At 67.7% G+C, this 57,671-nt stretch carries 35 protein-coding genes (1 of these 35 cut by a window edge); 18 read left to right on the forward strand and 17 right to left on the reverse strand.

The genetic code is table 11. The features are described 5' to 3' along the window. Together Y958_RS25690 and Y958_RS25695 are read right to left on the reverse strand one after the other, a co-directional pair. Nucleotides 1–296, reverse strand: the 5' portion of a protein-coding gene (locus Y958_RS25690; protein ID WP_211098717.1) for a RidA family protein. The gene continues 208 nt to the left of window position 1, outside the view; 296 of the gene's 504 nt are visible here — the first part of the coding sequence; it begins with the start codon at nucleotides 294–296; its stop codon lies off the left edge, out of view. A 120-nt stretch (nucleotides 297–416) separates the two neighbouring features. Then, the gene (locus tag Y958_RS25695; RefSeq protein WP_211098718.1) at nucleotides 417–1,670 is read right to left on the reverse strand and encodes an aminotransferase class V-fold PLP-dependent enzyme; all 1,254 of its coding nucleotides are present in this window, start codon (nucleotides 1,668–1,670) and stop codon (nucleotides 417–419) included. A gap of 391 nt (nucleotides 1,671–2,061) precedes the next feature. On the opposite strand from Y958_RS25695, the gene Y958_RS32180 reads away from it, so the two are divergent. The 4 genes from Y958_RS32180 (at nucleotide 2,062) to Y958_RS25720 (ending at nucleotide 7,007) form a co-directional block, all read left to right on the forward strand. Next, the gene (locus Y958_RS32180; protein WP_211098719.1) at nucleotides 2,062–3,999 is read left to right on the forward strand and encodes an ornithine cyclodeaminase family protein; all 1,938 of its coding nucleotides are present in this window, start codon (nucleotides 2,062–2,064) and stop codon (nucleotides 3,997–3,999) included. Between the two features lie 4 nt (nucleotides 4,000–4,003). Further along, a complete protein-coding gene (locus tag Y958_RS25710; RefSeq protein WP_088874735.1) occupies nucleotides 4,004–4,489 on the forward strand; it encodes an Lrp/AsnC family transcriptional regulator in 486 nt (161 codons plus the stop codon). A 150-nt stretch (nucleotides 4,490–4,639) separates the two neighbouring features. Further along, nucleotides 4,640–6,331 carry a M61 metallopeptidase family protein gene (locus Y958_RS25715; RefSeq protein WP_145727612.1) on the forward strand — a complete coding sequence of 564 codons (1,692 nt, stop codon included), beginning with the start codon at nucleotides 4,640–4,642 and terminating at the stop codon, nucleotides 6,329–6,331. A 190-nt stretch (nucleotides 6,332–6,521) separates the two neighbouring features. Beyond that, entirely contained in the window at nucleotides 6,522–7,007 is a 486-nt protein-coding gene (locus Y958_RS25720; RefSeq protein ID WP_088874737.1) for an Lrp/AsnC family transcriptional regulator, read from the forward strand. Nucleotides 7,008–7,030: 23 nt separating this feature from the next. On the opposite strand, the gene Y958_RS25725 is transcribed toward Y958_RS25720, so the two are convergent. The 7 genes from Y958_RS25725 to tyrS all read right to left on the reverse strand — a co-directional run bounded on the left by Y958_RS25725 (nucleotide 7,031) and on the right by tyrS (nucleotide 18,159). Further along, nucleotides 7,031–8,497, reverse strand: a complete 1,467-nt coding sequence (locus Y958_RS25725) for a S10 family serine carboxypeptidase-like protein (protein WP_088874738.1) — start codon at nucleotides 8,495–8,497, stop codon at nucleotides 7,031–7,033. Nucleotides 8,498–8,526: 29 nt separating this feature from the next. Beyond that, the gene (locus Y958_RS25730; protein ID WP_186291494.1) at nucleotides 8,527–9,741 is read right to left on the reverse strand and encodes a pyridoxal phosphate-dependent aminotransferase; all 1,215 of its coding nucleotides are present in this window, start codon (nucleotides 9,739–9,741) and stop codon (nucleotides 8,527–8,529) included. A gap of 183 nt (nucleotides 9,742–9,924) precedes the next feature. After that, the gene (locus Y958_RS25735; protein ID WP_088874740.1) at nucleotides 9,925–11,667 is read right to left on the reverse strand and encodes a M61 family metallopeptidase; all 1,743 of its coding nucleotides are present in this window, start codon (nucleotides 11,665–11,667) and stop codon (nucleotides 9,925–9,927) included. A gap of 102 nt (nucleotides 11,668–11,769) precedes the next feature. Beyond that, a complete protein-coding gene (locus Y958_RS25740) occupies nucleotides 11,770–13,992 on the reverse strand; it encodes a TonB-dependent receptor (protein ID WP_081486382.1) in 2,223 nt (740 codons plus the stop codon). Between the two features lie 410 nt (nucleotides 13,993–14,402). Further along, nucleotides 14,403–15,869, reverse strand: coding sequence for a S10 family peptidase (locus Y958_RS25745; RefSeq protein ID WP_244909606.1), 1,467 nt, complete (start codon nucleotides 15,867–15,869; stop codon nucleotides 14,403–14,405). A 122-nt stretch (nucleotides 15,870–15,991) separates the two neighbouring features. Next, nucleotides 15,992–16,807 carry a hypothetical protein gene (locus Y958_RS25750; protein WP_088874742.1) on the reverse strand — a complete coding sequence of 272 codons (816 nt, stop codon included), beginning with the start codon at nucleotides 16,805–16,807 and terminating at the stop codon, nucleotides 15,992–15,994. Nucleotides 16,808–16,899: 92 nt separating this feature from the next. Continuing rightward, entirely contained in the window at nucleotides 16,900–18,159 is a 1,260-nt protein-coding gene (gene tyrS, locus Y958_RS25755) for a tyrosine--tRNA ligase (protein WP_088875245.1), read from the reverse strand. A 353-nt stretch (nucleotides 18,160–18,512) separates the two neighbouring features. Between tyrS and Y958_RS25760 the strand changes: the two genes are divergently transcribed. The 6 genes from Y958_RS25760 (at nucleotide 18,513) to Y958_RS25785 (ending at nucleotide 24,498) form a co-directional block, all read left to right on the forward strand. Further along, on the forward strand, nucleotides 18,513–19,478 hold the full coding sequence (locus Y958_RS25760; protein WP_088875246.1) for a sulfonate ABC transporter substrate-binding protein: 966 nt from the start codon (nucleotides 18,513–18,515) through the stop codon (nucleotides 19,476–19,478). After that, nucleotides 19,475–20,689 (forward strand): FMNH2-dependent alkanesulfonate monooxygenase, encoded by a 1,215-nt coding sequence (gene ssuD / locus Y958_RS25765; protein WP_088874743.1) that lies wholly within the window; start codon nucleotides 19,475–19,477, stop codon nucleotides 20,687–20,689. The genes Y958_RS25760 and ssuD overlap by 4 nt, the downstream gene beginning before the upstream one ends. Continuing rightward, entirely contained in the window at nucleotides 20,686–21,474 is a 789-nt protein-coding gene (gene ssuC, locus Y958_RS25770; RefSeq protein ID WP_088874744.1) for an aliphatic sulfonate ABC transporter permease SsuC, read from the forward strand. The genes ssuD and ssuC overlap by 4 nt, the downstream gene beginning before the upstream one ends. Beyond that, complete coding sequence (locus Y958_RS25775) at nucleotides 21,471–22,253, forward strand: ATP-binding cassette domain-containing protein (protein WP_244909607.1); 783 nt, start codon at nucleotides 21,471–21,473, stop codon at nucleotides 22,251–22,253. Before ssuC ends, Y958_RS25775 begins: the two co-directional genes overlap by 4 nt. A 161-nt stretch (nucleotides 22,254–22,414) precedes the next feature. Beyond that, nucleotides 22,415–23,923 carry an FAD/NAD(P)-binding protein gene (locus Y958_RS32895; RefSeq protein WP_088874746.1) on the forward strand — a complete coding sequence of 503 codons (1,509 nt, stop codon included), beginning with the start codon at nucleotides 22,415–22,417 and terminating at the stop codon, nucleotides 23,921–23,923. After that, nucleotides 23,923–24,498 carry a hypothetical protein gene (locus Y958_RS25785; RefSeq protein WP_088874747.1) on the forward strand — a complete coding sequence of 192 codons (576 nt, stop codon included), beginning with the start codon at nucleotides 23,923–23,925 and terminating at the stop codon, nucleotides 24,496–24,498. The genes Y958_RS32895 and Y958_RS25785 overlap by 1 nt, the downstream gene beginning before the upstream one ends. A gap of 82 nt (nucleotides 24,499–24,580) precedes the next feature. On the opposite strand, the gene Y958_RS25790 is transcribed toward Y958_RS25785, so the two are convergent. Beyond that, the gene (locus Y958_RS25790; protein WP_088874748.1) at nucleotides 24,581–25,663 is read right to left on the reverse strand and encodes a branched-chain amino acid aminotransferase; all 1,083 of its coding nucleotides are present in this window, start codon (nucleotides 25,661–25,663) and stop codon (nucleotides 24,581–24,583) included. A 232-nt stretch (nucleotides 25,664–25,895) separates the two neighbouring features. Between Y958_RS25790 and mhpT the strand changes: the two genes are divergently transcribed. Continuing rightward, nucleotides 25,896–27,050, forward strand: a complete 1,155-nt coding sequence (gene mhpT / locus Y958_RS25795; protein ID WP_211098720.1) for a 3-(3-hydroxy-phenyl)propionate transporter MhpT — start codon at nucleotides 25,896–25,898, stop codon at nucleotides 27,048–27,050. Here the strand turns inward: mhpT and Y958_RS25800 are convergent. From Y958_RS25800 to Y958_RS25810, 3 genes are all read right to left on the reverse strand, one after another. Further along, nucleotides 27,047–27,274 (reverse strand): hypothetical protein, encoded by a 228-nt coding sequence (locus Y958_RS25800; protein WP_088874750.1) that lies wholly within the window; start codon nucleotides 27,272–27,274, stop codon nucleotides 27,047–27,049. The genes mhpT and Y958_RS25800 overlap by 4 nt on opposite strands. Nucleotides 27,275–27,327: 53 nt before the next feature. Beyond that, complete coding sequence (locus Y958_RS25805; RefSeq protein WP_040844934.1) at nucleotides 27,328–27,648, reverse strand: hypothetical protein; 321 nt, start codon at nucleotides 27,646–27,648, stop codon at nucleotides 27,328–27,330. A 135-nt stretch (nucleotides 27,649–27,783) separates the two neighbouring features. Then, entirely contained in the window at nucleotides 27,784–28,569 is a 786-nt protein-coding gene (locus tag Y958_RS25810; protein WP_040844936.1) for an enoyl-CoA hydratase, read from the reverse strand. A gap of 332 nt (nucleotides 28,570–28,901) precedes the next feature. Here Y958_RS25810 and Y958_RS25815 point away from each other — a divergent pair, with 332 nt between their 5' ends. Next, on the forward strand, nucleotides 28,902–29,699 hold the full coding sequence (locus Y958_RS25815; RefSeq protein WP_004272384.1) for a FadR/GntR family transcriptional regulator: 798 nt from the start codon (nucleotides 28,902–28,904) through the stop codon (nucleotides 29,697–29,699). 59 nt (nucleotides 29,700–29,758) lie between these two features. Beyond that, on the forward strand, nucleotides 29,759–30,619 hold the full coding sequence (locus Y958_RS25820; RefSeq protein WP_088874752.1) for an alpha/beta fold hydrolase: 861 nt from the start codon (nucleotides 29,759–29,761) through the stop codon (nucleotides 30,617–30,619). A gap of 2 nt (nucleotides 30,620–30,621) precedes the next feature. Here Y958_RS25820 and Y958_RS25825 read toward each other — a convergent pair whose 3' ends face one another. Further along, a complete protein-coding gene (locus tag Y958_RS25825) occupies nucleotides 30,622–31,164 on the reverse strand; it encodes a TetR/AcrR family transcriptional regulator (RefSeq protein ID WP_186291495.1) in 543 nt (180 codons plus the stop codon). Nucleotides 31,165–31,336: 172 nt separating this feature from the next. On the opposite strand from Y958_RS25825, the gene Y958_RS25830 reads away from it, so the two are divergent. From Y958_RS25830 to Y958_RS25850, 5 genes are all read left to right on the forward strand, one after another. Then, nucleotides 31,337–32,647, forward strand: coding sequence for an HlyD family secretion protein (locus tag Y958_RS25830; protein ID WP_088874754.1), 1,311 nt, complete (start codon nucleotides 31,337–31,339; stop codon nucleotides 32,645–32,647). Next, the gene (locus Y958_RS25835; protein WP_088874755.1) at nucleotides 32,644–34,227 is read left to right on the forward strand and encodes an MDR family MFS transporter; all 1,584 of its coding nucleotides are present in this window, start codon (nucleotides 32,644–32,646) and stop codon (nucleotides 34,225–34,227) included. Before Y958_RS25830 ends, Y958_RS25835 begins: the two co-directional genes overlap by 4 nt. Nucleotides 34,228–34,229: 2 nt before the next feature. After that, nucleotides 34,230–35,780, forward strand: a complete 1,551-nt coding sequence (locus tag Y958_RS25840; RefSeq protein ID WP_088874756.1) for an efflux transporter outer membrane subunit — start codon at nucleotides 34,230–34,232, stop codon at nucleotides 35,778–35,780. Between the two features lie 55 nt (nucleotides 35,781–35,835). Next, nucleotides 35,836–38,406 carry a membrane-bound PQQ-dependent dehydrogenase, glucose/quinate/shikimate family gene (locus Y958_RS25845; RefSeq protein ID WP_425600690.1) on the forward strand — a complete coding sequence of 857 codons (2,571 nt, stop codon included), beginning with the start codon at nucleotides 35,836–35,838 and terminating at the stop codon, nucleotides 38,404–38,406. A 102-nt stretch (nucleotides 38,407–38,508) separates the two neighbouring features. Then, nucleotides 38,509–40,044, forward strand: a complete 1,536-nt coding sequence (locus tag Y958_RS25850) for an alpha,alpha-trehalose-phosphate synthase (UDP-forming) (protein ID WP_088874758.1) — start codon at nucleotides 38,509–38,511, stop codon at nucleotides 40,042–40,044. 11 nt (nucleotides 40,045–40,055) lie between these two features. Here Y958_RS25850 and Y958_RS25855 read toward each other — a convergent pair whose 3' ends face one another. The 3 genes from Y958_RS25855 to Y958_RS32080 all read right to left on the reverse strand — a co-directional run bounded on the left by Y958_RS25855 (nucleotide 40,056) and on the right by Y958_RS32080 (nucleotide 57,580). After that, nucleotides 40,056–40,562, reverse strand: coding sequence for a YciE/YciF ferroxidase family protein (locus Y958_RS25855; RefSeq protein ID WP_040846655.1), 507 nt, complete (start codon nucleotides 40,560–40,562; stop codon nucleotides 40,056–40,058). Nucleotides 40,563–40,706: 144 nt separating this feature from the next. Then, on the reverse strand, nucleotides 40,707–41,156 hold the full coding sequence (locus Y958_RS25860) for a DUF3775 domain-containing protein (RefSeq protein WP_050898365.1): 450 nt from the start codon (nucleotides 41,154–41,156) through the stop codon (nucleotides 40,707–40,709). Nucleotides 41,157–41,431: 275 nt separating this feature from the next. Beyond that, nucleotides 41,432–57,580, reverse strand: a complete 16,149-nt coding sequence (locus tag Y958_RS32080; RefSeq protein WP_186291496.1) for a hypothetical protein — start codon at nucleotides 57,578–57,580, stop codon at nucleotides 41,432–41,434. Between the last annotated feature and the right edge of the window lie 91 nt (nucleotides 57,581–57,671).

Genomic DNA, 57,671 nt, shown 5'->3' on the forward strand with positions numbered 1-57,671 from the left:
GCGCTGATGTTGTCCATGGCCGCCTTGGCCTGGACGCCCATGTCGCCCACCACCTTGCCATCCTGGTTCACACCCAGTTGGCCGGAAACGTAGAGGATGTCGCCCACGCGCACGACCTGGGAATAGGGCGCCTTGGTCGTCTCCGGGCGGTAGAATTGCACGCCGGCCGGCGGTGCCGCGATGGTGCCATTGGTCATGGCGCCACCCTCATCCGGGCCACCGGGCGGGGCGGCCGTCAGGGCCAGGGCCGGGCCGGCCAGCAGGCAGCCCAGCAAAGCCAAACTGATGATGCGCATGTAAACATGTCCCTGTTCCGGCGGGTGGGAGGCTTGTCACCGCCCCACCCTGCCCGGTATTTTTCTGAATGAACCCAACTGCCAAAACTCTCTTTTTAACAGGCGACCTGAACGTACGACCTAGGCATGACCGAGTGCGGCGAGCAGCCGGTCGATATCGGTGTGGTCGTTGAACACCGAAGGCGTGACGCGGAAGCGATTGGCGCTGACCGTCATCTTGATCTTGGCCGCCGCCAGCTTGGCCCCCAGTTTCTCCCGCGCGTTCTCATAGGCGCAGGTGACCAGGGGCGTGGTCGCCTCGGGCGGGGTCATCAGGCTGTAGCCCAGCTTGGGCAATTCCTGCTTCAGCCGGCGGATCAGGTCCTGGGCATGCGCCTGGATGCCCGCCACCCCCACACCCAGGATATAGTCCAGGGAATGGTCCAGCTGTGCGATCACCATATGGGCATGGGTGCCGTGGGCGAAGGTGCCCTCCGCCGTGTCGGCATAGGCATAGTCGGCGATCATCTCCCCCGGCGGATCAAAGGGGTAGATGTGCGGCTTGAACGCGCTCATCCCGTAATAGCCGTACTCGGTACGGGCCAACTGGGCGCGGGCGGCCTTGGTTCCATAGATGAAGCCCAGGCCGAAATCGCCCATCAGCCACTTGTAGCTGGCGCAGGCGGCGAAATCGACGCCGCTGCCCTTCAAATCAACGGGCACGCAGCCGGCGGCGTGGATGATGTCGGCGTAGACCAACGCGCCGTTGGCATGCGCCAGATCGCACACCGCCTTCAAGTCATGCTCGAAGCCGTTGATGGTGGAGACCAGCGACAGGGCCACCAGCCTGGTGTCCTTGCGGATGGCCTGCTTCAGGTCGGCCAGCAGGATGCGGCCGTCCTTGGGCTCCACCCACGTGACCTCCACCCCATGGCGCTGCATCTCCTCATACAGCGGCAAGGAACCGAAGAAGTGCAGCGTGTCGGTGACGATGTGGCCGCCCGACTTGGGAAGGCCCAGGCCGCGCAGCACCATCTGTTCCCCCGCCGTGGTGCTCTGCACATAGGCGATGTCGTCGGCGTCGGCATTCACCAGACGGGCGAACTTCTCCCGCACGCCGTCGTCGGGCAGGTCATAGTGCGCCGCCGCCGGGTCCAGCATGCGCTTGGACAGATAGGTGTCGACGGCGGCCTTGGCGCCCGTGCTGACGGGGTGCTGGGACCCGCTGTCGAGATAAACCAGGTCGTGGGGGAAAAAGGACGCCTTGTCCGGAAAGCGCGTAGGCAGGGTCGGCTTGGACGCGCCGGTTGGGGCCGTCTGGGCGCCCACGGCGGCCGGCACGACTTCGGCCATGGTGAGGGTGCCGGCGGCCAGCATCACGTCCCTGCGCGTCATTCTCATCCGTGTACTCGTAGGTTTGGAAAAGGCGCCCGTTGGCCAAGAGGTTCCCTGACCGAAACCCATGCTAACGGAAACCCCGGGGGCATTTTTGGCGAAGTTGCAGGCATTTGGGCGGTGCCCGGGAAATTTTATCCGTTGGCCGGATAGACCGCGCATGGACGTGCCCTGAGGGGGTGTTCCCGGAATTATCCTTCCGCCCCATTGACGATGGCGCGGCGGTGCTTCTCCCCCGCTTTGGCGGCATCTCTGCATAAAACCTGCTCATGTTGGTCAGGATGATGGAAATTCCACCGGACCGACGGCGGCTTTTCTGCAAACTCCGGAAAGAAAAACCCTATCCCCTGCCCTAAGGTGGTTCGGGAACAGGATGACAGGGAAGACACCTATGGGTTTCGCGCCGTCCGGCCTTGCCGTTTTCGATGCCGCCGCCGTCCGTGCGGGCCTGGGTTATGGGGCGGCAATTTCCGCCATCCGCCAGGCCATGGTGGACTTGAGCACCGGACGGGTGCGCCAGCAGCTGCGCAGTTTCATCAGCCTGGGCGCCGGCCGCACCTTCGCCATCATGCCGGCGGCCTTCGTCGGTGCGGATCGGCCCGGCTATTTCGGCGCCAAGCTGGTCAGCGTCTATAATGATGGCCAGGGCCGCAAGGCGCATGAAGGCCTGGTGGTGCTGTTTGACGGCGCCAGCGGCCGCCCCGTCTGCCTGGCCGATGCGGCCGAGGTCACGGCCATCCGCACCGCCGCGGCCAGCGCCGTCGCCACCGAAGCCCTGTCCCGGTCGGATGCCGACACCCTGGCCCTGGTGGGCACAGGGCGCCAGGCCCTGGCCCATGCCCTGGCACTGGCCGGCATCCGCACTGTGCGCCACATTCGCGTCTGGGGCCGCGACCCCGCCAAGACCAGGGCGTTCGCCGCCCAGGTGCAGGCCGCCACCGGCATCGACACCCAAGCCCATGACAGCGTGCAGCGGGCCGTGGCCGGTGCCGCCATCGTCTGCACCATCACCGCCGCCGCCGATCCCATCCTGCGCGGCGACTGGATCGCCCCCGGCACCCATGTCAACGTCGTTGGCTCCAGCGGCCCGGCCCAGGCGGAGATCGACACCGACCTGGTGGCGGCCAGCCGCTTCATCGTCGACCACCGGGAGCATGTGCTGGTCCATGGCGGGGAGTTCCTGCGCGCCAAGGCGGCCGGCACCCTCGGTGACGACCACATCGCGGCGGAGATCGGGGAGGTGCTGGCGGGCCGGGCGCCAGGCCGGCAGTCGGCGGCGCAGATCACCGTTTACAAGTCCCTGGGCCATGCCGTGCAGGATCTGGCCGCCACGGCATGGCTGTATGAAAACGCCCGCCATCCCGCCACGTCGCCCCTGCCCATCGTCGACGGGCATGCCGTGGCCGACAGCCTGGACTATGACACCTGCATTCCCATCGTACGCCAAGCCATGACGGCGCTGTCCAAGGGGGAGACGCAGCAGTTGCCGCGCGGCGTGCTGCCCCTGGACCACGGCCACATGTTCGGCGTCATGCCCGGCGCGCTCAACGGTGGGCCCTTTGGCGGCGGGCCCTTCGGCGCCAAGCTGGTGGCCGTATTCCCGGATAATTTCGACAAGGGCCTGCCCTCACACCAGGGCGTCATCGTCCTGTTCGACCGGGACAGCGGCCGGCCCGTGGGCGTGGTTGACGGCGGGGAGGTCACGGCCATCCGCACGGCGGCGGCCAGCGCCGTGGCCACCGACGCCTTGGCCCGGCCCGAGGCCAAGACCCTGGCCCTGCTGGGCTATGGCGAGCAGGCCCTGACCCACGCCCGTGCCATCACCCGGGTGCGCCGCCTAAGCCGTATCACCGTCTGGGGCCGCGCCCCCGGCCGCGCCGCCGCCTTCGCCGCGCGGCTGGCGGAGGAACTGGGCCTATCCGTCCGCGCCACCGCCAGCGCGCAGGAGGCGGTGGTGGACGCCGATATCGTCTGCACCGTGACAGCCGCGAAGGAACCCATCCTGAACGGCGCCTGGGTGGCACCGGGAGCGCATGTGAACGTCGTGGGCTCCAGCATCGCCGGCCCGGCGGAGGTGGACCATGACCTAGTCATCCGGTCCCGCTTCATTGCCGATTGCCGGGAGCATGTGCTGCGCCAGGGGGCGGAGTTCCTGCGAGCCAAGGCCGCCGGCCTGATCGGCGACGCCCACGTGGTGGCGGAGATTGGGGAGGTGCTGGCGGGCCACGCCGAGGGCCGCCAGTCGGCGGAGCAGGTCACGCTCTACAAATCACTGGGCCACGTCGTCCAGGACCTGGCCGCCGCCTGGCCGCTGCTGAAGAAGGATTGAGGCCATGGCGAACGCGGAACTCGACGCCATCGACATGAAGATCCTGACCCACATGCAGCGCGACGCCTCGCTGACCACGGCGGAACTGGCGGAGAAGGTTGGCATCTCACAATCCCCCTGCTGGCGCCGGGTACAGCGCCTGCATGACGAGGGCTACATCAAGTCCCAGGTGGTGCTGGTCGACCGGCAGAAGCTGGGCTTCGACATGCACATCTTCGCCCAGGTGAAGATCGCCCGGCTGTCGGAGGAGGAGCGCGAGACCTTTTTCCGCGGCATCCAGAACATCCCCGAAGTGCTGGAGTGCTACACCGTTTTCGGTGAAATGGACGCCCTGCTGAAGATCGTGGCGCCGGACGTGAAGTGGTACCAGGAGTTCATCTTCAACACCCTGATGAAGCTGCCGGGGGTGGAGGACATCCGTTCCATCGTCACCCTGTCGGAGGCCAAGAGCACCACGGCCATCCCGCTGAAACCGCGCACATTCCAATAAGCATCCCCGCGATGCATAGCCTATGCCCGGGACCCAGCGCGGGGCCGGCACTGGGAAAACATAAACCTGCCGCCGTCCGCCATCATGCGGGAACGCGGGGGCGTTTGAGCGGCCGGGGAAACGGCCGGACAGAACAGGTGGGGACCATCCATGAGAAAACTGACCTTGGGCCTGCTGGCCACCTCCATGCTGACATTTAGCGCCGCCGCCGCCGAGGCGCCAGCCCCCCTGGACGTCGTGCTGCGTCCGCACGCCAGCGGCGGCGTGGCCGATCGCATGGACGTGGAACTGCGCATCGCGCATCCCGGCGTGGCCGCCGGCCAGCCCTTGCTGCGCATGCCCACCACCATCGTCTCCACCCCCACGGCGGGCTATGACGCCAGCGCCATCGTGGCGCGGGACGACAAGGGCCCCCTGCCGCTGACCATGGCGGATGAGGCGCCGACGCCCACCGGCACCTACCGCCACTATGACGTGGGCCGGGCCACGGTGGGCGACGTGGTGGTGCGGTACGGTACCCCGCCCCGCGCCGTCAGCGTCGCCACGCGCAACGGCCCGCTGTTCGACCTGCGCCAGCAGGCGGACGGCCTGATGGGTGCCGGCGTCTATTTCCTGGCCCTGCCGGCGGGGGAGCAGCCCTACCGCATCAGCCTGAAGTGGGATCTGTCAGGCATGCCCAAGGGCGCCCGGGGGATCTGGAGCTTGGGCGAAGGCGACCAGTCCACGGTCGCCCCGGCGGAGTTGCTGGCCTTTTCCTTCTACGCCACCGGTTCGGTGAAGAGCGTGCCGGCGGCGGGGAAGGGCAATTTCGGCCTGTACTGGCTGACCCAGCCGCCCTTCAACGTGAACGACCTGGCCACGGGCATCCAGCGCCTTTACGGCTACATGTCCCATTTCTTCAAGGATGACGGCGCGCCCTACCGCGTCTTCATCCGGGCCAATCCCTACCCCGCCGGCGGCGGCACGGCTTTGGCCAAGTCCTTCATGTTCGGCTACGGCGTGGATGGTACCACGGCCGGCAGCGACACCCAGATGCTGCTTGCCCATGAGATGACCCACAATTGGCCCAGGCTGGACGGCGGGGAGCATGCCGCCACCGCCTGGTACACCGAGGGCATGGCCGAATATTACTCCGTCGTGCTGGCCGGCCGCGCCGGCGTGATCGACCAGGCCAAGTTCCTGCGCGTGGTCAACGACCATGCCTCCGGCTACTACAGCAATCCTTACGTGGCTCTGACCAACACCCAGGCCGGTGCCAAATTCTGGAGCGACGCCCGCGCCCAGCGCGTGCCCTACGGCCGGGGCTTCATGTATCTGGCCCGCGTCGACGCCGAAATCCGCGCCACGTCGGACGGCAGGCGCAGCCTGGACGATCTGGTCTTAGAGGTGCTGGAGCGCCAGCGCAAAGGCGAGAAGGTGGGCCTGGAGCAATGGGTGGCCATGGTGGTGCGCGAGTTGGGCGACGGCGCCCGACAGGAATATGAGGACATGGTGGCCGGCAAACTGATCGAGCCCGCCCCCACCGGATTCGCCCCCTGCTACCGCGCCGTGAAGGCGCCGGAGCGTCCCTTCGACCTGGGCTATGACGAGATGCGCCTGGGTGTGGTGGCCGATCTGCGCGCCGACAGTCCGGCCGCCCAGGCCGGTGTGAAGGAAGGCGACCTGATCGTGAAGTCCAGTCCCAAGCAGGCGCTGATGGACGACCCGGCCAAGCAGATGGAAATCACCGTCAAGCGCGACGGCCAGGAGCGGAGCTTCACCTACCTGCCACGCGGCCAGGCCGTGACCAGCTGGCATTGGGAACGCGTGCCGGGGGTGGAGGACAGCGCCTGCCATCTTTGATTGGCTGGGTCGACACATCGGGGGCCGGGTCTTTCCCGGCCCTTTTTCATGGCCTCCGCTGGGCCGCCGCCGGCCGGTGGTTTCCCGAAACCGGCGCTACCGGAGGCCGTTCAAACCAGGTAGATTTATGCTGGACAGGGGCGGAAGACCCCATGGGCGATACCAGAATGAACAGGGGATCACATAGGATATGCCGGCTGCGGAACTCGACGCCATAGACATGAAAATCCTGACGCTGATGCAGAAAGACGCGTCACTGACCACGGCGGAACTGGCTGAAAAGGTGGGGATTTCCCAATCCCCCTGCTGGCGCCGCATCCAGCGCCTGCAGGGCGAGGGCTATATCAAGGGCCAAGTGGTCATCGTCGACCGGGAGAAACTTGGCTTCCACATGCAGATCTTCGCCCAGGTGAAGATGGCCCGGCTGTCGGACGAGGAACGCCAGACCTTTTTCCGGGGTGTGGAGAACATTCCAGAGATCCTTGAATGCTATACCGTATTCGGGGAGATGGACATCCTGATGAAGGTCGTGGCGCCGGACGTCAAATGGTATCAGCAGTTCATTTTCAGCAGCCTGATGAAGCTGCCAGGCGTGCAGGACATCCGCTCCATCGTGACCCTGTCGGAGGCCAAGCACACCACCGCCGTGCCGCTGAAACCACGCCAGTTCCAGTGAATAAAATTACCCACCGGGCCCAGTCAGGGCTGGCGGGTGATGAAGCGGCCGAGGTCGGCGCTCAGGCGCACCCGCGCCTCGGCGTCGCGGTACATCATGTGGCCACCGCCGTAGCAGTTCACCGACAGCCGGGCGAACAGGCCCGGTTCCAGCCTGGTTTTCAGGATCTCGTTGGCGGCGCAGCTGTTCAGGCTGTCGTACAGCCCTGCGGCAGCGAAGACGCGCAGCTTGCCGTCCATCTCCATGGCCCTGCGGATCCAGGGTTCCGCGCCGGGCGGCCCCTCACCCGCGCGCGCGGCGGCGATGGCGGCGGCGAAGGCGGCCGGTGAGGTATCCCCGGAATTGTAGTCCCACTGCTCGCCCACCGGCTTGGCCGCCGGGTCGGTGTCCTTCTCCAGCCCCAGATAGGGCAGATCGGTGTGGTAGCCCAAGGTCTCGCGCAAATAGCGCACCATGATGGCGGCGCCTGGCTCCTCCGCGTCCACCTGGCCGGCCCCCGGGTTCACCGTCGTGCTGATACGCATGTCGAAGGTATCCAGCCGACGGCTGGGCAGCAGGTTGTTCAGGAACTGGCGGGACGAGACCGCCAGGCTGGTCCTGTCGACCTGGGACGGGTCCACGCCCATGTGGTGGGCCACATCCTGGGCCAGGGCGGCCTTTTGCTGGGCGCTGAGATCGCCCAGATGGGCCAGGGCCGGGGCGTAAACCTGTTCCGCCCAGGCGCGGGTGGCCTCGGCCGTGGCCGATGGGCTGGTTCCCGCCAAGCTGGCCGGCAGCCGGCCGTGCACCTGGGCGGCGGCGGCACGGCCCGGCAGCTTCAGCGCGGTCACCAGTTCCTTGGGCAGCACCGGCCCCACGGGAATGCCGCCGGAGATGAGGACGACGCCCGCCACCGGCCGGCCGCGCTTCTCCAGCGCCTCCGCCACACCGGCGGCGCGCCAGACACCGAAGCTTTCACCGATCAGGTATACCGGTGTGCGGACATCGGCATGGCGCTGGGTCCAGGCCTGCACGAAGTCGGTGATGGAGGACTGGTCGCCCAGGGTGCTGTAAAAACGCGCCCCATCCTGCGCCGTGGCCGGGCGGCTGAAGCCCGTGCCCACGGGATCGACGAACACCAAGTCGCTGTCGGCTAGCAAAGTCTGGGCGTTGTCCACCAGGGCGCCGCCCTCCAGCCGCTTCGGGCCAAAGGCCTCGAAATGCAGCAACGTGGAATTGGCACCAGGCCCGCCGTTCCACAGGAAGGTGACCGGCCGGCCGCCTTGCCCGGGAACACGATAGGCGACGTAGAAGACGTGGCCCCGCACCACACCCTGCGCATCGGTCAGGTCCAGGGTCGCGGCCTCGGCCACGTAGCGCAGCGGCTTGCCCGCCAGGGTGATCTGCTGGTGGGCGACCCCGGAAGGGGGCGCCATCGCCGGGTCACGGGCCGCGCAGCCCGCCACGGCCAGGGCCACCGCACTGATGCCGTTCCGTATTGCCGCCCGCATGCCCCCACTCCCCCGTTGCCGCGTTTCCCTCACCGATCCCGCCAGGCCCGCAGGCCGGCGTGCAGCCGGCTCAATCCCCGGTCCAATGTCTCGGCATCACCGGCGTAGCCCAGACGGACATGGCCGGCCAGGCCGAAATACTCGCCAGGCGCCACCAGCAGATCGACCTGGTTCCACAGGTGACGGGTCAGCGCCAGGGTGTCCGCCACCCCGACGATGCGGGGGAAATAAAGGCAACCGGCCGCCGGCACGGCGCCCTCGATCAGGCCCTCGTCCCGCATGGCGGCGGCGTGGCGGTGCAGCACCGGCGTGGTGGAGGTCATGACCGCCTGCCAGTGCCGGTCGAAGGTGTCGGCATTCTCCATCACATGGGCGGCCACGGCGTGCGACAGCTTGGACACGCCGACATCCCCCTCCGGCTGGCCGGCACGGATGCGGCCCAGCACCTCGGGTGCCGCCACCATCCAGCCGCATTTGAGCGCGAACAGCCCGAACACCTTGGTCAGGCTGGCCAGGCTGACGATGTTGGGCGCCAGCCTGGCCGCCAGCCCGGCCGAGGGGCGCCGGGCGAAATCGCCGTAGACTTCATCCACCACCAGCAGCGCGCCAACGGTGGCCGCCGCCTGCGCCACGGCCTTCAGCGTGGCGTGATCCAGGAATGCGCCGGTGGGGTTGTGCGGATTGGTCAGGATGACCAAGCGGGTCTCGGGCGTCAGCTTGGCCGCCACCTGGGCCGGGTCGATGCCGAAATGCGGCGCCGGCCGATCCACCTCATCCACCACGGCGCCCGCCTCCAAGGCCAGGTTGGTGAGAAGCTTGAACCCCGGGTTTTCGATCAGCACCCGTTCGCCCGGCTTCACCAGGGCGCGCAGGATCAGCTGCAGGGCGCCGGTGACGCCGGTGACGGTCTGCAACCGCTCCGGCGTCTCGTCATAGCGCGCGCACAGCGCGTCGACCAGGAAGCGGTTGCCGTTGGCGAAGACGCTGACGTAGCGGCTGCTGAGCCGTGGCGCGCCGTCGTCATCCACGGTGACCAGCGACTTGGCCACCAGTCCGGCCAGCAGATCCGAAGGTTCGCTGATGGTGCTGTCGTACAGGGCAATGGCGTTGGGTCGGCCGGCGAGCGCGCGTATGGACCCCCGCACCCAGTCGGAATATTGGGCGGCCGCGAAGAAGTCGCCGCCGGACGGGGTACCGGAGGGGACGTTGGGTGCGGAACCGACGGATTTACCGGCAGATTTCAAGGCGTACTTCCTATTCGGGCCAGGCATTCGGGCGCGATGGGTCATCGAAGCCGGCGATGCCTAAATTCTATTCGACTTGGCGGGTGCTTTTTTGCGTATGCCCGGGTCCGGCAGGGTGGCGGCGGTCGGTTTATGCAGCACCCCGCCGGAGCCGCGCATAAGCTGACCGCACCGGTTCCCGCCCTATCGGCAATTGGCCGGCGCATCCGGACGACGGGCCCATTGATAGGCCTGCACCGTTTCGCCCCGGGGCAGGTAGGTGATTGGGAAGACCTGGCTGTCGCGACGTATCTGCAGGGTCAGCGTGGCCTGCTGGTTTCCCTGGATCATGTCCTGGGGCACGGGCTTCACGATCTCATCTCCGTCGCGCAGACCGGCGTCCGCCGCGGCCGAGCCGGGGATCAGGCCATGCACGATGCGCTTGGGCTGGATCAGCACCTCGGGATCGAAGCCTAGCTGATAGCGGCGCAAGGCGGCCGTGGTGCGGGTGAAGCAGGGGCCGAAGGCATCGTCGTCCGGCAGGACCAGGGCGCCGTTCAGCATGGCGTCCAGTTCCAGCTTGCCGCGCGGTCCCAGTTCATGGGTGATGACCTCCACCCAGGCGGCGTGGTCCATGGGCCGGCCGTGGCGGCGGCGGTCCAGCATGGCCAGGATCAGGTCATCCAGGGAGCGCTTGCCGTGGCTGGCCTTGCGCACCTCGCCATCCACAAGGGCGAAGTACAGGGCGCCCCGATCGTAGGGCAGCACGCGGATGCGGGTGTCGGCCCAGAAGCGGTCCGGGATGGCGCTGTTGGGCGTGCCGTTCAGGGCGTTGGTGTAGTAGCGGGCGGCGGTGGTGTTGAGATCCCTCAGGAACTCATCACCCGTGATCATGCCGGCGCGCAGCGGCAGGCGGTTCTGGTAATAGACCGCGATGCCCTCGCTGAACCAGGATAAGGCCAAGCCCTGCGGCCCGTCTTCCTTTGAAGCATCCAGCGACCGCACGAATGTGTGCACCATTTCGTGCGCCAGGGTGAACTTGAAGTCCTTCACGTCGGTCTTCTGGTCGAAGGTACCGATGAAGGCGCCGTTCAGTTCCACGCCGCCGCCGGCGTTCACCAGGTTGGGCCGCAGGAAAACGCCGTAGGGCGGCGTGCCCACCGCCTTGAAATAGCCCAGGTAATGGTGATACAGCGATTCCGTCCACCGCATCAGTTCCGTGCCGTCGAAGGGCGGGCTGCCCTGCCAGGCGGAGAAGAAGCCTTGCTTGGGTGGCGCCTCGGGATAGCGGTGGATGGCCCCACCCATGACATAGGTGGCGCCTAGATCCTCCGCGCTCAAGGGACCGCTGGAGGTCACGTCACCCGTGCCGAAGTTGGAAACGCCGGCGGCGCCTGGGCCGGCCGCCGACAGGTCCCAACGCAGCGCCAGGCCATACTTGGCATCCACCTCCGGCAGGATCAAAAAGGTCACGGCCGCGCCGGAAAAGCCGCCGCCGTCGGTGCGCAGTTCCAGCGGCGGGGCGGCGCCGCGCGGGTTGGCCAGGGTGGTGATCGGGGCGCGGTAACGGACCGTCAGCGCGCCCTTGACCGCCCGCGCCGCCGTCCAGTGGCGGTAAGCCATGGCCGGCCTGTCGGCATCGTCCTTGGCCGTCAGTGCTACGGGACCGGCGGCGTCGCTGGCCGTCAGGTCCGTCAGCGTGTCGGCGACACTCTTGACGTTGTTGGCCACCAGCGGCAGGCGCAGCAGCGGCGCACCCGCCTCCGCCTCCACGTCCGGGATCTCAACCGTGACGTCAACAAAAGGCACGATCCCTGTCCCATTGGGCCCTGCCCCCTCCGCCGCAGCCGGCTTCAGCGTCACGGCCAACTGGGGTGCTGCCAAGGCCGCCGGTGCTGCGGACAGCGCCAGCAGGGCCGCCAAGCCACCCGTCTTGAAATACCGCATCGCCCGCGCCCCCGCCTGCTTCTACCGACCCCGGAAAACAGGGGGCCGACCCGGTGCTGCCGGACCGGCCCCGTCACTCACGCGTCCATCAAGGCTTGGTCATCAGAAGTCTTTGCTGATGGTCATGCCGAAGGTACGCGGCTGGATGATGGCCGCCGAGTAGATGCCCGTGCGGGTGATGGTATCCAGCGGGCCGCCGGAGACGAAGGCGATCTCGTTGCCCAGGTTCTTGGCGTAGACAGACAGGTTCCAGTCGTCGTGGGTGACGCCGGCGCGCAGGTCCACCGTGGTGTAGGACGGCATGAAGAAACGCTGGCCCGTGGACTTGGTCGGGAACACGCTGTAGCGGTCGCCGATGTAGGACACGGTGGCGCCGACGAAGCCATTGAAGCCGTCCATGATGCGGAACTTCTGGTCCGCCGACAGGCTGCCGCTGAACTTGGCGGAGTACGGCAGGCGCTGGCCCTTCAGGCCGTACAGGCCCGAGGTCTTGATGTTTTCGGTCAGCGTCGCGTCGGTGTAGCCCAGGTTGGCCACCACGCTCAGCCCTTCCGAAGGCGTCAGGGTCAGCGTCAGCTCGCCACCGCGCGACCGGGCCGTGCCGCCGTTCTGCACGTAGGAGAAGCCGGTGGGCGATGCCGCCTGCAGCTGGATGTCGTCCCATTCGATGTCGAACAGGGCGGCGTCCACCGTCAGCAAGCGATCGACCACGACACCCTTGAAGCCCACCTCGTAGTTGGTGGTGGTGTCGGAGTTGTAGGCGGCGGGCTCACCCGGGGCGGCGTTGGGACCGCCGGGACGGAAGCCGGTGGACACGCGGCCATAGACCATCATGTCCTTGTTGATGTGGTACTGCGGGCCCAGCGAGTAGGTGAAGACGCTGGTGCCGGAATGGATGTCGGTGATTTCGTTGTCACCCTGCAGCACGCCGCCGACATCCTGGTAGCTTTCCTGGAACTGCCGGCTGAAGCGGCCGCCGAAGGTGAAGTCCAGCTTGTCGTCGAAGTGATAGGTGGCGGAACCGAAGCCGGCGTATTCCCGGTAATGCGACGGGCCAAAGACGGTGTAGAGGTCGGGGAAGCCGACGTTCTCGCCGTTGGCCTTGTTGGCGACGTAGACGTTCTGACGGTTGAGGTTGTCTTCGTTGGTGGCGAAGCCGCCGACCATCCAGTCGATCATGCCGCCCGGCTGGGATTCCAGGCGGATTTCCTGGCTGAGCTTGTTCGTCTGGTAATAGTTGTAGATGCCGGTGCCCAGCGCCGGCAGGGCCGGGGCGGGGAAGAAGAAGCCCAGGTAACGGCCGAAGGTGCCGGTGGTGTCCTGCGGGCCGTTGAATACCGTGTGGCTGTAGGAGGTGACGGCCACCAAGTTGGCGAAGCCGAGGTCAGCCTTCAGGTTGCCGTTGTAGATGCCCATGTCGAGATAGCCGGTGTTCAGGCCGGCGATGGGCGCCTGGGTGTAGTCGCCATAGGTGGGCACGCGATCCACCGAGACGTACTCGTTGGCCGAGCCGCCGGCCGTCATGTGCTGGTAGGTGGCGGAGGCCTGGTAGCTGACGCTGGGCGTGATCTGCCACAGCAGGCTGGCGCGGCCGCCTTCCGTGCGGTTGACGTTGATTTCCGTCTGGCCGCTGTTGGCGTTGGTCATGTAGCCCGGGTCCATGCGGGCGAAGGCGCTGACCCGCAGGCCCAGCTTGTCCTCGACGATGGGCACGTTGATGTAGGCGCGGCCGCCGCCGCCCTCGCCACCATGGGCGACACTGGAACCGGACACGGCCACCTGGCCGAAGGTCTCGGTCAGGCTGGGCGCCGCCGTCACGTAGCGGATCAGGCCACCCATGGAGCTGGCGCCGTACAGTGACCCCTGGGGCCCGCGCAGCACTTCGATCTGCTGCAGGCTGGACGGGTCGATTTCCGGGACCACCGCGTCACCCAGGCCGCCGCTGGTGGCGGAGCCGATGGGAACGTCATCGATGGTCAGGCCCACGGTGGGGTTGTTGCCGGCGCCGGTGGTGATGCCGCGGATGGCGATGGTGGTGCGGCCGTTGCCACTGGACGTGACGTTCAGGCCCGGCACCTGGGTGTAGAAGTCGCGCAGCTGGGTGTTGTTGGCCTGCAGCAGCGACTGGCTGGTGACGACGGCGACGGAGGCCGGCACGTCCATCAGGCGCTCGGTCTTCTTCTGCGCCGTGACGACGATCTCTTGCAGCTCATCCAGGCTGTCATCAGCCGCCGCGCCATCGGCGAAGCTGGGCAGCGACCAGAAAGAGAAAGTTGTAAGAATAGTCGTGGCGAGCAACGCCCGGATTCCATTCTTGCCCTGCATATTACTACCCCCTGTTCTTATGAGCGCCCTCTGCCGCCACCAATCCTTGTGGGATTTTGTTATTCGGCGGGGTCGAAAAAGATAATTTATGATACCGCCGCGCCCGGGCTTTTCTTTCCAAATTGCGTATGCCGAAGCGGGTGGGGAGAAAATTTTATTCCCCAGGTGTGCACTGCGGAAATTTTCTGCCGGGACAGGTTGGCCTCTCATTCCGCGCAGGCGGGTGAAGGACCACCAGACGGAACCGAACACCCCTTGGCTGTCTAAAGACGGCATTTCCAATGCCGCCGATCCTGGATCGAGGAATAGATTTTCCCTGGATGAGCACGGTAGACCGGCCTGTCGCATGGCCGAAATACAAACGCCCGCAGGCGGCACCTGCGGGCGTGGGATTTCCGGGATCGCCGGCGTCAGGGTGCTGGATGGACGAAGGCGCGGATGTCGGTGCCGAGCTTGCGGGCGGCGCCCTCATCCGTATAGGCCATGTGCCCGCCCTCATAGAAGGTCAGGCGCACGCGACCCTCGGGCCAGCCCCCCTGGCGGACCAGCAGCTCCGCCGCCCCCACCGTGGTCTGGGTGTCGTAATAGCCGTTGCCGATCAACAGCTGCATCTTGGGATTGGCCTTCATGGCCTTCAGCAGGCGGTCGCTGTAGGCCCAGTTGGCGAAGGGCGAGGCGTAGCCCCATCCCCAGTCGTCCAGGCCCTGGACCTCCGCTATCTCCACATAGGGTTGGGCGCGGTCGACCTTGAGGTCGGTGTGGAGGTAGTCCTTGAACAGGCGGGAGAACGCCGGCATGACGGCGGCTGCGAAGGGGTCGGGGCCGATGCCCTTGTCGGTGATGGGGGCGGCATAGCGCGCGTCGGCGCGGCCCAGCAGCAGGCCCTGATCCTTCAGCAGCTCACCCCGGTACTGCTCCTTGCTGATGCGCAGGGCGTGGTCGCGGTAATAGGCGGCGGGAATGCCGGTCAGCTCCTGCAGCCGCTGGGCCACCCGGTCACGGTCGGCCACCGGCAGCGCGCCGCCCTGGTACAGCGCCGGCATATAGTCGCTTTGGGCGTAGCGCCGCGCCTCATCCACGAAAGCTTCCAGCGACAGGCCGTGGCGGTCCACCCTCTGGTGGTACCAGGCGATGGCCGCCAGGGTGGGCAGCGACACCACGTAGCTCATGATGTTCTGCGGCCGCTGAACGTATTCGATGATATTGACCGCCTGCCCCATCAGCAGCACGCCAGCCAGCGGGATGGGCTTGGGCAGCTCGGCCAGTTGGCCGGCCACCTCGGCCGCACGCATGGTGCCGTAGCTTTCACCCAGCAGGTAAACGGGGGAACCCTCGCGATGATGCTGCGCCAGCCAAGCCTGGATGAAGGCGGTGACCTCCTGCCCGTCCGCCTTCACCGAGAAATAGCTCTTGGGATCGACGCCCTCGGCCACGCGGCTGAAACCGGTGGAGGCCGGGTCGATGAACACCAGGTCGGTGGCGTCCAGCGGCGAATAGGGATTGTCCACCAGCGTGAAGGTGGCGGGATCGGCCTTCAGGTCATCCGGCACGGCCACGCGCTTCGGCCCCATGACGCCCAGGTGCAACCAGAGGGAGGCGGTGATGGGCCCGCCGTTGAAAACGAAGGTCACCGGCCGCTTGGCCGCGTCCTTGGCTTCCACGGTGTAGGCGAAGCTGACCAGGTGCGCGCCCGGCTTGCCGGCGGCGTCATTCACATCCGCCCCTTCCACCGTCGCGGCATAGGACAGCTTATGGCCGTTCAGCGTGGTGGTGTGATGGGTCACGGCCGGCGCGTCCGCCAATGCCGGCATGGATATGGCCAGCATCAGCGCGGCCATCAGGCCCCCCACTTTACGTCCGGTGGCTTTCCCGGTCATCGTCGTCCCCCTGTCGCAGGCGCCCTGTTCTCAGGGGAAATAATACCGGCCGGCGGCGGAATGTTTTTGCGTTATCCCGCCCGCCGGGCGGGTGACGGCAAGTTTTATGCGGGGACTGGCCGTCAGGGGGTGGCCTTGGCCGTGGCGTGGCGTGCCTGGTAGGCTTGCAGGGCTTCCTGGTACGCTGGAGATTGCTGCACGGCCGGTAGGGTGCGGAGCTTCTTTTTCTGCTTCAGCACGAAGGTTTCCGCCGTCAGGCTGGCATGCTCCCCACAGAACTTGGCGCAGGCGCCGGTGGGATCGCTGAAGCCCACCTCATCGCCACTAAGGGTCATGGTCAGCAGGCACCGCTGCGTGGGCGCCGGATCCTGGAAGACGAAGCTGCCGATCTTCTTGTATTCCGCGATGCCGGTCAGGGTGCAACTCTGACCGTTATGGAAGGACAGGCGCATGTCCAGGTAGGCGGCGCCATCCGCCACCGGGGTGACCTGCAACACGTCCTCCGCCCCGTGGGCGCCGTCGGCGGTCTTGACCGGGTGCCGGTAAATGCCGGCGATGCGGGCCAGCAGGGCCTTGGCGTCGGCCTTGCTGCCGTCCGGCGCGTAGGCCATGGCGCGCTTGGCCGATTCCGCCTGCACGGCCTTGATCTTCACCCTGTATTCCCGGTCCAGGCAGGCGCGGGCGTCCAGCGTGGCGTCGCAACGCTGGAACATCGCCTCATCCACCGTCCAGGCGCGGCCCAGGCGGACATAGGGCACATCCTGAACGCTGTCGATCAGCTGGCCCAGGCTTGGATCGGTGCACAAGGCCTGGACAGAGGCGGAGGTGGGCGCCTGACAATCCGCCGGCGTGAGACCGGGCACGGGCACCTCCGCGGCCTCCGCCCCGCCGCTTGCCAACACGACCGCCAAAAAAGTGATGACCGCCCGCTTGCCCATGACGCCCCCAACGCCCCTGTGCTTGCCCAGGTGAACTGTGCCGAAGGGCAACGGTGGGCGCAAGGGATCGCCTGGGCACCCACCGTTTATGCTTAGGCGCCGCGCACCAGCAGGTGACGCTTGCGCCCCGCCGACAGGCGCACCGGCAGGGCCCGCGCCACGATGCGGGCATCCAGGTCCGCCACCGCCACCCCATCGACCCGCACGCCACCGCCGGCGATCAGGCGCCGCGCCTCCCCTTTCGAGGCCGCCAGGCCGCCGCGCACCAGCAGGTCGACCACCAGGGCGCCGTCCGGCGCCTCCTCCCCCGTCAGCGCCACCGCCGGCAGGCCCTCGGCGTTGGTGCCGGTGAAGGCCCGGCGGGCGGTCTCATTGGCGGCCTGGGCTGCCTCGGGCCCGTGGGCCAGGGCGGTCGCGGCGTTGGCCAGCACCTCCTTGGCCTGGTTGATCTCCGCCCCCGGCAGCGCCTCCAACTCCGCGATGCGCTCCAGCGGCAGATCGGTGAACAGGCGCAGGAAGCGGCCGACGTCGGCATCCTCCGTGTTGCGCCAGAACTGCCAATAGTCGTAGGGCGGCAGCCGGTCGGCGTTCAGCCAGACGGCACCACCTGCGGTCTTGCCCATCTTGGCACCGGACGCGGTGGTCAGCAGCGGGGTGGTCAGGCCGAAGACCTCCCGCCCCTCAAGCCGGCGCACCAGGTCGATGCCGTTGACGATATTGCCCCATTGGTCCGACCCGCCCATCTGCGCCAGGCAGCCAGCGCGGCGGTGCAGTTCCAGGAAATCGAAGGCCTGGAGGATCATGTAGTTGAATTCCAGGAAGCTCATGGGGTCCTGCCGCTCCAGCCGCGCCTTCACGCTGTCGAAGGACAGCATGCGGTTGACGGAGAAATGGCGGCCGATGTCGCGCAGCAGGTCGATGTAGCCCAGGCGGTCCAGCCAGTCGGCGTTGTTGACCATGACGGCATCGATGGGCCCCGACCCGAAGGTCAGGAAACGTTCGAACACCCGGCGGATGCCCTGGATGTTCGCGGCGATCTGCTCGTCGCTTAGCAGCGGACGTTCCGTGGCGCGAAAGCTGGGGTCACCCACCCGGGTGGTGCCGCCGCCGATCAGCACGATGGGCTTGTGCCCCGCCCGTTGCAGGCGGCGCAGCGTCATGATGGGCAGCAGATGGCCGACGTGCAGGCTGTCGGCCGTGGCGTCGAAGCCGATGTAGACCGGCACCACACCGGCCGCGAAAGCCGCGTCCAGCCCATCGAGGTTGGTGCACTGGTGGATGTAGCCGCGCGCGCCCAGCGCCTGCAGGGCTGTGGAGCGCAACGTCTGTGGGGAAAAATCCTGGGTATCCATGAAGCGGTTCCTGGTCTGGTGGACCGCCACCAAGAGGGAGACCGCTTTTGGGAAACGACTGCCGCCTTGGCGGCGGCATCGTTTCAACATGGTCGAACAACGCCGCTCCTATGAGGAGGGCGCGTAATACGTGCAGCAGGGGGGCAGCGTTGTGACCATGGGCGGATGGTGATCATCCCGCCCGCGCCCTGTCAAGCCGCCGCAGCGCATAGCTTCCTTATTTAACATAATTTTGCAGTTAATTATACAGATTGACTCTCAACAGACCGTTAATTTAGCCTCAACTTAGATCGTAAAATAACGCTCATCGATCGTTAAATAGCGCATCAGGAAGTGTGAATTTGCGGGAGACCATGATGGGTAAAGCCTATTCCGCCCTTTGCCGCCTGGCCCTGGCTGCGGCCTTGACCCTGGGTATTGGCGCGGCATCCGCAGCGGAAAAGCCGGTGCGCATCGGCTATCAGAAATACGGAACCCTGCTTCTGCTCAAGGAAAGCGGCAAGCTGGACAAACAGCTGAAAGCCCAAGGCATCGCTGTGGAATGGCGGGAATTCCCCGGCGGCCCGCAGTTGCTGGAGGCGCTGAACGTCGGCGCGCTGGACTTCGGCATCACCGGCGAGGCGCCGCCCATCTTCGCCCAGGCCGCCGGCGCCCCCCTGGTCTATGTCGGCGTGGAACCACCCGCGCCCAAGGGCGAGGCCATCCTGGTGCCCAAGGACAGTCCGCTGAAAAGCGTGGCCGACCTGAAGGGCAAGAAGGTGGCGCTGAACAAGGGCTCCAACGTCCACTACCTGCTGGTGAAGGCGCTGGAGGACGCGGGCCTGAAATACAGCGACATCCAGCCCACCTACCTGGCGCCGGCCGATGCCCGCGCGGCGTTCGAGCAAGGCAGCGTCGACGCCTGGGTCATCTGGGACCCCTACTACGCCGCCGCGGCGGCCGCCACCCAGGCCCGCGTGCTGGTGGACGGCGTGCGTGCCGACGGCAGCGACCTGGTGGCCAACCATCAGTTCTACCTGGCCGAACGCGGCTTCAACGAGACGCGGCCCCAGGTGGTGCAGACCATCCTGGCGGCCCTGAAGGACATCGACGCCCAGTCCAGGGGCGACCAGAAGGCCGTGGCCCAGCGCCTGAGCCCGCAGGTGGGCATCCCGGTGCCGGTGCTGGAAACGGCGCTGGCCCGCATGGGCTACGGCGTGCAGCCCATCACACCCGAGGTGGTCGCTGCCCAGCAGAAGATCGCCGACACCTTCCACCAGCTGGGGCTGATCCCCAAGCCCATCCGCGTCTCGGACGCCATTCCCGGATCGAAATCATGAGCGACACCCCCCTTCACCCCGCCGAACCGGTGACGGAAGCGAACGTCTTCTGGTTCATCCCCACCCATGGCGACGGCCGCTATCTGGGCACCACCCACGGCGCCCGCGCCGTCAGCTTCGATTACCTGAAGCAGATCGCACAGGCGGCCGACAGCCTGGGCTATTACGGCGTGCTGCTGCCCACCGGGCGCAGTTGCGAGGACAGCTGGGTCATTGCCTCCGCCCTGGCGCCGCTGACGGAGCGGCTGCGCTATCTGGTGGCGGTGCGGCCGGGCCTGCAATCGCCCACCGTTTCGGCCCGCATGGCGGCCACATTGGACCGGGTATCCAACGGCCGGCTGCTGATCAACGTCGTCACCGGCGGCGACCCGGTGGAGAACGCCGGCGACGGCATCTTCCTGTCGCATACCGAGCGCTATGAGGTGACGTGGGAATTCCTGTCGGTCTGGACCCGCCTGATCGCCGGCGAGACGGTACATTATGAGGGCAAGCACATCCGCATCGAGGATGGGCGGCTGTTCTTCCCCTCCCTGCAGCGGCCCTACCCGCCCCTGTATTTCGGCGGATCATCCACCGCCGGCATCGACGTGGCGGCGGAGACGGTCGACAAGTACCTGACCTGGGGCGAACCGCCGGCGCAGGTGGCGGAAAAGGTGGCCGTCGTCCGTGCCGCCGCCGCCGCCAAGGGCCGCAAGGTGACCTTCGGCATCCGCCTGCACGTCATCGTGCGCGAAACCAACGAAGCCGCCTGGCGTGCCGCCGATGAACTGATCCAGCACGTCGATGACGCCACCATCGCCCAGGCGCAGAAGACCTTCGCCCGCATGGACAGCGTGGGCCAGGCCCGCATGCAGGCGCTGCACGGCGGCCGGCGCGACAAGCTGGAAGTCAGCCCCAACCTGTGGGCCGGCGTGGGCCTGGTGCGCGGCGGCGCCGGCACCGCCCTGGTGGGCGATCCGGAAACGGTGGCGCAGCGCATGAAGGAATACATGGCCGTCGGCATCGACAGCTTCATCCTGTCGGGCTACCCGCACCTGGAGGAAGCCTACCGCTTCGCCGAGCTGGTCTTCCCCCTGCTGCCGCTGGCGCCAGGCAATGGCCGGGACAAGGGCGAGGCCACCAACCACGGCCCCTTTGGCGAGCGCATCGCCAACACCCTGCCCCCGGCACCCAAGGAGACCGCCGCCCTGCGCCAGGCATCGGCATCATGACCAGGACGAAAGCCCTGCGCCGGGGGCTGGTCCCCTGGCTGCTGCCCCTCGCCCTGCTGGCGGTGTGGGAGGTGGCGGCCAAGGCGGGATGGTTGTCGGCCCGCGTGCTGCCGGCGCCCAGCGACATCGCCGTCGCCTTCTGGACCACGCTGAAGGATGGCAGCCTGCCCCATCATGTCGGCATCAGCGCGGAGCGTGCCGTGCTGGGCCTGGTCATCGGCGGCGGCCTGGGCTTCGCCCTGGGCCTAATCAACGGTGCCCTGCCCCTGGCCGAGGACATCCTGGACAGTTCCTTGCAGATGCTGCGCAACGTGCCGCACCTGGCCATCATCCCCATGGTCATCCTGTGGTTCGGCATCGGAGAGGAGGCCAAGGTCTTCCTGGTGGCCGTGGGCGTGCTGTTCCCCATGTACCTCAACACCTTCCACGGCATTCGCTCGGTTGACCGGGGCCTGGTGGAGATGGGCCGGGTCTATGGCCTTGGCCCCGTGGCCCTCTACCTGCGCGTCATCCTGCCGGGCGCCTTGCCCGCCATCCTGGTGGGCCTGCGCTACGCCCTGGGCATCATGTGGCTGACCCTGATCGTGGCGGAGACCATCTCCGCCTCCTCCGGCATCGGCTATATGACCATGAACGCGCGGGAGTTCTTGCAGACCGACATGGTGCTGCTGGGCATCATCGTCTATGCCCTGCTGGGCAAGCTGGCCGACATCGCGTCGCGCTGGCTGGAGCGCAGGGCGCTGGAGTGGAACCCGTCCTTCCATACCGGGCTGGAGGCGGCATGATGGTCCCCCTGCGCGCGGCGCCCCCACCCCAGGTTCAGCCCGAGGTTCAGGACCAGGCTACCGTTACCGGCAAGGGCTTGGAACTGGCCTTCGACAGCGTCACCAAGGCCTTCGGCGACGTGGGCGTGCTGAAGGGCCTGGACCTGGTCATCCCGGCCGGGCAGTTCGTCGCCGTCGTCGGCCGCTCGGGCGGTGGCAAGACCACGCTGATGCGCCTCATCGCCGGGCTGGACGGCCCAACCAGTGGCACCATCCGCATCAACGGCACAGCCCGCCGGGGCCTGCAGCCCGACGTGCGCCTGCTGTTCCAGGACGCCCGCCTACTGCCCTGGCAGCGGGTGCTGAGCAATGTCGGCATCGCCCGTGGCCCCGACTGGAAGGAGCGCGCCCAGGCGCTGCTGGCCGAGGTGGGCCTGGCGGATCGCGCCGGCGACTGGCCCTATGTCCTGTCCGGCGGGCAGAAGCAGCGCGTGGCCCTGGCCCGCGCCCTGGTGACCGAGCCGGGCATCCTGCTGCTGGATGAGCCGTTCGGCGCCCTGGACGCCCTGACCCGGGCCGACATGCACCGCCTGCTGACCCGGATTTGGCGCCAGCACGGCTTCACCGCCATCCTCATCACCCATGACGTGGCGGAGGCCGTGGCCCTGGCCGACCGCGTGCTGGTGCTGCGCGACGGCCGCGTGGCCGAGGACATCACCGTCGACATCCCCCGCAGCGCCCGAGTCGGCGGCGCCCCCCGGCTGGCGGAACTGGAACGCCGCATCCTCAACTCCGTCTAAAAGAAGGAAAGCATTCTCATGGCGATTCAATTCACACCATAAAAGGCAACTACGTGCCGCCTTGAACCAATCGTTGGCCCCTGACACTCTGGCACCCGACAGCCTGACCGCCGCCCTATAACCGGCACCGCTGCAACCGGTATCACTTGATCGGGTTCCACATGTCCCTGGGTGATGCGCCCCACCAAAGAACCGCCCCCCGCGTCGTCATCCTGGGCGGCGGGTTCAGCGGGGCCATTGCCGCCCTGCACCTGGCCCGCAACACGCCGGTGCCGGTGGATATCGATATCGTGGAGCCGCGCCCGCTGCTGGGCGGCGGTGTCGCCTATTCCACCCCCGACCCGCAGCACCGCATCAATGTGCCGGCGGCGCGCATGAGCGCCTTTTCCGCCGACATGGGGCATTTCGACCGCTGGCTGCGCCGCTCCGGCGTGCTGGCCACCGACCCGCAGGCCCTGGTGAAGGGCGGGCACATCTTCTCCAGCCGGCTGGAGTTCGGGCGCTATCTCGACGGGCTGGTGCGGGAACAGGCGGCGTCTGACGGGCCCGCCCACATCCGTCACGTGCAGCAGCGGGCGACATCCATCACCCCCATTCCACGCGACGCGCCGCCGGGCCAATCCTTCGGCTATGCCGTGGCGCTGGAGAATGGCGGCCGCTTGGTGGCCGACATGGTGATCATCGCCACCAGCCATCCGCCGCCGTCCCCGCCCCGGAACCTGGTGGAAGCGCTGGGCGACGACCCGCGCCTGATCGCCAATCCCTGGGCGCCCGGCGCGCTGGATGGACTGGACGCGAATGCCCGGGTGCTGGTGGTGGGCTCAGGCCTGACCATGGCCGACATCCTGGCCACACTGGAGGCCGGGGGGCACAAGGGCCCCATCACCGTCTTCTCCCGCCGTGGGCTGACGCCCCGGGGGCATGCCTTGGACGCGAGCGACCTGGTGGGCGACTTCGCTACCCGGCCCGAGGTGACGGCCCTGGCCCTGTTGCGCCGCATCCGCGCCACGGTGAAAGCGGCGGAGGTCGAGGGTAGGCCGTGGCAGGTGGTGCTGGACGCCGTGCGTCGCGACGCACGCGCCATCTGGCAGGCCCTACCCCTGGAGCAGAAGCGCAAACTGCTGCGCCACCTGCGACCCTTCTGGGACGTGCACCGCTACCGCATCGCCCCTCAGCCGGAAGCGACGATCCATGCGCTGGAAGCGCGGGGACAGCTGGAGATTCTGGCGGCGCGCCTGACGGACATCGGTGCGGCACCCGATGGCATTCACGCCACCCTGCGCCCGCGCCGGGGCGGCGCCAACCTCACTCGCACGGTGGATGCGGTGGTGGTGGCTACCGGGCCGGCGCACGACCACCTGATCGGCGCCGTGCCGGCTCTGGCGCCGCTGGTGGCAAGCGGCCGCCTGCACCCAGACGCGCTGGGCCTGGGCATCGCCGTCGACGACCAGAGCCGGGTGCTGGACGTGCGGGGTGTGCCGGATGAGACGCTGTGGGTGGCCGGTCCCCTGGCCCGCGCGACCTTCGGCGAACTGATGGGCCTGCCCCAGGTGCTGACCCATGCCGAGGAGGTGGCGCGATCCGTGGCCCGGCGCCTGCCGGGCCAGGCCGCCCCGGAAGCGCCGAAAAACGGTGCGCGGTCCAAACCGGGCGTCGCCGTGGCGGATTGATGCTCCAGCTGACGCTGTTGATAGGGGAAGCAAATATGATTTTTGAAATGAAATCGTCCGAGGCTACCGGGGCGGCCAATACGGAGAAACCCATGAAGCTGACACAGATCACGCCCGATTCTGCGACGGGTATTACCAGTCCCGTTAACGGCGTTCTCGCCAACTCCGTTCCCGCGTGGTGCGTGCTGCCCGGCTCCTTCGGAAACGCATCGGCTCCGGCAGCCTTCGAGAACGCGGCCGCCGTAAACGAGCTTGCCCATGCGGCGGGCGATGCTCAGGGGGTGTGGACGGGCATCGCCAATCGGTCTGTGAACAGCCACCCAGGATATCTGGGGTCTTTGCTGCCAAGCCCTGCCGTTACCGGCCGGGCCATCGGCCCGATGGCGGTCGCAAACGGTGCCGTCATGGGGGAAGGCGCCCCACAGATTGGCAGCGCACCCGGCATATGGGCCGCAGCCTCCAATCAGTATAAGGACGGGCGGCCTGTTTTCACGGCATCCGATACTGGGCGAGACAATCGTTTCTTCGGGGCGGAGGCGGCGCCCATTTGGCAGTTTCTGCCCTTTAGCACATGACGCCGCCGGAATTTCGGCGCTGATCGGATGACAGCCACGCCCCCGGTGCCTTGCCGGGCACCGGGGGTTTTCATGGAATGGCTTAAATGACGCGGCGGATCCAGCCATCCACCAACGGTGCCTGGCTGCCGCGCTGCATGCCGACCAGGCGTTCACGCAGGCTGGCGGTGGTCGACCCGCCTTCGCCATTGCCGATGACGAAGTCGCCCTCGGCCGTGCGCACGGTGCCGATGGGCGCCAGCACGGCGGCGGTGCCGCAGGCGAAGGCCTCACGCACCCGGCCGGTGGCAGCGTCTTCCTTCCACTGCGCCAGGGTATACGGCTCCTCTACCACCGTGTGGCCCAGGCTGCGCGCCAGCTGGATGATGCTGTCGCGGGTGATGCCGGGCAGGATGGTGCCGCTGAGCGGCGGGGTCAGCAGACTGCCGTCGTCGCGGACGAAGAAGACGTTCATGCCGCCCAGCTCCTCGATCCAGCGATGCTCCGCCGCGTCCAGGAACACCACCTGGTCGCAGCCGTGCTTGCTGGCCTCCAGCTGGGCGATCAGGCTGGCGGCGTAGTTGCCGCCGCACTTGGCCGCACCGGTGCCGCCGGGGGCGGCGCGCGTGTAGTTCTCCGGCGCCCAGATGGTGATGGCCTTGGCCCCGCCCTTGAAATAGGCGCCCACCGGGCAGGCGATGACACAGAAGACGTACTCCGACGCCGGCCGCACGCCCAAGAAAGCCTCGTTGGCGAACATGAAGGGCCGGATGTACAGGCTGCCGCCCTCGCCGCCGGGGATCCAGGCCTGGTCGATGCGCACCAGCTGCTCCACCGCCTCCAGGAACAGCTCTTCCGGGATCAGGGGCATGGCCATGCGCTCCGCCGAGTCCCAGAAGCGCTTGGCGTTGGCGTCGGGCCGGAACAGCGTCACGCCGCCGTCCGCCGCGCGATAGGCCTTCATGCCCTCGAAGATTTCCTGGGCGTAGTGCAGCACGGCCGCCGCCGGATCGAGCGCGAACGGCACCCGCGCCGTGACCTTGGCGTCATGCCAGCCCTGGCCTTCCGTCCAGCGGATCGTCACCATGTGGTCGGTGAATACCTTGCCGAAGCCGGGGTTTTCCAGGATGCGGGCCAGAGTGGCGGCGTCGGTCGGATTGGCGGTGCGGTCTATCGTGAACGTCATGATTTCAAGCCTTCGTGTCCCCATGCCGGTAGCCTAACCGATCGGCCGGCCGCATACGGTCATGCATTTTTGGCCCCAGGTGGTACGGCGGATTTTCAAACCTGCCTAGCGGCCGGATCAGATCGAAGCTAAATCTGATGTGAAACGCCATTAAAGAACAACGGCGGAGGACGGGATGGGCGAAACATTGCCGATGGCCGGGGCGGCCGGACCTGTGGGGATTTCGGCGGGTATGCAGCGCCTGACCATGGGGCTGTGCTTCCTGGCGGCCGCCATCGAAGGGTTCGATCTGCAGTCGGCCGGTGTCGCGGCTCCCCGGCTGGGCCCCGCCTTCCAGCTGGACCCCACACAGATGAGCCTGGTGTTCAGCGCCGCCATCGCCGGCCTGATCGTGGGCGCCCTGGTGGGGGGCCGCGTCTCCGACCTCAAGGGGCGCAAGGTGGCGCTGATGCTGTCGCTGGGCGTCTTCGGCCTGTTCTCCTGCCTCACGGCGCTCACCTGGGATTATCCCAGCCTGTTGGCCGCGCGCTTCCTGACCGGCCTGGGCCTGGGCGGCGCCTTTCCCAACCTGATCGCCATAGCCTCGGAAAGCACGGAGCGGGGCAAGGCCGGCGCCGTGGCCATCATCTATGCCGGCATGCCCCTGGGCGGGGCGCTGGCCGCCGTCATGGCCTTGCACGGCGGCCACGGCGATTGGCAGACGGTGTTCTGGATGGGCGGCATCGCCCCGCTGGCGCTGCTGCCCATCCTGGCCGTGGCCCTGCCCGCTTTCCGCCTGGCGCCGACGGCCGACACCCCGCGCCAGGGCATCGTTCAGGCCCTGTTCGCCCCGGGGCGACGCGTGGACACAGGCGCCTTGTGGCTGGGGTCCTTCTTCGCGCTGCTGGTCCTGTACCTGCTGCTGAACTGGCTGCCCGTGCTGCTGTTGTCGCGCGGCCTGCCCCGCACCCTGGTGCTGGGCGTGCAGATCGTCTTCAACATGGGCGGCGCCTGCGGCTCCGGCATCGCCGGCCAGTTGATGGACCGGGTTGACCGTCGGCTGACCGTGATCGTCATATTCCTGGCCTTGGCGCTGGCCCTGGCCGGCCTGGCCGGGGCGGAGGCCAATTTCCTCATGGCCGTGGCCGCTGTCGCCGGCGCGGCGGTGCTGGCGGCCCAGGCGCTGATTTACGGCCTAGCGCCCGGCTATTACCCGGCGGAGGTGCGCGGCCTGGGCGTGGGCGCCGTCGTGGCCGCCGGCCGCCTGGGTTCCGTCGCCGGGCCGCTGCTGGCCGGCCAGTTGATCGCCAGCGGCAGCAGCAGCGCCGACGTGCTGATGGGCATTATCCCGGTGGCGGCATTGAGTGGCATCGCCACCTTCATCCTGGTGGCCCGCCGGCCCGCTTAGGCGGGAACGGCCGTCCCCTCCAGCCGCATGCGCCGGCCGCGGCGATGATCCACCGGCGTAGCCAAGCGCAGCAGGTGACGCTTGTGCTGGACAGAGGCGACGGTGCGGCCCAGGGCTTGGGCGATTTCCCGGTCGCCCTGCCCGGCGGCGTTCATGGCGATCAGCTGGGCCAGGCTTTCCTCATCCCAGGATCGCGCGGGGCCCAGTTTGGCGGCGCTACGCATGCTCTCACCTTGAGTGTTAGAAACGGCGTCCAAGTATTTGATAAAAATCAACTCTAGGCTTTCAGGCGAACTTCTCCATCTTTCCAGGGCGACCGGGCGGCGAAAAGGAGCTCACCCTCCTCCACCATACGCTGGGCGATGGAGCCGTCGATCTGCAGGGCGCTGCGGAAATCGCCCATGCACAGGACGGTGACGGCGGCGGGCAGGTCCAGGCGGCCAAGAGTGGCCAGCGCCAGGTTGCCGTCCCAGCAAGGCAGCGGCGCCTCGTCATCAATGACGATCAGGAAGTGGCCGGTGGCGCCTTCCCCACGCATCGGCGACGGGACCAGGAGGTAGATGCGCCATGGGTGCAGGGCGTTCACAAGGGCCAGCAAGGCCGCCGCTATCCGTTGCGCACCAACCCACCGGTCACCCCATTGCCCGGGCCCTTCCGCCGCCGCCATGCCGTCCTCCCTGGGTTGGTCGTCTCCTGTTCCGCGTCGCCTTTGCCTGGTACCGAATGGAAGCGCTCACCGGCCCTTGAACTGGGGCGGACGCTTCTCGGCGAACGCGCTCATGCCTTCCTTCTGATCCTCCAGCGCGAAGGTCGAGTGGAACAGCCGGCGCTCGAACCGCAGCCCTTCGGCCAGCGTCAGCTCGAACGCGCGGTCCACCGCCTCTTTCGCCATCATCACGGCGGGGCGGGAATAGCCGCAGATCTTCTCCGCCACCTTGATCGCCTCATCCACCAGGTCCGCCGCCGGGATGATGCGCGCCACCAGGCCCGCCCGCTCGGCCTCCGCCGCGTCCATCATGCGGCCGGTCAGCACCAGTTCCATGGCCTTGGCCTTGCCGATGGCACGGGTCAGACGCTGGGTGCCGCCGGCGCCGGGAATGGTGCCGATGGTGATTTCGGGCTGGCCGAACTTGGCCGTGTCGGCGGCCAGCAGAATATCGGCCATCATGGCCAGTTCGCATCCGCCGCCCAGGGCATAGCCCGCAACCGCCGCGATGGTCGGTTTGCGGCAGGTGGCCAGGCGACCCCACTTCTTGGTGATGAAGTCGCCTAGGTAGGCGTCCATATAGGTCTTGGACTGCATCTCCTTGATGTCGGCGCCAGCGGCGAAGGCCTTTTCGCTGCCCGTCACGACGATGGCGCCAATGGAATCGTCGGCCTCCAGCCGGTCCAGCGCGTCCTGCAGGTCGGTCACCAGGCCGTCCGACAGGGCGTTCAGCGCCTTGGGACGGTTCAGGCGGATCAGGCCCACGGGCCCCCGCACCTCGACCAGGATGTTCTCGTAGGCGAACTCGGACATTGGGGTCCTCTCCAGGATGATTACGGCGGGCGTTTTCTCGCCAGCGCCGGATTGGGAACCGGGACCGCATCACGGCCCGACCAGTTTCCGCGACCTGCCCATTATCGGGGAAAGGGCAGGCAAATACCGATGTCGCCAAGATTATTCAGCGATCCGCCCGGCCTGACTAGAAAAAGGGGGTGAAGGCTGGAAAAGGGGCTTGCGAAGTTTGTGAAGTAGCCTCTCGCACGGCTGCCGCGCCGCCGTGCCCAAGCCCGAAAGGTTGCCTGTTACGGGCAATCCTGGAATGATCCGCCGCGATGCGCGGGCCTGGCGGCCCCAAACCGGTACCTATGACCCTGCCCGCTCGTGAAACCAACACCGTGACGACCCAGACTGCAAAGACGCCCGCGGTTCCCCCCCGTGGCGGGGCGCCGGCCCAGGCGGCGCGGCGGATGCGCGATGAGATCCTGGCCCTGCCCGACGGCGCGCCGCTAGGCTCGGAAGAGGAACTGCTGGCCCGCTATGGCCTGAGCCGGCCCACCCTGCGTCAGACGGCCCGTATCCTGGAGCAGGAACAGTTGCTGGTCGTGCGCCGGGGCAACGGCGGCGGCTATTACGGCCGGCGGCCGGACATCGGCGCCGTCACCCAGGCCGCGGCGCTCTACCTGCGCCTGCGCCAGACCACGGTGCGCGATGTGCTGGACGCCTTCCAGCTGGTGAATGTGGAGGCCGCCCGCCTGGCCGCCCTGACGGATACGATGGCGGCCGACGCCACGGGCGCGCGGCTGGATCTGGCGGAATTCCGCCAGCATCTGATGGACCGCAAAGACGTGACCTACCTGGCGGCCGACGTGGTGCGGGACGAGGTGGCCCTGTACGCCATCCTCATGCGCATGGCGGGTAACCCGGCGCTGGAACTGTTCCACCGCACGCTGTTCGAGTTCGGCCAGCGCGATGCGAACCTGCGCGTCTTCCAGGGCCATCCCGACCGTTGCGCCCACTGGCGCACCGGTCGCCTGCGCATGGTGGACGCCATCCTGGCCCGCGACCCGGAGATGGCCGTGCTGCTGGCGCGTCGGCAGAACCGCCTGATGCTGGACTGGGTGTCGCCGGAGGTGGAGCGGGAATCCATCGCCCCCCGCGACTGAGCCAACAAGAGGGGGACGGCCCGTCATTCCGTCCCCGTAACGTTAAAGGGATAACGTTGATGAACGGGCCCGTCTCTCGCTTCTATTTCTCCGACCGCCTGCGCCTGCACTATGTCGAGTGGGGCCGGGAGGACAAGCCCACCCTGCTGCTGGTCCACGGCGGCCGCGACCATTGCCGCAGCTGGGATTGGGTGGCGCAGGAGTTGGCGCGCGACTTCCACATCCTGGCACCCGACCTGCGCGGCCACGGCGACTCCACTTGGTCGCAAGGGGGCGCCTATACCCTGGCGGAGGTGGTGGCCGACCTGGTGCAGCTGCTGCGCCAGCGCGCCGGCCGCAAGGTCGTGGTCATGGGCCATTCCTACGGCGGGGCGGCGGCCCTGTTCCTGGCCAGCCTGTACCCCGAGCTGGTGGAGCGGCTGGCGGTGGTGGAGGGCACCTGGCCCTGGCAGGAACTGCGGACGCAGAAGCCCCTGGCCGACCGTTTCCGCGACTGGGTGGACAAGGTGCACGAACTGTCGGCCCGGGGCCCCCGCAAATACCAGACACTGGAGGAAGCCGTGGCCCGCATGCAGGCGGAGAACAGTTTCCTGTCGACCGACCAGGCGCACCACCTGACGGTCCACGGCCTGCACCAGAATGAGGACGGCACCTACAGCTGGAAGTTCGACAACTACATCCGCACCGCCTATCCCTTCCGTATCAGCCTGGATGAGCTGCGGGACCTTTGGTCGGCGGTCACCTGCCCCACCTTGCTGATCAACGGCGGGAAAAGCTGGGTGGAGGATCCGGTGGCCAATGGTGCCGCCGCCTTGTTCCCGCAAGGGCGAACGGCCATGATCGCGGACGCCGGCCATTGGCCGCATCACGACCGCCTTGACGAGTTCATGGCGATCACGCGCCCCTTCCTGGCGGGCTGACCCTATCGCGGCCGCAAGCCCTCGACCAGCAGGGCCAAGGCCTCGGCCAGGGCTTGCTCCTGAGCCTCTACCGCCAAGCGCTCGGCGGCGCCTACCAGCATCTTGGCCGCGCGATGCAGCTCCCCCACCGTGAGGTCCGCGCGCACCAGGCCCACCGCCTGCGCCGAGGCCAGCGGCGGGGCCAGCACGGCGTCCAGTAGCCGGTGTAGCCCCTGGATGAGGGCAGGCCCGTCCTCCTCCGCCTCCAGGCTGGCGATCAGGGGGCCGTGCAGCACGGCCTGGCGGGCGATGCGGCACAGGAAGGGATAGAAGGCCGCCTGGTCGCCGCCGGTGCCCGCCCAATCCTGGGCCAAGGCCGCCAGTTGCCGCTCGAACACCGCCAGGGCCAGCGCGCGCCGGTCGGCGAAGTTGCGATAGAGGGTGGCGCGGCCTACCCCGGCCTCCGTCGCAATGGCCTCCAGCGCGACATGATAGCCGTGGCACTGGAACAGCGCCGCCGCCGCCGTGATCAGCCGTTCCCGACGGTCCTGCGCATCCCGACGCACGGGGGCCGCTCCTTCCTTGGGGAGATTCTTCAACCGGAACGCCGCGATGGCGTATCGGGTTGCACCGCTTCTAAAATTTCCCGCCACGGCGATTGTCACGGAACATCTGGACAGGCCTGTCCGTTTACAGCGGCCGTTCACCAGCCGCCCCCTACCTGAGCAGGCCTGCCCCATGAGTGATGACGAGACGCCACGCGAGGACCAGCAGCCCCAGGGCGATCGTCATCAGGGTGACGACAAACGACAGGACGACAAGAAGCGGGACGCAGACGGCCGGGACAAGGACGGCGATGAGGAGAAGAAGCCCTCCCCCCTCGCCAACCCGCGGGTGCGCATCGGCCTGATCATCGCGGCCGTGGTGGTCGTCGCGGCCCTGATCGCCTGGGGCGTCTACTACTGGACCACCGGCCAGTACGAGCAGGAGACCAACGACGCCTATCTGCAAGCCGACATGGTGACCGTCGCGCCCAAGGTGGGCGGTTATGTCGAGCAGGTGCTGGTCGAGGATAACCAGTTGGTCGAGCCCGGCCAGCCCCTGGTGAAGATCGATGAGCGGGAGACCAGGGCGCGCCACGACCAGGCCGTGGCCCAGGTGGCCCAGGGCAAGGCCGCCATCGTGGAATACCAGGCCCAGATCCGCCGGCAGGAGGCGGAGATCGTCCGCGCCCAGGCCCAACTGGCCGGCGCCCGCAGCACCGCCCTGTATGCCCAGCGCCAGGTCGACCGCTACACACCGCTCGCCGCCAGCGGCGCCCAGACGGCGGAGCAGCTGGACCAGATGCGCCAGACCCGCGACCAAGCCAGGGCCGAGGCCGTCGCCGATGAGGCGCAGGTGGAAAGCGCGCGGCGCCAGATCGATGTGCTGGACGCCCAGATCCAGAGTGCCCAGGCCCAGGTGGAGCAAGCCCAGGCCCAGGTGGACCAGGCGGACGTGGATTTGCGCAGCACCCTGGTGCGCAGCAGCATCAGGGGCCGGGTGGGTGACCGCACCGTGCGCGTCGGCCAGTACGTGCAGACGGGCACGCGCCTGATGTCCATCGTACCGCTGGAGGGCGTCTACCTCGTCGCCAACTACAAGGAGACGCAGATCGGCCTGATGCGCATCGGGCAGCCCGCCACCTTCACCGTCGACGCCGTCAGCGGCGGGGAGTTCCACGGCACCGTGGACAGCTTCGCCCCCGGCACCGGCGCCCAGTTCGCCCTGCTGCCGCCGCAGAACGCCACCGGCAACTTCACCAAGATCGTGCAGCGCGTGCCGGTGCGCATCCGCATCGAGGCAGGGCCGGAAGCGCGCAAGGTGCTGGTGCCGGGGCTGTCGGTCATCGTCACCGTCGACACCATCGGCGCCAAGGAGGAGCAGCGCCGTATCAAGGAAGAGGCCAAGCGCACGGAGGAACGCCGCCAGCGCGAGCATGACGACGCCGTCCAGCGCAACCGGGAGGCGGAGAAAACCAACCAGCCGCAGAATGGGGCCGGGAAATGAGCGCCGCCGCAGCAGCAGCGGCCCCGAAGGGAAATACGTCGAAGGCCGGCAGCGGCGCCTGGTTGGCCGTGGCGGCCGGCACCATCGGCGCCCTGATGGCCACACTGGACGTTTCCATCGTCAACGCCGCCCTGCCCCTGATCCAGGGCGAGGTGGGCGCCAGCGGCAGCGAGGGCACCTGGATCTCCACCGCCTACCTGGTGGCGGAAATCGTCATGATCGCCCTGGCCGGCTGGTTCGTTCGCATGCTGGGCCTGCGCACCTTCCTGCTGATCGTCACCGCCGGTTTCGTCCTGTCGTCCATGGCCTGCGGCATTTCCAGCAACCTGGTGCAGATGATCATCGGCCGCGTCGGCCAGGGCATGACCGGCGGTGCCATGATCCCCACCGCCATGACCATCGTCTCCACCCGCCTGCCGCCCAGCCAGCAGCCGGTGGGCATCGCCATGTTCGGCGCCACCGCTGTGCTGGGGCCCGTGCTGGGGCCGGCCATCGGCGGCTATCTGGCGGAGAACGTCAGCTGGCATTACGCCTTTTTCCTGAACCTGCCCATCGGCCTGACGCTGCTGGGCCTGCTGACCTTGGGGCTGCCTTCGGAAAAGGGCGATTGGGGCCAACTGGCCGACGCCGACTGGCTGGGAATCCTGGGGCTGACGCTGGGCCTGGGCTGCCTGACCACCCTGCTGGAGGAGGGCCAGCGGGAGCGGTGGTTCGAATCCGACATGATCAACACCCTGGCCGGCGTGTCCATCCTCGGCTTCGTGCTGCTGATCGCGGGGCAGTTCGTGGCCCGCCGGCCGGTCATCCGCCTCAGCATCCTGGTCAGCAACCACAGCTTCGCCGCCGTCTTCGCCATGAGCCTGGTGGTGGGCGGGGCGCTGTATGGCCTGCTGTACCTGATCCCGCAGTACCTGGCCAATGTGCAGGGCTATAACCCGGAACAGTCGGGCTATATCGCCATGATCAGCGGCGTGCCCACCCTGATGCTGATGCCCCTCTTCCCCCTTGCCGTGCGCCGCATCGACGTGCGCCTGGCCGTCGCGATGGGCCTGGGCTTCTACGGCATCAGCTGCATGCTGAACAGCCACCTGACACCCGATATCGCCGGGCCGGAACTGGTGGTGCCGCAGTTGCTGCGCGGCGTGGGCCAGTTCTTCTCCATGCTGTTCCTGAACCAGGCGGCCACCGCCTCGGCCGGCAAGGAGCATGCGGAGGACGCGTCCTGCCTGTTCAACGCCGCCCGCAACCTGGGCGGCTCCTTCGGCCTGGCCGTCATCTCCACCCTGCTGGACCAGCGCGACACCCTGCACATCAACCGCATCGGAGAAAGCGTCACCTACAACTCCCCCGAGGGACAGGCCTACGTCGCCCAGCTGACCCAGGCCTTCGCCAACGGCGATCCGGAGGGCGGCCGGCTGCGCGGCCTGGCGGTGTTCAGCCAGCAGGTGGCCCACCAGGCCAACGTCCTGACCTTCAGCGACCTGTTCTGGCTGTTTGGCATGATCCTGTTCGGCTCCATCCCCCTGGTGCTGATGATGCGGCCGCTGCCCAAGGGCGGCGCGCCGGGCGGGGGGCATTGACGATGAGGCGCCTAGCCCTGCTCCCGCCCCTGCTCTCGTTATTGGCCGCCTGCACGGTGGGGCCCGACTACAAGGGCCCGCCCGACGTGGCGCCCCGGTCCGAAGCCGCCGGCCAGTTCCGCCGCGCCGCCAGCGCGCCGGTGGATATCGCCACCCCGCCGGCGCGCTGGTGGGACGGCATGGGTTGGGACGGCAGGGGCGATCCGGAGCTGGCCCACCTGGTGGATCTGGCCCTAGCCGCCAGCCCGACGCTGAAGGCGGCGCAGGCCCGCGTGCTGGAGGCCCGCGCCCTGGTGGCGCAGCAGCGCGCCGCCCTGTTCCCCCAGGGAAACGCCACCGCCCTGGCGGCCAAGGCCCGCATCCCCACCGGCGCGCTGTCCACTGCCGACAATCAGATCAATGCCGCCTTGGCGCGCGAGGCCATCACCAACCCCAGCCTTTTCCCCGGCGGCACACCACCCCATGTCGACATCCCCAACCATGTGACGACGGAGCTGTACAACCTGGGCTTCGACGCGCGCTGGGAACTGGACCTGTTCGGCGGCACGCGACGGGAGATCGAGGCGGCGGCGGCCCAGACCGACGCGGCCGCCGCCAAGGTCGAGGACGCCCAGGTGCAGCTGGCGGCGGAGGTGGGCCAGGCCTATGTGGGCCTGCGCGATGCCCAGCACCGGCTGGACCTGACCCGCGCGTCGGCGGCGGCCGAGCACCGCATGCTGGACCTGACGGTGGATAAGCGCCGCCTGGGCACGGCCACGGAGGCCGACGTGGCCCGGATGGAGACCCAGGCCCGCCAGACCGACGCCCAGATTCCACCGCTGGAAGGCCAGGTGGAACAGGCCATGGACCAGCTGGCCCTGCTGGCGGGACAGGAGCCCGGGACCCTGGATGCCGAGCTGGCGCCCATCCGCCCCCTGCCCCTGCCGCCGGCGGTGGTGCCGGTGGCCGACCCGGCCGCCCTGCTGCGGCGCCGGCCGGACATCCGCGCCGCCGAACGCCAGCTGGCCGCCAGCAATGCGGAGATCGGCTACGCCGTGGCCCAGCTGTTTCCGAATGTCAGCCTGTTCGGCAGCATCGGCTTCGGTTCCAACAAGGTGGACACCCTGTTCCGCAGCAGCAGCCTCAGCATGATCGGCGCCCCCATGCTGAGCTGGAACGTGCTGGACTGGGGCCGGGTGCGCGCCCAGATCCGCCAAGCCAGCGCCGCCAACGAGGAAAGCCTGGCGCAATACCAGAGCACGGTGCTGCAGGCCCTGCAGGACGCGGAGAGCGGCCTGTCACGCTACGGCCACCAACGCGAGGCCACCTTCCAGCTGGCGGCCGCGCTGGACGTGGCCACCCGCGCCCAGCGCCTGGCCGACGCCCGCTATCGCGGCGGCACCGCCACCGCGCTGGAGGCCCTGGACGCCGAGCGCCAGCGCCTGCTGGTGGAGCAGAGCTTGGCGCAGGCCCAGGCGCAGACCAGCAACGACTACATCGCCTTGCAGAAAAGCCTGGGCCTGGGCTGGCAGCCGGTGGATCCGGCGCGGTTGCCCAACCCGCCGGATTACTGAGGCGGAACCCGGCACAGGCTGCGGCGTTTCCCGGTGACGAACGGAGATGGAACCCATGCCTACGCCCCTGAAACCCCGCCGCTTCTCCGCCTGGCTGTCCTGGCCCGGCCTGACGGGCGTCGTCGTCATCCTTCTCGGGCTGGCGCTGGCGATCCCCGGCGGCTGGCTGATCGTGGCGGGTGGCAGCTGGTATTACCTCCTGGCCGGCCTGACGCTGATGGCGGTGGGCGTGCTGCTTGGCCTGGGCCGGTGGGAAGCCTTATGGCTGTATGCCCTGCTGTTCCTGGCGACAGCACTTTGGGCCTATTGGGAGGTGGGACTGGACGGCTGGCAGCTTGTTCCCCGCCTGCTGACGCCGGCCCTGCTGGGCGTCTGGCTCAGCCTGCCGTGGGTGGTGCGCCCCCTGCATGGCGCGCCGCGCCCGGCAGGGCCGCCGGAGGACGATCCCCTGGCCACGCACAGCGTCCGACCCCGGCCCCTGACTTACCGACCCTGGCTGGGCGTGGGCGTCTACGCCCTGGTGGCACTGGCGATCGTGGTGCTGGGCTACCGCGTCTCGGCCATCCGCGCGGTGGAGGGCAACCCCCTGGTGGGCGGCAAGCCCGTCACGGAACCGACGCCCAACCCGCCGGTGCCCGAGGGCGGCTGGCAGTATTATGGCCGCACCGCCGATGGCGACCGCTTCTCCTCCTTGAGCCAAATCCGGCCGGACAATGTGAACCAGCTGGATTTGGCCTGGTCCTACCGCACCGGCGACATGCCCAGCGACTTCGAGAATCAGAACGGGCGGGAATTCAATTTCGAGGCGACGCCCATCAAGGTGAACGACACCCTTTATTTCTGCACGCCGCACCGCCAGGTCATCGCCCTGGACGCCACCACCGGCGCCGTGAAGTGGAAATACGATCCGCACAACGACACATCGGCCAACGAGTACCTGGCCTGCCGGGGCGTGGCCTATTACGAGAAGCCGGCCGAGGCTGCACCCACGCCCCTTGCCCCCACAGGAAACCCCATGGCCGCCGCCTGCCCCCGGCGCATCATCGCCACCACGGCGGACGCCCGGCTGATGGCCCTTGATGCCGACACGGGACAGCCCTGCCCCGATTTCGGCAGCAACGGCTACGTCAGCCTGACGGACGCCATGGGCCCGGTGCCGCCGGGCTTCCACTTCATCACCTCGCAGCCGCTGGTGGTGAACAACCGCGTCATCCTGGGTGGCTGGATTTACGACAACCAATCCAAGGGCGAACCCTCGGGCGTGGTGCGCGCCTATGATCCCGTCAGCGGCGCGCTGGCCTGGGCCTGGGACATGGGCCGGCCCGACCCCACGGCGCCGCTGACGCCGGGTGAGGTATATACCCGCGGCACGCCCAACGGCTGGGGCACCTATACCGCCGACCCGGCTCTGGGTCTGGTCTACATCCCCCTGGGCAACGCCACGCCGGACTATTACGGCGCCGACCGCCGACCCTTCGACGACGCCTATTCCAGCGCCCTGGTGGCGCTGGACATCACCACGGGCCAGGAGCGCTGGCACTTTCAGACCGTGCACCATGACGTCTGGGATTTCGACCTGCCCATAGGCCCCTCGCTGGTGGAGGTATCGACGCCCGACGGCGTCGTCCCGGCCCTGGTGCAGACCACCAAGATGGGGGAGCTGTACCTGCTGGACCGGCGCGACGGCCATCCGCTGGCGCGGGTGGAGGAGAAGGCCGTGCCCGGCCGGGGCCTGCCGGGCGAGCGTCTGTCACCCACCCAGCCCTTTTCCACCGGCATGCCCTCGTTGACCCCGCCGCCGTTGAGGGCCACCGACGCCTGGGGCGCCACCCCCATCGACCAGTTGCTGTGCCGGCTGGATTTCCAGCGCCGGCGCTACGATGGTCTTTATACCCCGCCCACGCTGGACCGCGGGACCATCGCCTATCCCGCCTTCGATGGCGTCGTCGACTGGCACGGCGCCAGCATCGACCCCAGCCGCCACCTGCTGATCGCCAACGCCAGCTACATCCCCTTCACCGTCGATATCCTTCCGCGCGAGGAGGCGGTGAAGAAGGGCATGATCAAGCCGTGGAAGGGCTGGAGCGAACCCTATCCCAAGCCCAAGGACTTCAGCATCGGGCCGCAGTACGGCACACCCTATGCCGCCGTGGTCCAGCCCTGGCTGGGTGCGTTCGGCGCCCCCTGCCACGCCCCGCCCTGGGGGAAGCTGGTGGCCATCGACCTTCAGAGCCGCACGATCGTCTGGCAGCGTCCCCTGGGCACCACGCGGGACACCAACCTGTTCAACATCCGGACGAACCTGCCCCTGCCGACCGGCATCTTCAACATCGGCGGCAACCTGGTGACGGCCAGCGGCGTCATCTTCATCGGCGCCACCGCCGACCAGTATCTGCGCGCCTTCGACGAGCATACGGGGCGGGAGCTGTGGAAGGCGCGCCTGCCGGCCGGCGGTCAGGCCAACCCCATGACCTACCAGGGCAAGGATGGGCGGCAGTACGTGGTCGTCGCCGCCGGCGGGCACGGCGGCCTGCGCACGCGCAACGGCGACTACATCATGGCCTACGCCCTGCCCACGCCGGGCGCCAGCGTCGTGGGGATGGAGAGCCATCCTGGAAGCCATTAATGCGGAAGCCATTGAAGCGTAGAGATTTTTTCATTTCAGGCGGGAACCGGCGGCGTCCGAGGATGTTGCCTGCATGGGCAGACATCATTCGAGGGGGCACCCATGAAGCGCCTGGTTATCGTTTCCAACCGGGTTCCGGCCGCCGGCACGCCGCAGGCCGGCGGCCTGGTCGTGGCGCTGGTGGGCCTGTTGCGCCGGCACAAGGGCCTTTGGTTCGGGTGGAGCGACGCGTTGGCGGACCATCCTGATCCCGAGCCGCGGGTGGTCGATCGGCAGGGCATCAGTTGCGCCATGATCGACCTGACGCCGGACGAGCATCGCAAATACTACCTCGGCTTCGCCAACGGCGTGCTGTGGCCGCTGATGCACATCCTGCCCGGCGTGGTGAGCTTCCACCGGAACGAGCTGGAGACCTATCGCGCCGTGAACGTCCGTTTCGCCACGGCATTGAAGGGTCTGCTGAAAAAGGATGACCTGATCTGGGTCCAGGACTACCAGTTGCTGGCTGTGCCGGCAGCGCTGCGGGACCTGAAGGTTGGCAACCCCATCGGCTTCTTCCTGCACATCCCCTTCCCCCCGCCAGTGGTGGCGGCCATTTCCGAAGGCCTGCTGGGACTGGTGCGTGACGTGCTGGCCGCCGACCTCATCGGCTTCCAGACGGCGACGGATGCGGAGCATTTCGCCCAGACGGCGGCGCGGTACGCCGGCGCCCGCCGGGTAGGCAAGCTGGGGCTTAGACTGGGCGACCGTACCGTCCGTCTGGGGGTCTTCCCGGTGGAGATCGACGCGCAGGAATTTGCGCGCGTGACCAAGGCAGCCATGGAACGGCGGCCGGCCCAGGATCTGGCCCACAATCTGCGCGACCGCGCGCTGGTTCTGGGGGTGGACCGGCTGGATCCCAGCAAGGGATTGGTGGAACGCCTGACCGCCTTCCGGCAGTTCCTGGCGGCAGAGCCGAAATGGCACCGCCGTGTCAGCTTCCTGCAGATCGCCGCCAAGTCGCGCGAAGGGGTGCAGGCCTACCGCAGCCTGTTGCGGGACCTGGAAAGGATCGCCGGCGCCACCAACGGCGCCTATGCCGAACCCGACTGGACGCCGTTGAAGCTGGTGACACAAAGCAGCACCCGCAACACCGTCGCCAGCTATATGCGGCATGCCCGCGTAGGGCTGGTCACCCCTTTGCGCGACGGCATGAACCTGGTGGCCAAGGAGTTCGTGGCGGCGCAGGATCCGGACGACCCGGGCGTGCTGGTGCTGTCCCGCTTCGCCGGGGCCGCCACCCAGCTGGACGCCGCCCTGCAGGTCAACCCCTATGACCCCGACCAGATCGAGGAGGCCTTGCGCCGGGCCCTGACCATGCCGCTGGCGGAGCGGCGGGAGCGCTGGCGCGACCTATGGGATGTCATAAAGGACACGTCGGCCCTGGCGTGGGGCGAGGCCTTCGCCGACGCGCTGGCCAACCGCAAGATGGCGCGCACCAAAACGGAGCGCGACGGGACTGGCGGGCTCCCAACGAAAAAGGCCGCCCCCCGGGCGAGCGCGAGGGGGACGGCCTCCAAACGGGCGCGGCCAGCCGGGAACGGGATGGCCGAAGACGGGCGCCCCACCACGGGAGGCGCCCAGGCCACGACCGGCTGACGCCGGGTCGCTTATTCCGCCGCCATGGCGTTGATATGCGACTTGGCCAGCATGGTCAGCTTCTCATCCGTGGCCTTTTCCTCTTCCAGGTTCTGGTGCAGCAGGGCGGCGCAGTCGTCGCGGCCTAGCAGCTTGGCCCAGGTCACCAGCGTGCCGTAGCGCGAGATCTCATAATGCTCCACCGCCTGGCCGGCGGCGACCAGGGCGGCGTCCAGCACCTGCTTGTCGTCCACGTCGCCGGCGATGTCGTCGGTCTCATCGATGATCCCGTCGATGGCCGGACACTTCACCGCTTCCGGCTCCACGCCGTGCTGGCGGAACACCTGCTCCAGCCGCTGGATCTGGCCTTCGGTTTCCCGCAGGTGGGTCTGGAAGCCCTGCTTCAGTTCTGGGTTGGTGGCCTTTTCGATCATGTCGGGCAGCGCCTTCAGAATGCGCTTCTCCGCGTAATAGATGTCCTTCAGTTGATGAACGAACAGGTCGTTCATGGTCTCAATGTCCTTGGTGAACAAACCCATGGTGTTCCTCCTGGGGATTGGACGCGGGATTGTGTTTATGGCGCCGGCGTCGGTGGGGCTGCCGGCCACCACTCAATTCCCGAACCCCGGCCCGGTTCCGGGGTTTTTGAGCGCCCTTCCGCCGCCGACACCCGTCCACCGCCGTCATAGGCGGTTCACCTCGAATTCCTCACAGGAATAGCCCAGGGCGGCCAAGCCCTCCTCCAGGAAATCGCCCAGGGTGGGGATGCCGATCAGGTAGCGGGCGGACCTTTCCCGGTGACGCTCGAACGCCAGGGCGCGGGCCTCGGCCCATTCGGCCGCGGTGTAGTCGCCTCGCCCGATCCAGGTCAGGGTGATCAGGTCCACCACCTCATCCTCGTTCAGGGACGTGATGGCACCCACCAGTTCCGCCTGGGTGGGATCGTCGTCGTAATCCTCCAGGATGCCACGCTCGCCGTCATCGGCGGGATTGGATGCCGGGTCCGGTTCCACCGGATCGACCTTCACATCGAATTCCCGCGCCTTGACGATGATGAAGCAGACCTTTTCCAGACTGATGTTGAGTTCCGCCGCCGGGGTGCCATCACCGGTCGTTTCCTGGGTATTGGACATCGTGGAGCCCTCCGTTTCGCACGCCTGAAAAAACCGGCCGCGACGGGGCAAAGTTCCCAAAACAAAGAAGCCCCGCCGGATCGCTCCAGCGGGGCTTTCTGTTGAACGCTCGACCTCATATGTGCGGCATTTGATCGTGACCTCTCAAATGCCCCTTCAATCGCCGGGCGGGCGCATCCGCGCCCTTGGCTTCCTCGCTCCGCCCTGCGGTACTCGCTGCGGCGCCCGCAGTCGCGGGCTACAGCGGCACGAGCCAACATCTCGTGCCGCTGGGATCAGAAGCTCCAGCTGGCGCGCAGGACGCCGCCGTGGCTCTGGTAGTCGTGGCGGTACTCGCCGTTGTACTCCAGACGCAGGCTGAAGGTTTCGCTCTGCTGCAGCGTGGCGCCCAGGTTGACGGCCAGGCCGTCGGTGTTGACCCGGCCGGTGGTGCTGGCGAAGGCCACGCCGGCCAGCACGCCCGTGGTCGGGATGGGCCCATCCTTGAAGTCGTGCACCCAGGCCACCCGCAGGTCCGGCGACAGCAGGCCGACACCCGTGTTCCACTGCGTGTCCACCTTCAGCCCCAGCTCCTGGGTGACGGCATTGGTGCCGAGGACATCCACCTTCAGGTTGGCCGGACCCGCGTCGTGTTCCTGGTAGGCATGGTTCACCAGGCGCACGAAGCGCAGGCTGTACTGCGGCGTGAAGGTGAACGCCCCCTGCTGCGGCAGGTCGTAGCCCACCGTCACCTTGCCCAGGTACTGCTCGCCACCATAGTTGGCGTTGGCGCGGGCGCCTAAGAAGGCGATGTCGCGGCGCTGGTCAAAGTGGTTGTAGCCCCAGCCCACCTGGCCCTCCACCGACAGCTTCTGGTCGGCGAAGTCCGGACGCCAGACGCTGTAGGCGGTCAGCTGGTAGCTGCCCACCCGCGTCAGGCTGCCCGCCATGACGCCCTGGCCCACCGACGCGCTGTTGATCCAGCTGAACGCCAGGCCCGCCATGACCTCGTCGCTGGCGAACCAGTCGGCGCCCAGCACCAGGCCGCTGCTGCTGGCGCGGTAGCCTGCCGCCTCCGTCGTCGTGCCGCGCAGCACGCCGGCGCCCACGACCTCGCCCCAGATCACGCCCTCGCGACCGTTGGAGCCGGCGGCGGCCCCCTTCTCGCTGCCGTCCATCAGGCTGGCCACCGTCTCCTGGTGCTGGCTGATGGCCGTCGTCGTCGGCGTCACCGACGCCGCCGTCAGCTGCGGCGTCAGCTGGCTGGGCGACAGCTGCGCCACCGCCACCTGCTTGGCCGCCGGCGTCAGCGTCGCCAGCGGCGCCAGCACCTGCTGCGTGAACGCCGCCAGCTGCGGGTTGGTGGTGATGCTGTTGCCGGTCAAGGCCGCGATCTGGTCCAGGGCCGAGCCCGTCCCCACCGCCGCACCGCCCTGGGCGTTGCCCACCGCCGTGTAGTTGGTGGCCTTGCCCGCCACCTTCACCACCAGCTGGGTGGTGCCGCCCACCGTCACCAGGTCGCTGGTCACGGTGTAGCCCGTGGCCGTGAAGTCCACACCGCTGAGGCTCAGGCCATTGCCCGAGGCGATGGTGTAGGTGCCGGCCTGCAACGCCCCGGCCCCGCTGCCCACGCCCTGCAGCAGCACCGAGCCGCCGGTGAAGGCCGCGGCACCACTGACCGCCAGGTTGCCGTAGCTGCTCTGCGACGTCACCCCGATGGCCAGCGTGCCCGCCGACTGGCTATAGCTGCCGGTGATGTTGATGGCGCTGTTCACCAGCAGGGTCGCCCCGCTGTTGAACACCGTGTGGCTGCCGACGGTGATGTGGTCGTTCAGCAGCTGCACGCCGCCGGTGAAGCGCACGTTGCTGCCGGTGTTGCTGATCGTGCCGATGGCGCCGTTGAACCCGGTCAGGGTGCCCGGGGAAGCCAGACTGCCGCCGTTGATGATCAGGTCGCCGGTCGACAGGTTGGTGATGTTGCCCGCCAGCGCCCCGCTGTTGGCCAGCGTGCCCAGCGTGCCGGTCGAGGCGATGTACAGCGCCGTCGGGCTGGCCACCGTGCCGGTGTTGTTAAGGGTGTCCAGGCTGGCGCCGATGTAGTCGTTGGCGGCCGCCGCCAGCAGGTTGCTGCCGCTGGTCACGGCATTGGCACTGAGGCCGGTGATGCCGCTGGTGACCGTGGCCCCGGCGTAGTTGGAGCCGGTGCCACCCTGGATCAGGGTGACGCTGTCTCCCGCCAGATAGTTGCCCACCGCGCTGACGCCGGCGTTGACCACGCCGCCCGCCACGGTGGCAGCCCCGCTGACGGTCAGCACATGGCCACCCGTGGTCAGGGTGCCCGACGACTGGGCAAAGTTGCCCGTGACGGCCACATCGGATGCCAGGGCGATGCTGGCGCCGGCGTTGCTGACCGTGTGCGTCGCCACGGTGATGGCGTCGCCCAGGCTGACCGCACCGGACGCGAACACCACGTTGGCCCCGGTGCTGGTGATAGTGCCGCCGGTGAAGCGGCCCACCGCGCCGTTGCCGCTGCCGTTGATCGTCAGATCGTGGGTGCTGGTGTTGACCACGTTGCCGCTGATCAGGCCGCTGTTGGCCAAGCTGCCCAGGGTGCCGGTGCCGGCGATGTACAGCGCCGTGGCCCCGCCGGCCGTGTTGGCCAGGGTCCCCGTGACGTTCAGGGTGGCCAGGCTGGCGCCGATGTAGTCGTTGCCCGCCACGGCCAGCAGGTTGCCGCCGCTAGTGCCGCCGTTGGCCGACAGGCCGGTCAGGCCGCTGACCACCGTCGCGCCGGTATAGTTGGAACCAGCCCCACCCTGGATCAGGACGACGCCGTCACCCACCAGGTAATTGGCCGCCCCGTTCAAGCCGCCGTTGACCACGCCGCCGGTGACGCTGGCGGCGTCGCTGACGGACAGCACATGACCACCCAGGCCCAGGGTGCCCGCCGTCTGGCTGTAGGCCCCCGTGACACTGATGTCGCCGGCCAGGCTGATGCTGGCGCCCGTGTTGGCCACCGTATGACCGGTGGCGACGATCACGTCGCCCAGGCTGACGGCGCCCGAGGCGAACACCACATTGCTGCCGGCATTGCGGATGGTGCCGCCGGTGAACACACCCACCGTGCCGTTGGAGCCACCGGTGATGCTGAGATCACCCGCCGACAGGTTGGTGATATTGCCACGGATGGTGCCGCTGTTGGCCAGGCTGCCCAAGGTGCCCGTGCGGGCGATGTACAGCGCCGTGGCGCCGCCCGCATTGTTGGCCAGGGTACCCGTGACGTTCAGCACGGCCAGGCTGGCGCCGATGTAGTCGTTGCCCGCCACGGCCAGCAGGTTGCTGCCGCTGGTGGTGCCGGTGGCGTCCAGGCCGGTCAGGCCGCTCACCACCGTGGCCCCGCTGTAGTTGGAACCCGCCCCGCCCTGGACCAAGGTGACGCCGTCACCCACCAGGTAGTTGGCCGCCCCGTTCAGGCCGCCATTGACCACGCCGCCGCTGATGCTGGCCGCGTCGCTGACGGACAGCACATGACCGCCCAGGCCCAGCGTGCCCGCCGCCTGGCTGTAGGCGCCGCTGATGCTGACGTCGCTGGCGAGGGCGATGGTGGCACCGGTGTTGGCCACCGTGTGGCCGGTGGCATCAATGTTGTCTGACAGGCTGACCGCCCCGCTAGCGAAGGTCAGGTTGCTCAGGCTGTTGCGGATGGTGCCGCCGCTGAAGCTGCCCACCGTGCCGCCATTAACGCCATTTGGGGAACCACCGACGATCACCAGGTCATTGGCGCTGGCGTTGATCACGTTGCCGATGAGGACACCGCTGTTGGCCAGGGTCCCCAGGCTGCCGGCGCTGGTGATCAACACCGCCGTGGCGGCGTTGATCGTGCCGGTGTTGGTCAGGGTGCCCAGCGTGCCACTGACATAGTCGCTGAGCAGCGTCAGCAGCAGGTCGGTGGCCGCGCCGTTGGCGCCCGTGCCCAGCGTGGCGCTGAAGCCCGTGGCCGCGGCACTGAGGCCGCTGGTGGTCAAGGACCCGCCCACCTCGGCGATGGTGTAGCTCTGGCCCGCGATCAGGTTGCTGCCCGAGAGCGCCGTCACCGCCACGGTGCCGCCGGTGAAGGCGGCGTTGCCGCTGACCAGCAGTTCACCCGCCGTGCCGCTGCCGATGCCCATGGCCAGCGTGCCGGCGCTTTGCGCGTAGTTACCCGTCACGCCGATGGCGTTGGTCAGCAGCACGTTGGCGCCGCTGTTCACCAGCGTGCCACTGCCCACGTTCACCTGGTCGTTCAGCAGCAGGTTGCCGCTGGCCAATTCCACGTTGCCGCTGGTGCTGGTGATGGTGCCGATGGCACCGTTCCGGCCCGTCAGGGTACCGGTCACGGTTCCGGTGCCGCCGGTGAACACCAGGGCGCTGGCAACGGTGTTCAGCACGTTGCCGGCGATGGTGCCGCTATTGGCGATGGTGCCGATGCTGCCCTCGTTGCGCAGCGCCGTAACGCCGGTGATGAGGCCGCTGTTGCTGACGCTGCCGATGGTGCCGCGGTTGTAGAAGGCCGCGCCGACGGTGTTGGTCTGGGTGATCAGGCCGCTGTTGTCGACACTGGTGATGCTGCCGCTGTTGTACAGGCCATAGTTGGTGTTGCTGATGGTGCCCTGGTTGATGACGGCGCCGATCTTGCCGCCGTTGCTCAAGCCGGCGGCGACGCCGATACCGTTATTGTTGGGCGCGGCGCTCAGCACACCGGTGTTGATGACAGTGCCGATGCTGGTCAGGTTGTACAGGCCCACCTGCCCCATGGCCGTGCCGCTGTTGGTCACCAGGCCGATGGTGCCGGTGTTGCGGACACCATAGAACGGGCCGGACAGCAGGCCGCTGTTGGACAGGGTGCCGATGCTGCCGCGCGTGGCGACGAACACCGCCGTATTCACCGCGGCCCCGGCGATGGTGCTGGTGTTGTCCAGGCTGGCCAGCGTGCCGCCGACATAGTCGTTGGACGCGACCAGCAACAGGTCGACGTTGCCGCCCACCGTGCTGTTGTTGGCCGTGACGGACGCGCCGAGGATGCCGGTGCGGATGACGGCCCCAGTGTAGTCGGACCCGGCACCACCCTGGATCAGGGTGCCATTGGTGCTGCCCACCAGGTAGTTGCCGGTCGAGCTCAGCTTGCCGGTGGTGATGGTGCCGCCGGTGATGTCGGCCACACCGCTGATCGTCGCCGACTGCGTCCCCAAGCCCAGCGTGCCGCCGGTCTGGGTGAAGTTGCCGGTGACGTTCAAAGCGCTGCCCAACGTCAGGGAGGCGCCGCTGTTCACCACCGTGTTGGTGCCGACATTGATGGTATCGCGCAGGGCGATGGCGCCGGAGGCGAAGGTCAGGTTGCTGTTGGTGTTGCGGATGGTACCGCCGGCGAAGGTGCCCACCGTGGTGCCGCTGCCGCCAACGATGACCAGGTCGTTGGCGCTGTCGTTCACCACGTTGCCGATGATGGTGCCGCTGTTGGCCAGCGTGCCCAGGCTGCCGTTGCTGGTGATGCTGACCGCCGTGGCGGCGTTGATGACGCCGGTGTTGGTGACCGTGCCCAGCGTGCCGCTGATGTAATCGCTGAGGAGGGTCAGCAGCAGATCCTGGGCGCCGCCGTTGGAGGCGGTACCCAGGGTGGCACTGAAGCCGCTGACCTGGGCGGTCAGGCCGGTGGCCGTCAGGGTGCCGCTGCCGGCCCCGACGATGGTGTAGCTCTGGCCCGCCAGCAGGTTGGCGCCGTCCAGCGCCGTCACGGCCACCGTGCCCCCCGTCAGGGTGGCGGCACCGCTGACCAGCAACTCACCGGTGACGGAACTGCCCACGCCCATGGCCAGGGTGCCGGCCGTCTGGAGGAAGTTGCCCGTAATGCTGAGCGCATTGGACAGCAGCAGGGAGGCGCCGCTGTTGACCAGGGTATTGGTCCCGACATTCACGGCGTCGTTCAGCAGCAGGTTGCCGGAGGCCAGCACCACGTTGGCGTTGGTGCTGGTGATCAGGCCCAGGGCATTGTTCTGGCCGGTCAGAACACCGAAGACGGTGCCGGTGCCGCCGGTGAACACCAGTGCGTTGGCGCTGTCGTTGACGATATTGCCGGATATCGTCCCGCTGTTGGCCACCGTGCCCAGCATGCCGCTGGTATAGAGGGCCGTGACCGCGGTGATCAGGCCGGTGTTGACCACCGACCCGATGGTGCCGGTGTTGTACAGCCCGTTGGTAACGCCGCTGAGGGTACCGCTGTTGTTCAGCAGGTCCAGGCTGCCGCCATTGTTCAAGCCGGCGCTGACCGGGCCGGCGGCGTCGATGATCTGACCGCTGTTGGTGACCGTGCCGATGGTGCCGCCGTTGTAGAGCGCCGCCTCGCCGGCGATGGTGCCGCTGTTGGCCACGCTGCCGATGCTGCCGGTGTTGAACAGGCCGTAGACGGTGCCGAAGATGGTGCCGCCCTGGTTGATGACGGCGCCGATGATGCCTTGGTTGTTCAGGCCGGCAGCGTTGACCGACGGCTCATCCACTAAGGCGCCCGTGTTCACGACGGTGCCGATGACGCCCCGATTCCACAGGGCGACGCGGCCGGTGACGACGCCGCTGTTGTCCAGCAGACCGATGGTGCCCAGGTTGCGCAGGCCGAAGTTCTCGCCGGACAGCATGCCGGTGTTGTTCAGCGTGCCCAGGCTGCCGGTGGTGGCGACATAGGCCGCCGTGACCACGCCAGCGATGGTGCCGGTATTGTCCAGGCTGGCGAGCGTGCCGCCGATGTAGTCGTTGGCCGACAGCAGCAGCAGGTCCACGTTGGACCCGAGCGTGGCGGTGGTGCCGGTGAGGGACAGGCCGCTGAGGTTGGAGGTGATGTTCACCCCGGTGTAGCTGGAGCCAGCGCCACCCTGGATCAGGGTGCCGTTGCTGTTGCCCACCAGGTAGTTGCCGTTGGCGTCCAACTGGCTGGTCAGGATGGCGCCGCCGCTGACGTTGGCGACACCACTGACCACCAGGTTGTGGTTGCTCAGGTCCAGGCTGCCGCTGGCCTGGCTGTAGTTGCCGGTGATGCTGAGCGTGCTGTCCAGCAGGATGCTGGCGCCGCTGTTCACCACCGTGTGGCTGCCGACGTTGATCACCTCGTTCAGCCGGACGGCGCCCGAGGCGAACACCAGGTTGGACGCGGTGTTGGTGAGGATGCCGATGGAACCGTTGATGCCGGTGAACAGACCGGTGGCGTTGCCACCCATGATGGTCAGGTCATGGGTGCTGGTGCTGACGATCTTGCCGGCGATGGTGCCGCTGTTGACGATGGTGTCCAGTTCACCCGTGTTGTTGATGGCGCCGAAGCTGCCGGTCAGCAGGCCGCTGTTGTTCAGCGTGCCCAGGCTGCCTTCGTTCACCACACCCAGGTTGCCCTGAATTGTGCCCTGGTTGTCCAACAGGACCATGCTGCTGGTGGCGCCGTGATTATACAGGCCGATGGTGTAGCCGGAGATGACGCCGGTATTCACCAGCGTGGCGATGACACCTTCGTTGTGCACGCCATGGGCGCCGGTCAGCGCGCCGCTGTTGAACAGCGAGCCCAGGCTGCCCGAGGTCGCCACATAGACGGCGTTGCCGGCGTTGATGGTGCCGGTGTTGGACAGGCTGGCCATCAGGGTGCCGACGTAGTCGTTGGCCGCCGTCAGGTACAGGTTGCCGCCGCTGACGCTGCCCGTGGCCTCCAGCCCCGTGAGGTCGGTGACGTAGGTCAGGCCGCTGTAGCTGCCCGTGCCGCCGGCGGCGATCAGGGCATTGCCGCCCCCCTGGCCCGCCACGAAGTTGACGGTGGAGGGCACATTGACCACCGACACCGTACCGCCGGTCACGGCGGCGTTGCCGCTGACCAGCAGTTCGCCATGACCGAAGGCCGCCACCAGGGTGCCGTCCGTCTGGGCGAAATTGCCGGTGACGCTGACGATGGAGTTCAGCAGCACGGAGGCGCCGCTGTTCACCAAGGTGTTGGCGCCGACGTTGACGGCGTCGTTCAGCGCCAAGTTGCCCGACGCCAGCACCACGTTGGCGTTGGTGCTGGTGATGGTGCCCATGGCGCCCGACTGGCCGGTGAGGGTGCCGATGGTATCGCCGCTGCCGCCGGTGAACACCAGGGCGTTGGCGCTGTCGTTGACGATATTGCCGGATATCGTACCGCTGTTGGCCACCGTGCCCAGCAGGCCGCTGGTATACAGGGCGGTGACCGCCGTGATCAGACCGCTGTTGCTGACACTGCCGATGGTGCCGGTGTTGTACAGGCCGTTGGTGACGCCGGCGATGGTGCCGCTGTTGTCCAGCAGGCCCAGGCTGCCGTGGTTGTTCAGGCCGGCGCTGGTCGGGCCGGCGCCGTCGACGATCTGGCCGCTGTTGGTCACCGTGCCGATGGTGCCGCCGTTGTAGAGCGCCACCTCACCGGCGATGGTGCCGCCGGCGTTGGCCACGCTGCCGATGCTGCCGGAGTTGTACAGGCCGTAGACGGTGCCGAAGATGGTGCCCTGGTTGATGACGGCGCCGATGGTGCCCTGGTTGTTCAGGCCGGCGGCGTTGACCGACGGCGCGTCCAACAGCGCGCCGGTGTTCAGCACCGTGCCGATGACGCCTTGGTTCCACAGGGCGACACGGCCGGTGACGGTGCCGCTGTTGTCCACCAGGCCGATGGTGCCGCGGTTGCGCAGGCCATAGCTATCAGCCGACAGCAGGCCCGTATTGTTCAGCGTGCCCAGGCTGCCGGTGGTGGCGACATAGGCCGCCGTGACCACGCCGGCGATGGTGCCGGTATTGTCCAGGCTGGCGAGCGTGCCGCCGATATAGTCGTTGGTCGACACCAGCATCAGATCCACGTTGGAGCCGATGGTGCCCGTGGTGCCGGTGAGGGACAGGCCGGTGAGGTTGGAGGTGACGCTGATCCCGGTGTAGCTGGACCCCAGCCCGCCCTGGATCACGCTGCCGCTGATGCTGCCCACCAGGTAATTGCCGCTGGCGTCCAACTGGCTGGTCGTGATGGCGGCGCCGCTGACATTGGCGATGCCGCTGACCACCACGGTGTGGCTGCCCACGTCCAGGCTGCCGCCGGTCTGGCTGTAGTTGCCGGTGATGCTGAGGGTCGTGTCCAGCAGCAGGCTGGCGCCATTGTTCACCACCGTGTGGCTGCCGACGTTGAAGACGTCGTTCAGCTCAAGGGTGCCGGAGGCCAGCACCACATCGTGGCCCGTGCTGGTGATGGTGCCCACGGTGCCGCCGTAGCCGGTGAAAAGGCCCGTGCCGACGCCGCCGGCGATGGTCAGGTTACCCTGGCCGCTGTTCAGGATGCTGCCGGCAATGGTGCCGCTGTTGACCAGGGTGCCCAGGGTGCCGGTGGGGTAGATGTAGAGGGCCAGCAGGCTACCGGTAATGGTGCCGCTGTTCAGCAGGGCGCCGATGGTGCCGCTGTTGACCAGGCCGTTCTTGCCACCGACCAGCGTACCCTGGTTGTCCAGCACGGCCACGCTGCTGGGCGCGTTCTGGTTGAACCAGCCCACGGTGCCGCCGGAGATCAGGCCGGTGTTGACCACGCTGCTGATGGTTCCCTGGTTCAGCACGCCGTCGATGGTACCCACCAGGGCGCCGCTGTTGTCCAGGGTGCCCAGGGTGGCCGACCGCGCCAGATAGACGGGGTTGGCGACGCCACTGAGGGTGCCGGTGTTGGTGAGGGCACCCTGCACCGTGCCGACATAGTCGTTGGCGGCCTGCAGGTACAGGCTGTTGCCGTTGACGGTGCCCGTGACCTCCAGCCCCGTGACACCGGAGTAGTAGCCGAGGTTGGTGAAGGTGGAGCCGGCACCGCCGGACACCACGGCGCCGCCATAGACGTCGCCCACCATCAGATTCCGCACCACGGTGTCGTTGTACATGCTGACGGTGCCGCCGGTCAGCGATACCGCCCCGCTGACCACCAGCCCGCCGGAATTATAGTCCGCCGCCAGCCAACCGCCCGTCTGGCTGTAGTTGCCGGTGACGCTCACGACATTGTCCATCTGGACGGTGGCGCCGCTGTTGACCAGCGTATGGCTGCCGACGTTGACCCGGTCGTTCAGGGCCAGGTTGCCCGACGCCAGCACCACATTGGCCAGCGTGCTGGCGATGGTGCCCATGCCGGACTGCCCGGCCAGCGTGCCAAAGGTGCCATTATCGGCGCCAATGATGGTCAGATCCTGGCTGCCGGCATTGGTGATGTTGCCTTGGATGGTGCCGCTGTTGACCAGGGCGCCCAGGGTGCCCGTGCTGGCGATGTACAGCACCGTGGCGGCGTTCAGGGTGCCCGCGTTGACCAGCGTGCCATAGCTGCCGCCGATGTAATCGCTGTTGAACGACAGCAGCAGATCAAGGTTGCCGCCCACCGTGGCGATGCTGCTGGCGTAGCCCAGGCCGGTGATGCTGTTGGTGACGACGGAGGCGCCGGTGTAATTGGAGCCCGCCCCGCCCTGCACCAAGGTGTAGGCGCTGCCCACCAGGTAATTGCCGGTGTTGGACAGGCTGGTCAGGATGGTGCCGCCACTGATGCTGGCGGCACCGCTGACCAGCAACTGGCTGACACCCGGGTTCACCACCAGCGTGCCCGAGGACTGGCTGTAGTTGCCGGTGACGTTGACGGTGTTGGACAGGATAAGGTTGGCGCCACTGTTCACCACCGTATTGGCGCCGACATTGATGTTGTCGTTCAGCGACAGGGCGCCGTCGCTGAACACCACGGAGGATCCGGTATTGGTGATGGTGCCCCGGCCGGTCAGGCCCGACAGGGTGCCGATGGTGCCGTTGGCGCCGCCGCCGATGGTCAGGCCGCCGGTGCCGGTATTGACGATGTTGCCCTGGATCACGCCGCTGTTGCTGATCGTGCCCACGCGGCCGTTCACGCCGATGGCCAGCGCCTGCGTGCCCTTCAGCGTGCCGCTGTTCAGCAGCGCCGTCAGGGTTGAGTTGGCCACGATGGCCTTGTGCGCCGCGCTGATGGTGCCGCTGTTGCTGATGGTCCCGATGGCGGCGCTCATGTACACGCCGCTGGCGTTGGCCGCGATGGTGCCGTTGTTCACCAGCGTCTGAATCGTGCCGGCCGCTTGGAAGATGCCGTAGTTGTTGCCGATCAGGCCATCGTTCAGCAGCGTGACGATGGTGCCGTCATTGCGCAGGCCCTGCTGCGCGCTGGCGCTGTTGGACCGGATGGTGCCGCCGCTGGCGTTGTCCAGCAGCTGGATGGTGCCCATGTTCTGCAGGCCGCCGTCATGGCCGGTCATCAGGCCATAGTTGACGACGGTGTTCAGGATGCTCTGGTTGATCAGGCCATAGCCCACCGTGCCGGCCAGGCCGGCGAAGGTGCCGCCCACCGTGTTGATCAGCGTGCCGATGGTGCCGCGGTTCAGCAGGCCGTAGCCGCCGTTGGTGCCGTCGCCGCTGACGACACCGCTGTTGGTCAGGGTGCCGATGGTGCCGGCGATGGACGCGCCGTAGCCGGTGACGGCGCCCACACCCGCCAGCGTACCGCTGTTGCTGACCGTGCCGATGCTGCCCGTGCTGCGCACGAACAGGGCCGTCTGCATGCCGCCGATGCTGCCGGTGTTGTTCAGCGTGGGCAGCAGGGTCCCGACATAGTCGTTGGCCCCCGTCACAACCAGGTTGGTGCCCACACCACCCGCGGCGGCGACCAGGCCGGCGATGGTGTTGGCCTGCAGGCTGACACCGCTGTAGCTGGAGCCGACGCCGCCGGCCACCAGGGTGGTGCCGCCCTGGCCCACCAGATAGTTGGCCGTCGCGGACAGACCGGTGATGGACACGGCGCCGCCGGTCATGACGGCGGCACCGGTGACCGACAGTTGCGCGCCGGCAGCCAACACGATGGTGCCGGCGCTCTGGCTGTAGTTGCCGGTGACGTTGATGATGGTGCTGAGCCGCAGCGAGGCACCGCTGTTGGCCAAGGTCTGGCCGGCGACGTTGACCTGGTCGTTCAGCCACAGGTTTCCACCGGCCAACACCACGTTCCCCAGGGTGCTGGTGATGGAGCCCATGGTGTTGAGGGTGCCGTTCAGCGTGCCCGTCAGGCTGCCCACCACCGTGCCGCTGCCACCGCTGATGGTCAGCACGTTGGCCGACCGGTTGATCAGGCTGCCCGCGATGAGGCCGCTGTTGTTCAACTGGCCGATGCTGCCGGTGTTGTACAGGGCGACCGGGCTGGTGATGGTGCCCAGGTTGGTCAGGACGCCGATGGTGCCGGCGTTGTTCAGGCCGGCGGCCTGGGCCGAAGGCGCGTCCTTCAGCACGCCGCTGTTGACCACCGTGCCGATGCTGCCCTGATTGTAAAGACCGATGAGGCCGGTCGCGGTGCCGCTGTTGTCCACCAGGCCGATGGTGCCGAAGTTGTGGATGCCGTAACGGGTGCCGTCCAGCAGGCCGCTGTTGGATAGCGTGCCCAGGCTGCCCTGGGTAGCGATGTAGGCGGCGGTCTGCACGCCGCCGAGGGTGCCGATGTTGGACAGGCTGCCCAGGGTGCCGCCGATGTAGTCGTTGACGGCCGTGACCATCAGGTCGACGTTGCCGCCGACCGTCTGGGTATCCGCCCCCACCGTCAGGCCGGTGACGCCTGAGGTCAGGCTGACGCCCGTGTAATTGGATCCCGCCCCGGCCTGCACGACGACCAGACCCGTGGTGGTGCCCACGATGTAGTTCTGGGTCCCGGACAGGGTGGCGATGACCCTGCCGCCGGTGATGCTGGCGACACCGCTGACCATCAGTGCCTGGGCACCCAGGCCCAAGGTGCCGGTGGTCTGGCTGTAGTTGCCGGTGATGCTGACATTGTCGGTCAGGGTCAGGACGGCACCGCTGTTGACCACGGTGTTGGCGCCCACATTGATGGCGTCATCCACCACCTGCCGGCCGCCGGCGAACACGAGGTTAGAGGATGTGTTGGCGATGGCGCCGCCCGTCAGGGTGCCGATGGTCAACGTGTCGCCCATCACCACCAGGTCGCGGGCGGACAGGTTGGCGATGGTGCCGCTGATGGTGCCGGCGTTGAAGATGGTTCCCAGGGTGCCGCCGGCGCTGTTGTACAAGGCGTAGTTGGAGCCCGAGATGACGCCCGTGTTCATCAGGCTGCCGATGACACCGGTGTTCAGCAGGCCGGTGGCCGCCCCGCTGATAGTGCCCACCAGCGGCCCTATGTTGAGGTTGCCGATGATGGCGATGCTGCCGGCGTTGTTGAGGGCGACGGAACCGGAGATCACGCCGGCATTGAACAGCGTGCCGATGCCGCCGGCGTTGCGCAGGCCGGTGGCGGAGCCATGGATGGTGCCGATCAGGGTGGTCAGGCTGCCGGTGCCGAGGACAAAGTTCTCCAGGAAGCCAATGAGGCCCGTATTGCTGAGGCCAATGCTGCCGGAGACCATGTCGGCGTTGATCAGGGTGCCGATGGTGCCGGCGTTGTTGATGCCGCTGGTGGCGCCGGTCATGGTCCCGGCATTGCCCAGGGCGACGATCAGGCCCTGATTGTCGACCGCCGCCCCGGTCGTGCCCAGGATGGTGGCGTAGTTGGTCAGCGAGCCGATGCTGCCGGTGTTGGCGAGACCGATGCCACCTTGCAGGAGGCCCACGGTGCCATAGCTTGTCACGCCGCCGGAAACCCCCTGTGTTCCGAGGGTGACGGTGCCGATGCCGCCCAGGTTGTTGAGGGCGGCGGTGGCCCCCATCAGGGTGCCGCTATTGCTCAATGTGCCCAGCGTGCCCGTGGCCGCCACGTAGATGGCGTTGCTGGCGCTGATGGTGCCGGTGTTGTTCAGCGTGCCCAGCGTGCCGCCGATGTAGTCGTTGGCCCCCATCACCACCAGGTTGGTGCCGGAGGCGCCGCTGGTCAGCGCCAAACCGGTGACGGTGTTGGTGGTGGCGACGGCGACGCCGCTATAGCTGGAGCCGGTGCCGCCGGCGACCAGGGTGGCGCCCCCCTGTCCCACCAGATAATTGAGGTTGGACGCGACGCTGGTGACGACGGTACCGCCGGACATGATCGCGGCACCACTGGCCACGACCTGGGCGCCGTTGTTGAGGGTTAGCGTGCCGGCCGACTGATCGAAATTGCCGGTGACGTTCAGGAGCGTATTCAGCACCACCGACGCGCCGCTGTTGACCAGTGTGTGGCCGGTGACGTCCACGGCGTCGTTCAGCAACAGGGCGCCCGAGGCCAGCGTCACATTGCTGACGGTGTTGCTGATCAGGCCCAGGCCGCTGACTCCGGTGAAGGTGCCGATGGTGCCGCCGGTGCCGCCCGCCAAGGTCATGTCCTGGGCGGCCAGGTTCAGGATGGTGCCCTTGATCACGCCGCTGTTCTGCAGCAAGCCCACCTTGGCGGCGTTGGTGTAGGAGACGACGGTGCCTGACAGGATGGTGTAGTCGGTGACGCGAATGGCCGTGGGGGCGGTGATGGTGCCGCTGTTCAGCAGCGTGCCCAGGGTGCCGCCGGCGATGCTGACCGCCACGTTGGTGGCGCTGACCAGGTTGGTGTTGCTGATCAGGCCGACAGTGCCAGGGGTGGCGACGGTGGGACCGTATTGGATGTTGTCGATCTGGATGGCCCGCGGACCGGTGATGGTGCCGCTGTTGACCAGGGTGCCGATCATGCCGCCGGCGATGCTGACCGCCGCCCCCTTCACGATCGCGGCGGTGGAACCGCTGATCAGGCCGCTGTTGTCCAGCAGGCCGAGGTGGCCGTAATTGACGAGCGTGCCGCCGGCGACGAACTGACCAACGCGCAAGCCGGTGCGACCGCTGGTGATCGTGCCGCTGTTCTGCAGCGTGTCGATGGTGCCGCCGACCATGTTAACCGCCGCGAGGGCGATGGCGTTGCCGGAGGTCGTGGCGGTGCTGGTGTTGATGATCAGGCCGCTGTTCAGCAGCGTGCCGAGGTTGCCGACATTGGCGACGGTGGCCGCCGTTATCGCCACGACGAGGGCACCCGCCTGATAGCCCGTGCTCTGGTTGGTGACGGTGCCGGTACCGGTGTTGTTGAAGACGTCCACGTCACCGGTCAGGTTGAAGCCGGTGCCGGTGGAGGTGTTCCTGATCAGGCCGGAATTGGTGACGGTACCGACGGTGACGCCCAGGAAGTTCACCCCGGCCGCGGCGGCCATGGACTGGATGGGGCCGGCGGTGCCATTGACCAGCGCCCCGATCTGGGCGCCGCCATTGGCATAAATACCACCGGTGGCGGATGCCGACCCCTGGATCGTGCCATCATTCTGGATGGAGCCGATGGAGCCGCCGGAGGACAGGGCGATGCCGCCGCCGCTGCCGACCCGGCCCTGCATCAGGCCGCTGTTGATGATCAGGCCCACGGTGCCCACGCTGCCGGTAGCGGTGTCGCGACCGATCGACAACCCGGCCGTTCCGCCCAGCGTGCCGGAATTGGTCAGGGTGCCCAAGCTGCCGGTAGAGGCGATGTAGACCGCCGCCTTGCTGGTGCTGATGTCCAGAGCGCCGGTGTTGTTCAGGCCGGCGGAGGTGGTGCCGAAGTAATAATTGTTCAGGTAATTGAGCAGCGTGGCACTGCGGACCGTGGTGGTGGTCCCGGTGCTGATGCTGTTTTCGTTGACGATGGTGGTTCTCAGGCCCAGGCCCGTGATGATGGAGTCGGCGACCATCAAGGTGTTGAAGCTGGAGAGCTGGCCACCCACCAACAGGGTGTGGATACTGCCCGGCGTATAGTTGCTGGTGGCGTTGTAGTTGCCGTCGACGATGGTACCGCCCGACGTGACAATCCTGCCGGTGACCGAGATGTAGGTGCCGTTGTTCAGGACCAGCCGGTTGCTGCCCAGGGTCTGGATCGTCTCGGTGAAGTTGCCGGTGATGGTGATGTTGTTGTTAACGGCGACCGTGCCGCTGTTGAGCAACACGGTGCCGGTGGCGACGTTGAGGTCATCGTTCAGCAGCAAGTTGCCGTTGATGCCGTACACGCCGCCGCCAATGGTGACGTTGGCGCCCGTGCTGGTGATGGTGCCCTTCTGACCGCTGCTCAGGCCACCGGAGGCGCCCGTCAGCGTGCCGATCGTGCCCAGCGTACCGCCCGCGATGGTAAGCGCAAGGGTGGAGCCGTTGACGATGTTGCCGGCCACCAGGCCGCTGTTGAGCAGCGTCGTCGCCGCGGCGCCGCTGGCGATGGTGATGGCAGGAACACCGCGGATGGTACCGCTGTTCACCAGCGTCCCGCTATTGCCGGAGGACAGCACCAGGCTGGTGCAACTGGACCCGGCGGAGATGGACCCGGCGTTGGTGGTGCATGCGGACTGCGCCGATGCGGCCCGGGGGGCGGCAAGCGCCACGCCCACAGCCAGGGCGGACGCCCCGAGAAGGAAAGTCTGCCGCAGCTTGCCGCCCTGACCGTCCATCTTCTTCATCAGCTTTGTCATGCCATATCACTCCCAACCGCTGGTTTGACGCGGGCTGGGATTGGGCGAACAAAAAGGCGGCTCGGGGATCGCCGGGCTAGACCGCCCCTTG

The organism is Nitrospirillum viridazoti CBAmc (assembly GCF_000730165.1).
Lineage (GTDB): Bacteria > Pseudomonadota > Alphaproteobacteria > Azospirillales > Azospirillaceae > Nitrospirillum > Nitrospirillum viridazoti.

Excerpts from the sequence above, each read along its gene's own strand:
- Y958_RS25695 (WP_211098718.1), bottom strand. The coding sequence starts at position 1,670 with ATGACGCGCAGGGACGTGATGCTGGCCGCCGGCACCCTCACCATGGCC.
- Y958_RS32180 (WP_211098719.1), top strand. The coding sequence starts at position 2,062 with ATGGGTTTCGCGCCGTCCGGCCTTGCCGTTTTCGATGCCGCCGCCGTC.
- Y958_RS25710 (WP_088874735.1), top strand. The coding sequence starts at position 4,004 with ATGGCGAACGCGGAACTCGACGCCATCGACATGAAGATCCTGACCCAC.
- Y958_RS25715 (WP_145727612.1), top strand. The coding sequence starts at position 4,640 with ATGAGAAAACTGACCTTGGGCCTGCTGGCCACCTCCATGCTGACATTT.
- Y958_RS25720 (WP_088874737.1), top strand. The coding sequence starts at position 6,522 with ATGCCGGCTGCGGAACTCGACGCCATAGACATGAAAATCCTGACGCTG.
- Y958_RS25725 (WP_088874738.1), bottom strand. The coding sequence starts at position 8,497 with ATGCGGGCGGCAATACGGAACGGCATCAGTGCGGTGGCCCTGGCCGTG.
- Y958_RS25735 (WP_088874740.1), bottom strand. The coding sequence starts at position 11,667 with ATGCGGTATTTCAAGACGGGTGGCTTGGCGGCCCTGCTGGCGCTGTCC.
- Y958_RS25740 (WP_081486382.1), bottom strand. The coding sequence starts at position 13,992 with ATGCAGGGCAAGAATGGAATCCGGGCGTTGCTCGCCACGACTATTCTT.
- Y958_RS25745 (WP_244909606.1), bottom strand. The coding sequence starts at position 15,869 with ATGACCGGGAAAGCCACCGGACGTAAAGTGGGGGGCCTGATGGCCGCG.
- Y958_RS25750 (WP_088874742.1), bottom strand. The coding sequence starts at position 16,807 with ATGGGCAAGCGGGCGGTCATCACTTTTTTGGCGGTCGTGTTGGCAAGC.
- tyrS (WP_088875245.1), bottom strand. The coding sequence starts at position 18,159 with ATGGATACCCAGGATTTTTCCCCACAGACGTTGCGCTCCACAGCCCTG.
- Y958_RS25760 (WP_088875246.1), top strand. The coding sequence starts at position 18,513 with ATGATGGGTAAAGCCTATTCCGCCCTTTGCCGCCTGGCCCTGGCTGCG.
- ssuD (WP_088874743.1), top strand. The coding sequence starts at position 19,475 with ATGAGCGACACCCCCCTTCACCCCGCCGAACCGGTGACGGAAGCGAAC.
- ssuC (WP_088874744.1), top strand. The coding sequence starts at position 20,686 with ATGACCAGGACGAAAGCCCTGCGCCGGGGGCTGGTCCCCTGGCTGCTG.
- Y958_RS25775 (WP_244909607.1), top strand. The coding sequence starts at position 21,471 with ATGATGGTCCCCCTGCGCGCGGCGCCCCCACCCCAGGTTCAGCCCGAG.
- Y958_RS32895 (WP_088874746.1), top strand. The coding sequence starts at position 22,415 with ATGTCCCTGGGTGATGCGCCCCACCAAAGAACCGCCCCCCGCGTCGTC.
- Y958_RS25785 (WP_088874747.1), top strand. The coding sequence starts at position 23,923 with ATGCTCCAGCTGACGCTGTTGATAGGGGAAGCAAATATGATTTTTGAA.
- Y958_RS25790 (WP_088874748.1), bottom strand. The coding sequence starts at position 25,663 with ATGACGTTCACGATAGACCGCACCGCCAATCCGACCGACGCCGCCACT.
- mhpT (WP_211098720.1), top strand. The coding sequence starts at position 25,896 with ATGCAGCGCCTGACCATGGGGCTGTGCTTCCTGGCGGCCGCCATCGAA.
- Y958_RS25800 (WP_088874750.1), bottom strand. The coding sequence starts at position 27,274 with ATGCGTAGCGCCGCCAAACTGGGCCCCGCGCGATCCTGGGATGAGGAA.
- Y958_RS25810 (WP_040844936.1), bottom strand. The coding sequence starts at position 28,569 with ATGTCCGAGTTCGCCTACGAGAACATCCTGGTCGAGGTGCGGGGGCCC.
- Y958_RS25815 (WP_004272384.1), top strand. The coding sequence starts at position 28,902 with ATGACCCTGCCCGCTCGTGAAACCAACACCGTGACGACCCAGACTGCA.
- Y958_RS25820 (WP_088874752.1), top strand. The coding sequence starts at position 29,759 with ATGAACGGGCCCGTCTCTCGCTTCTATTTCTCCGACCGCCTGCGCCTG.
- Y958_RS25830 (WP_088874754.1), top strand. The coding sequence starts at position 31,337 with ATGAGTGATGACGAGACGCCACGCGAGGACCAGCAGCCCCAGGGCGAT.
- Y958_RS25835 (WP_088874755.1), top strand. The coding sequence starts at position 32,644 with ATGAGCGCCGCCGCAGCAGCAGCGGCCCCGAAGGGAAATACGTCGAAG.
- Y958_RS25840 (WP_088874756.1), top strand. The coding sequence starts at position 34,230 with ATGAGGCGCCTAGCCCTGCTCCCGCCCCTGCTCTCGTTATTGGCCGCC.
- Y958_RS25845 (WP_425600690.1), top strand. The coding sequence starts at position 35,836 with ATGCCTACGCCCCTGAAACCCCGCCGCTTCTCCGCCTGGCTGTCCTGG.
- Y958_RS25850 (WP_088874758.1), top strand. The coding sequence starts at position 38,509 with ATGAAGCGCCTGGTTATCGTTTCCAACCGGGTTCCGGCCGCCGGCACG.
- Y958_RS25855 (WP_040846655.1), bottom strand. The coding sequence starts at position 40,562 with ATGGGTTTGTTCACCAAGGACATTGAGACCATGAACGACCTGTTCGTT.
- Y958_RS25860 (WP_050898365.1), bottom strand. The coding sequence starts at position 41,156 with ATGTCCAATACCCAGGAAACGACCGGTGATGGCACCCCGGCGGCGGAA.
- Y958_RS32080 (WP_186291496.1), bottom strand. The coding sequence starts at position 57,580 with ATGACAAAGCTGATGAAGAAGATGGACGGTCAGGGCGGCAAGCTGCGG.